This is a genomic window from Metabacillus sp. SLBN-84, from assembly GCF_053629595.1.
Window position 1 is genome coordinate 1 of record NZ_JBRJIP010000001.1, and the last position, 57,671, is coordinate 57,671.

56 protein-coding genes, 2 tRNA genes, 3 rRNA genes and 1 pseudogene (1 of these 62 running past the window's edge) are annotated in these 57,671 nt (G+C 45.4%); 1 reads left to right on the forward strand and 61 read right to left on the reverse strand.

What is annotated here, in order from left to right; translation table 11 throughout:
- The 48 genes and pseudogenes from RKD52_RS00005 to metG all read right to left on the reverse strand — a co-directional run.
- Positions 1 to 258, reverse strand: a 16S ribosomal RNA gene (locus RKD52_RS00005); the annotation flags it as partial.
- Positions 259 to 544: 286 nt separating this feature from the next.
- Positions 545 to 2,044, reverse strand: coding sequence for a lysine--tRNA ligase (gene lysS / locus RKD52_RS00010; protein WP_369736051.1), 1,500 nt, complete (start codon positions 2,042 to 2,044; stop codon positions 545 to 547).
- 109 nt (positions 2,045 to 2,153) lie between these two features.
- A complete protein-coding gene (dusB, locus tag RKD52_RS00015) occupies positions 2,154 to 3,155 on the reverse strand; it encodes a tRNA dihydrouridine synthase DusB (RefSeq protein ID WP_369736050.1) in 1,002 nt (333 codons plus the stop codon).
- 22 nt (positions 3,156 to 3,177) lie between these two features.
- The gene (locus tag RKD52_RS00020) at positions 3,178 to 3,387 is read right to left on the reverse strand and encodes a helix-turn-helix domain-containing protein (protein WP_454098188.1); all 210 of its coding nucleotides are present in this window, start codon (positions 3,385 to 3,387) and stop codon (positions 3,178 to 3,180) included.
- Positions 3,336 to 3,863, reverse strand: coding sequence for a 2-amino-4-hydroxy-6-hydroxymethyldihydropteridine diphosphokinase (gene folK / locus RKD52_RS00025; protein ID WP_454098189.1), 528 nt, complete (start codon positions 3,861 to 3,863; stop codon positions 3,336 to 3,338). The genes RKD52_RS00020 and folK overlap by 52 nt, the downstream gene beginning before the upstream one ends.
- Positions 3,860 to 4,222: a dihydroneopterin aldolase gene (gene folB, locus RKD52_RS00030; protein WP_454098190.1), complete on the reverse strand. Its 363-nt coding sequence runs from the start codon at positions 4,220 to 4,222 to the stop codon at positions 3,860 to 3,862. Before folB ends, folK begins: the two co-directional genes overlap by 4 nt.
- On the reverse strand, positions 4,215 to 5,072 hold the full coding sequence (gene folP, locus RKD52_RS00035; RefSeq protein WP_454098191.1) for a dihydropteroate synthase: 858 nt from the start codon (positions 5,070 to 5,072) through the stop codon (positions 4,215 to 4,217). Before folP ends, folB begins: the two co-directional genes overlap by 8 nt.
- 14 nt (positions 5,073 to 5,086) lie before the next feature.
- Positions 5,087 to 5,947, reverse strand: coding sequence for an aminodeoxychorismate lyase (pabC, locus tag RKD52_RS00040; protein WP_454098192.1), 861 nt, complete (start codon positions 5,945 to 5,947; stop codon positions 5,087 to 5,089).
- Entirely contained in the window at positions 5,947 to 6,531 is a 585-nt protein-coding gene (gene pabA / locus RKD52_RS00045; protein WP_454098193.1) for an aminodeoxychorismate/anthranilate synthase component II, read from the reverse strand. The genes pabC and pabA overlap by 1 nt, the downstream gene beginning before the upstream one ends.
- 11 nt (positions 6,532 to 6,542) lie before the next feature.
- Entirely contained in the window at positions 6,543 to 7,961 is a 1,419-nt protein-coding gene (gene trpE / locus RKD52_RS00050; protein ID WP_454098194.1) for an anthranilate synthase component I, read from the reverse strand.
- Between the two features lie 113 nt (positions 7,962 to 8,074).
- A complete protein-coding gene (gene cysK, locus RKD52_RS00055; protein WP_342827113.1) occupies positions 8,075 to 8,998 on the reverse strand; it encodes a cysteine synthase A in 924 nt (307 codons plus the stop codon).
- 120 nt (positions 8,999 to 9,118) lie between these two features.
- A complete protein-coding gene (locus RKD52_RS00060; protein WP_454098195.1) occupies positions 9,119 to 10,027 on the reverse strand; it encodes a peptidyl-prolyl cis-trans isomerase in 909 nt (302 codons plus the stop codon).
- A 23-nt stretch (positions 10,028 to 10,050) separates the two neighbouring features.
- Complete coding sequence (gene hslO, locus RKD52_RS00065; protein WP_454098196.1) at positions 10,051 to 10,926, reverse strand: Hsp33 family molecular chaperone HslO; 876 nt, start codon at positions 10,924 to 10,926, stop codon at positions 10,051 to 10,053.
- An 18-nt stretch (positions 10,927 to 10,944) separates the two neighbouring features.
- Positions 10,945 to 11,712, reverse strand: coding sequence for a type III pantothenate kinase (locus RKD52_RS00070; protein WP_029286099.1), 768 nt, complete (start codon positions 11,710 to 11,712; stop codon positions 10,945 to 10,947).
- Positions 11,713 to 11,926: 214 nt separating this feature from the next.
- Positions 11,927 to 13,858: an ATP-dependent zinc metalloprotease FtsH gene (gene ftsH, locus RKD52_RS00075; RefSeq protein ID WP_454098197.1), complete on the reverse strand. Its 1,932-nt coding sequence runs from the start codon at positions 13,856 to 13,858 to the stop codon at positions 11,927 to 11,929.
- 103 nt (positions 13,859 to 13,961) lie between these two features.
- Positions 13,962 to 14,504 carry a hypoxanthine phosphoribosyltransferase gene (gene hpt, locus RKD52_RS00080; protein ID WP_454098198.1) on the reverse strand — a complete coding sequence of 181 codons (543 nt, stop codon included), beginning with the start codon at positions 14,502 to 14,504 and terminating at the stop codon, positions 13,962 to 13,964.
- Between the two features lie 21 nt (positions 14,505 to 14,525).
- Complete coding sequence (gene tilS / locus RKD52_RS00085; protein ID WP_454098199.1) at positions 14,526 to 15,914, reverse strand: tRNA lysidine(34) synthetase TilS; 1,389 nt, start codon at positions 15,912 to 15,914, stop codon at positions 14,526 to 14,528.
- A 108-nt stretch (positions 15,915 to 16,022) separates the two neighbouring features.
- Positions 16,023 to 17,105 carry a protein kinase domain-containing protein gene (locus RKD52_RS00090; protein WP_454098200.1) on the reverse strand — a complete coding sequence of 361 codons (1,083 nt, stop codon included), beginning with the start codon at positions 17,103 to 17,105 and terminating at the stop codon, positions 16,023 to 16,025.
- On the reverse strand, positions 17,071 to 17,808 hold the full coding sequence (locus tag RKD52_RS00095; protein WP_454098201.1) for a VWA domain-containing protein: 738 nt from the start codon (positions 17,806 to 17,808) through the stop codon (positions 17,071 to 17,073). The genes RKD52_RS00090 and RKD52_RS00095 overlap by 35 nt, the downstream gene beginning before the upstream one ends.
- 103 nt (positions 17,809 to 17,911) lie before the next feature.
- Positions 17,912 to 20,392: a stage II sporulation protein E gene (spoIIE, locus tag RKD52_RS00100; RefSeq protein WP_454098202.1), complete on the reverse strand. Its 2,481-nt coding sequence runs from the start codon at positions 20,390 to 20,392 to the stop codon at positions 17,912 to 17,914.
- Positions 20,393 to 20,658: 266 nt separating this feature from the next.
- Positions 20,659 to 20,730: transfer RNA gene (locus RKD52_RS00105), tRNA-Glu, on the reverse strand.
- A 9-nt stretch (positions 20,731 to 20,739) separates the two neighbouring features.
- Positions 20,740 to 20,816 (reverse strand) — tRNA-Met (locus tag RKD52_RS00110).
- A gap of 170 nt (positions 20,817 to 20,986) precedes the next feature.
- Positions 20,987 to 21,439, reverse strand: coding sequence for a S1 domain-containing RNA-binding protein (locus RKD52_RS00115; RefSeq protein ID WP_029286085.1), 453 nt, complete (start codon positions 21,437 to 21,439; stop codon positions 20,987 to 20,989).
- 81 nt (positions 21,440 to 21,520) lie between these two features.
- Entirely contained in the window at positions 21,521 to 21,901 is a 381-nt protein-coding gene (locus RKD52_RS00120) for a septum formation initiator family protein (RefSeq protein ID WP_454098203.1), read from the reverse strand.
- Between the two features lie 12 nt (positions 21,902 to 21,913).
- Positions 21,914 to 22,543 carry a spore cortex biosynthesis protein YabQ gene (gene yabQ / locus RKD52_RS00125; protein WP_454098204.1) on the reverse strand — a complete coding sequence of 210 codons (630 nt, stop codon included), beginning with the start codon at positions 22,541 to 22,543 and terminating at the stop codon, positions 21,914 to 21,916.
- Entirely contained in the window at positions 22,540 to 22,845 is a 306-nt protein-coding gene (yabP, locus tag RKD52_RS00130; protein WP_029286079.1) for a sporulation protein YabP, read from the reverse strand. Before yabP ends, yabQ begins: the two co-directional genes overlap by 4 nt.
- A gap of 82 nt (positions 22,846 to 22,927) precedes the next feature.
- Complete coding sequence (locus RKD52_RS00135) at positions 22,928 to 23,191, reverse strand: RNA-binding S4 domain-containing protein (RefSeq protein ID WP_029286077.1); 264 nt, start codon at positions 23,189 to 23,191, stop codon at positions 22,928 to 22,930.
- 18 nt (positions 23,192 to 23,209) lie between these two features.
- Entirely contained in the window at positions 23,210 to 24,673 is a 1,464-nt protein-coding gene (gene yabN / locus RKD52_RS00140) for a bifunctional methyltransferase/pyrophosphohydrolase YabN (RefSeq protein WP_454098205.1), read from the reverse strand.
- Between the two features lie 20 nt (positions 24,674 to 24,693).
- Positions 24,694 to 26,286 (reverse strand): putative polysaccharide biosynthesis protein, encoded by a 1,593-nt coding sequence (locus RKD52_RS00145; RefSeq protein WP_454098206.1) that lies wholly within the window; start codon positions 26,284 to 26,286, stop codon positions 24,694 to 24,696.
- Positions 26,287 to 26,446: 160 nt separating this feature from the next.
- Positions 26,447 to 26,983, reverse strand: coding sequence for a stage V sporulation protein T (gene spoVT / locus RKD52_RS00150; RefSeq protein ID WP_369736028.1), 537 nt, complete (start codon positions 26,981 to 26,983; stop codon positions 26,447 to 26,449).
- Positions 26,984 to 27,171: 188 nt separating this feature from the next.
- A pseudogene (gene mfd / locus RKD52_RS00155) lies at positions 27,172 to 30,709 on the reverse strand (transcription-repair coupling factor).
- A 138-nt stretch (positions 30,710 to 30,847) separates the two neighbouring features.
- Positions 30,848 to 31,078, reverse strand: a complete 231-nt coding sequence (locus tag RKD52_RS00160) for an anti-sigma-F factor Fin family protein (RefSeq protein WP_029566237.1) — start codon at positions 31,076 to 31,078, stop codon at positions 30,848 to 30,850.
- A gap of 62 nt (positions 31,079 to 31,140) precedes the next feature.
- Positions 31,141 to 31,698 carry an aminoacyl-tRNA hydrolase gene (gene pth / locus RKD52_RS00165; RefSeq protein ID WP_454098207.1) on the reverse strand — a complete coding sequence of 186 codons (558 nt, stop codon included), beginning with the start codon at positions 31,696 to 31,698 and terminating at the stop codon, positions 31,141 to 31,143.
- A 183-nt stretch (positions 31,699 to 31,881) separates the two neighbouring features.
- A complete protein-coding gene (locus RKD52_RS00170) occupies positions 31,882 to 32,532 on the reverse strand; it encodes a 50S ribosomal protein L25/general stress protein Ctc (RefSeq protein ID WP_454098208.1) in 651 nt (216 codons plus the stop codon).
- Positions 32,533 to 33,593: 1,061 nt separating this feature from the next.
- Positions 33,594 to 34,547, reverse strand: a complete 954-nt coding sequence (locus RKD52_RS00175) for a ribose-phosphate diphosphokinase (protein WP_029286061.1) — start codon at positions 34,545 to 34,547, stop codon at positions 33,594 to 33,596.
- A gap of 91 nt (positions 34,548 to 34,638) precedes the next feature.
- A complete protein-coding gene (gene glmU / locus RKD52_RS00180) occupies positions 34,639 to 35,994 on the reverse strand; it encodes a bifunctional UDP-N-acetylglucosamine diphosphorylase/glucosamine-1-phosphate N-acetyltransferase GlmU (protein ID WP_454098209.1) in 1,356 nt (451 codons plus the stop codon).
- 216 nt (positions 35,995 to 36,210) lie between these two features.
- A complete protein-coding gene (gene spoVG / locus RKD52_RS00185) occupies positions 36,211 to 36,501 on the reverse strand; it encodes a septation regulator SpoVG (protein ID WP_029286057.1) in 291 nt (96 codons plus the stop codon).
- A gap of 191 nt (positions 36,502 to 36,692) precedes the next feature.
- A complete protein-coding gene (locus RKD52_RS00190; RefSeq protein WP_454098210.1) occupies positions 36,693 to 37,067 on the reverse strand; it encodes a RidA family protein in 375 nt (124 codons plus the stop codon).
- Positions 37,068 to 37,309: 242 nt separating this feature from the next.
- A complete protein-coding gene (gene purR, locus RKD52_RS00195) occupies positions 37,310 to 38,134 on the reverse strand; it encodes a pur operon repressor (RefSeq protein ID WP_203289318.1) in 825 nt (274 codons plus the stop codon).
- A gap of 55 nt (positions 38,135 to 38,189) precedes the next feature.
- On the reverse strand, positions 38,190 to 39,059 hold the full coding sequence (ispE, locus tag RKD52_RS00200) for a 4-(cytidine 5'-diphospho)-2-C-methyl-D-erythritol kinase (RefSeq protein WP_369736023.1): 870 nt from the start codon (positions 39,057 to 39,059) through the stop codon (positions 38,190 to 38,192).
- 169 nt (positions 39,060 to 39,228) lie between these two features.
- Positions 39,229 to 39,414, reverse strand: coding sequence for a small, acid-soluble spore protein, alpha/beta type (locus tag RKD52_RS00205; protein ID WP_029286049.1), 186 nt, complete (start codon positions 39,412 to 39,414; stop codon positions 39,229 to 39,231).
- Positions 39,415 to 39,588: 174 nt separating this feature from the next.
- The gene (veg, locus tag RKD52_RS00210) at positions 39,589 to 39,858 is read right to left on the reverse strand and encodes a biofilm formation stimulator Veg (protein ID WP_029286047.1); all 270 of its coding nucleotides are present in this window, start codon (positions 39,856 to 39,858) and stop codon (positions 39,589 to 39,591) included.
- 230 nt (positions 39,859 to 40,088) lie between these two features.
- Complete coding sequence (yabG, locus tag RKD52_RS00215) at positions 40,089 to 40,979, reverse strand: sporulation peptidase YabG (RefSeq protein ID WP_454098211.1); 891 nt, start codon at positions 40,977 to 40,979, stop codon at positions 40,089 to 40,091.
- 232 nt (positions 40,980 to 41,211) lie between these two features.
- Positions 41,212 to 42,093, reverse strand: a complete 882-nt coding sequence (gene rsmA / locus RKD52_RS00220) for a 16S rRNA (adenine(1518)-N(6)/adenine(1519)-N(6))-dimethyltransferase RsmA (protein ID WP_454098212.1) — start codon at positions 42,091 to 42,093, stop codon at positions 41,212 to 41,214.
- A complete protein-coding gene (gene rnmV, locus RKD52_RS00225; RefSeq protein WP_369736020.1) occupies positions 42,086 to 42,649 on the reverse strand; it encodes a ribonuclease M5 in 564 nt (187 codons plus the stop codon). The genes rsmA and rnmV overlap by 8 nt, the downstream gene beginning before the upstream one ends.
- A gap of 150 nt (positions 42,650 to 42,799) precedes the next feature.
- Positions 42,800 to 44,014, reverse strand: coding sequence for a ubiquitin-like domain-containing protein (locus RKD52_RS00230; RefSeq protein WP_454098213.1), 1,215 nt, complete (start codon positions 44,012 to 44,014; stop codon positions 42,800 to 42,802).
- A gap of 233 nt (positions 44,015 to 44,247) precedes the next feature.
- Positions 44,248 to 45,018, reverse strand: coding sequence for a TatD family hydrolase (locus RKD52_RS00235; RefSeq protein WP_454098214.1), 771 nt, complete (start codon positions 45,016 to 45,018; stop codon positions 44,248 to 44,250).
- A gap of 91 nt (positions 45,019 to 45,109) precedes the next feature.
- Complete coding sequence (metG, locus tag RKD52_RS00240) at positions 45,110 to 47,068, reverse strand: methionine--tRNA ligase (protein WP_454098215.1); 1,959 nt, start codon at positions 47,066 to 47,068, stop codon at positions 45,110 to 45,112.
- A gap of 594 nt (positions 47,069 to 47,662) precedes the next feature.
- Here metG and RKD52_RS00245 point away from each other — a divergent pair.
- Complete coding sequence (locus tag RKD52_RS00245; RefSeq protein WP_029286033.1) at positions 47,663 to 47,941, forward strand: AbrB/MazE/SpoVT family DNA-binding domain-containing protein; 279 nt, start codon at positions 47,663 to 47,665, stop codon at positions 47,939 to 47,941.
- A gap of 44 nt (positions 47,942 to 47,985) precedes the next feature.
- On the opposite strand, the gene rsmI is transcribed toward RKD52_RS00245, so the two are convergent.
- The 13 genes from rsmI to RKD52_RS00310 all read right to left on the reverse strand — a co-directional run.
- The gene (gene rsmI / locus RKD52_RS00250; RefSeq protein WP_454101109.1) at positions 47,986 to 48,864 is read right to left on the reverse strand and encodes a 16S rRNA (cytidine(1402)-2'-O)-methyltransferase; all 879 of its coding nucleotides are present in this window, start codon (positions 48,862 to 48,864) and stop codon (positions 47,986 to 47,988) included.
- On the reverse strand, positions 48,836 to 49,159 hold the full coding sequence (locus tag RKD52_RS00255) for a GIY-YIG nuclease family protein (protein WP_369736015.1): 324 nt from the start codon (positions 49,157 to 49,159) through the stop codon (positions 48,836 to 48,838). Before RKD52_RS00255 ends, rsmI begins: the two co-directional genes overlap by 29 nt.
- Positions 49,146 to 49,889 (reverse strand): tRNA1(Val) (adenine(37)-N6)-methyltransferase, encoded by a 744-nt coding sequence (locus RKD52_RS00260; RefSeq protein WP_454098216.1) that lies wholly within the window; start codon positions 49,887 to 49,889, stop codon positions 49,146 to 49,148. The genes RKD52_RS00255 and RKD52_RS00260 overlap by 14 nt, the downstream gene beginning before the upstream one ends.
- A gap of 260 nt (positions 49,890 to 50,149) precedes the next feature.
- The gene (gene yabA / locus RKD52_RS00265; RefSeq protein WP_029286025.1) at positions 50,150 to 50,518 is read right to left on the reverse strand and encodes a DNA replication initiation control protein YabA; all 369 of its coding nucleotides are present in this window, start codon (positions 50,516 to 50,518) and stop codon (positions 50,150 to 50,152) included.
- A 13-nt stretch (positions 50,519 to 50,531) separates the two neighbouring features.
- Positions 50,532 to 51,359 carry a PSP1 domain-containing protein gene (locus RKD52_RS00270; RefSeq protein ID WP_029286024.1) on the reverse strand — a complete coding sequence of 276 codons (828 nt, stop codon included), beginning with the start codon at positions 51,357 to 51,359 and terminating at the stop codon, positions 50,532 to 50,534.
- Between the two features lie 2 nt (positions 51,360 to 51,361).
- Positions 51,362 to 52,351 carry a DNA polymerase III subunit delta' gene (gene holB / locus RKD52_RS00275; RefSeq protein ID WP_454101110.1) on the reverse strand — a complete coding sequence of 330 codons (990 nt, stop codon included), beginning with the start codon at positions 52,349 to 52,351 and terminating at the stop codon, positions 51,362 to 51,364.
- A gap of 18 nt (positions 52,352 to 52,369) precedes the next feature.
- Positions 52,370 to 52,807 (reverse strand): YaaR family protein, encoded by a 438-nt coding sequence (locus RKD52_RS00280; RefSeq protein WP_454098217.1) that lies wholly within the window; start codon positions 52,805 to 52,807, stop codon positions 52,370 to 52,372.
- 9 nt (positions 52,808 to 52,816) lie between these two features.
- A complete protein-coding gene (locus RKD52_RS00285; protein WP_029286018.1) occupies positions 52,817 to 53,146 on the reverse strand; it encodes a cyclic-di-AMP receptor in 330 nt (109 codons plus the stop codon).
- An 86-nt stretch (positions 53,147 to 53,232) separates the two neighbouring features.
- On the reverse strand, positions 53,233 to 53,859 hold the full coding sequence (gene tmk, locus RKD52_RS00290) for a dTMP kinase (protein WP_454098218.1): 627 nt from the start codon (positions 53,857 to 53,859) through the stop codon (positions 53,233 to 53,235).
- A 5-nt stretch (positions 53,860 to 53,864) separates the two neighbouring features.
- A complete protein-coding gene (locus tag RKD52_RS00295; RefSeq protein ID WP_454098219.1) occupies positions 53,865 to 55,289 on the reverse strand; it encodes an aminotransferase class I/II-fold pyridoxal phosphate-dependent enzyme in 1,425 nt (474 codons plus the stop codon).
- 200 nt (positions 55,290 to 55,489) lie between these two features.
- Positions 55,490 to 55,693, reverse strand: a complete 204-nt coding sequence (locus RKD52_RS00300; protein ID WP_369736010.1) for a sigma factor G inhibitor Gin — start codon at positions 55,691 to 55,693, stop codon at positions 55,490 to 55,492.
- A gap of 669 nt (positions 55,694 to 56,362) precedes the next feature.
- Positions 56,363 to 56,478, reverse strand: a 5S ribosomal RNA gene (gene rrf, locus RKD52_RS00305).
- Positions 56,479 to 56,568: 90 nt separating this feature from the next.
- Positions 56,569 to 57,671 (reverse strand): 23S ribosomal RNA (locus tag RKD52_RS00310) (it continues 1,828 nt past the right edge of the window).

Below are 57,671 nucleotides of genomic sequence, written 5' to 3' on the forward strand. Positions count from 1 at the left end.
GTTACCTCACCAACTAGCTAATGCGCCGCGGGCCCATCTGTAAGTGACAGCCGAAACCGTCTTTGAATGTCAAACCATGCGGTTTGACATAGTATCCGGTATTAGCTCCGGTTTCCCGGAGTTATCCCAGTCTTACAGGCAGGTTGCCCACGTGTTACTCACCCGTCCGCCGCTGATCTCCGAAGAGATCCGCTCGACTTGCATGTATTAGGCACGCCGCCAGCGTTCGTCCTGAGCCAGGATCAAACTCTCCGAAGAAAATTTGTGACTCATAAATGTTGCTGACTTAAAAATTTAAAACGTTTGGTACGCTTTTGGTTTTGTTTAGTTTTCAAAGATCATTTGCTCCAAGAGCAGCTTTATAATAATATCAAATCTCAATTACTAAGTCAAGCACTCTTTTCACTTTTTTATTTTTCGCCGTCGCCGTTTTTTGCGGCAACGTTTAATAATATATCACCGCAGACACTATTAAGCAAGGCTTTTTTTATAAAAAATAAAAATAAAAAACCTCCGCCGAAATAGCGGAGGTTTTTATGTGTATTTAACGATGTCTCATATGCGGGAAGAGAAGGACGTCCCTGATAGAAGCCGAGTTTGTCAGAAGCATCACTACACGGTCAATTCCAATGCCAAGACCGCCTGTTGGAGGCATTCCATACTCCAGCGCTTCAATAAAGTCTTCATCCATCATGTGCGCTTCGTCATTTCCTTGTTCTCTTTCCTGAAGCTGTGCTTCAAAGCGTTCTTTTTGATCAATAGGATCATTCAGCTCAGTAAAAGCATTTGCATGCTCACGGGCAACAATGAACAATTCAAATCTGTCTGTAAAACGAGGGTCTTCATCGTTCTTCTTGGCAAGTGGCGAAATCTCAACCGGATGGCCATAGATAAATGTAGGCTCAATCAGGTGCTCTTCTACTTTTTGCTCGAAGAATTCATTGATGATGTGGCCGACAGTCATGTTTTTGTTGATTTCCACGTCATGCTCCGCTGCATGCGCTCTGGCGTCTTCCACTGACATTTCAGCCCAGAAATCCACGCCGGTGCGCTCTTTGATTGCATCAACCATATGAAGTCTCTTCCACTCCGGCTGAAGATCGATTTCATGTTCACCGTACGTAATTTTTGTAGAGCCTGTCACTTCTTTAGCAATATGGGCAATCAGGTTCTCTGTCAATGACATGATATCTTTGTAGTCTGCATATGCCTCATAAAGTTCGATCATTGTGAACTCAGGATTATGACGGGTAGAGATTCCTTCGTTTCTGTATACACGGCCAATCTCATATACTTTTTCAAGGCCGCCCACTATTAGTCTCTTAAGGTGAAGCTCAATTGCAATCCGCATGTAGAGCTGCATATCAAGAGCATTGTGGTGTGTCACGAACGGACGGGCTGAAGCTCCGCCTGCAATGGTGTGCATCGTTGGCGTCTCAACTTCAAGGTAGCCGTTTTGGTCAAGGTAGCGGCGCATGGATTGAATGATTTTGCTGCGTGCAATGAACGTGCTTTTGCTTTCATCATTCATGATGAGGTCGAGATAACGCTGGCGGTAGCGCTGTTCAATGTCTTTTAAGCCATGGAATTTATCAGGAAGCGGACGAAGAGACTTCGTTAAAAGCTCGAAGCTTGTAGCCTTGATGGAAAGCTCGCCGACTTTCGTTTTAAACATAACACCTGTAACGCCGACAATGTCCCCAAGATCAGCTGTGTTGAACAATTCGTACTGCTCATCACCGACTGCATCCTTGCGCACATAAATTTGAATTTGACCTTCAATGTCCTTAATATGGGCAAATCCGGCTTTTCCTTTACCACGCTTTGTCATGATTCTTCCTGCCAGTGTGACAGAAATGGCTCTTTCCTCAAGGTCTTCTTTTGAAATTTCGCCGTATTCACGGACGAGCTGCGATGTGTATCCTGTACGCTCAAAGCGTTTTCCGAACGGATCGAGACCCTTCTCACGCAGTGCGCTCAGCTTTTCCCGTCTTACTTTCAGCTGGTCATTTAATTCTTCATGGGTTAATTCTTCATTACTCAAAAAAATCAGCTCCTGTCCTCTATAAGGCTTGTTAGTCAATTATACCGGCGAATGCAGAAAAACTGCCAGTTCAAACTGGCAGTGTGCAATCGCTGCGGGGAAAGGCAGTTCATCCTGCCTGTATGCTGCTTTGTTCTTTCGCTTCTGCCTGCAATGTAAATTCATCAAGCAGATTCACAAGCTCGTCTCTTGTTTCAGTCGTATTTACGGCATTTCTTACAATGGCGTGCCCTCTGATTCCCTTCAAGTACCATGCAGCATGCTTCCTCATTTCTCTGACAGCCGTTTTTTCGCCTTTAAGGGCAACCAGACGGTCGAGATGAAGTTTGCATACATCCATTTTTTCGCGTACTGAAGGTTCGCCGATCAGTTCACCTGTTTCGAGATAGTGAACCGTACGGTAAATCATCCAGGGGTTTCCCAGTGCGGCACGGCCGATCATCACGCCGTCAACACCTGTTTCATCAAGCATTCTCTGGGCATCCTGAGGTGTTTCCACATCCCCGTTCCCAATGACCGGAATGCCGACAGATTCTTTTACTTCTTTAATGATAGCCCAATCCGCCGTTCCTTCATACATCTGAACTCTTGTACGCCCATGAACAGCTACTGCGCTGCCTCCGGCTTTTTCTACAGCCTGCGCATTCTTGACAGCAAAGATGTGCTGGTCGTCCCATCCAATGCGCATTTTCACGGTAACCGGTTTATCTACTGCATCTGTAACGGCAGAAACCATGTCATAGATTTTATCCGGATCAAGCAGCCATTTAGCCCCGGCATCACATTTTGTGATTTTCGGAACAGGACAGCCCATATTGATATCAATGATATCGGCTGTAGTGTTTTTATCGACAAACTTGGCAGCTTCTACAAGTGTTTCTTTTTCTCCTCCGAAGATCTGGAGGCTGAGAGGCTTTTCCCGCTCATCAATGTAGAGCATGTCCATCGTTCTTGCGTTGTTGAAAAGGATGGCTTTATCACTGACCATTTCAGCGCAGACAAGTCCCGCTCCGAATTCCTTCACCGTCAGGCGGAATGCCGAATTGCAGACTCCGGCCATAGGTGCAAGGACAACGCGGTTTTTCAATTGGATATCGCCGATTTTAAACATCGGGTTACCTCCTTTCAGAGCCTTACTCTCTCGGTGAAAGCTCTTCTATCGTGACGTTCAGCGCGGCCGCTACTTCTTCAATAAGCTGATCATTCGGAAGCCTGTTCCCGCGTTCAACCTCGCCTAAAACAGACACAGATATGCCAAGGTCTTTTGCAAACCCTTCCTGGGTATATCCTTTTAATTTTCGAAAAGCGCGAATACGTCTTCCCCATTTTTCTGCTGCTTCCATATTCGTACCCCTTCTTTGTCCGGTAGTTGATCGATTATGACTGAAAGCGGCTGACTGCTTGCTTGTATATGAATATTCTGGTCTATCTCATATAACGGGATTAATACGAACGAACGCTCTAACATCCTAGGGTGTGGAATAATTAGTTGCTCTGTTTCAATATTTTCGTGATTATAGAGCAAAATGTCAAGGTCCAAAGTCCGGGGCCCCCACCTGATATCCCTTTTTCTTCCGAGACTCTGTTCAATCCTCTGCATGACAGACAGCAGCTCAAACGCTGTCAGATCTGTGCGGACGGAGAGCACCATATTTAAAAATGCATCCTGATTCTCATAACCCACTGGATCTGTTTCATAGATAGAGGAAATTTCCTCCACCTCAATAGAAGAATGTTCATTCAAGCTCAGGATCGCATCTTTTAAATAGCGCTCTCTGTCTCCGATGTTGCTGCCAAGCGCAAGAAAGGCTCTGTTCATGAGCGTCCTCTCCTGATCTCCACGGCCACATAGTCGTAATGGCCGGGTATCGGCGGGTCCGGCTTGTAAAGTTTTACTGTGCAGAAGCTTACCTGCTGAAATTCTTCAAGAACCTCTGCCGCAATGTTCTCGGCGACAGCTTCTACAAGCTTGAACGGCTTTCCTTCAGCAACACCTTTGCAAATTTTATAAAGCGAAGCATAATTGACCGTGTGCTGCAGATCATCTGTCTGCCCTGCCTGCTTTAAATCAAGCTCAATGGTCAGGTCAGCCCGAAAACGCTGGCCAAGCTTCGTCTCTTCAGGAAAAACACCATGATACCCGTAAAACTCCATCCCGTTCACAAAAATTTTATCCAAGCTCAGCCGCTCCTTTTCCAATCATGGCATCCATCATTTTTGCCATTCTGGCAATTCCTTTCACATCATGCACCCTCACAATGCTGCATCCTTTTTCGATTCCGAGGCACACTGTAGCCCCTGTACCCTCCATTCTATCAGAAGGCGGGAGATCGAGTATGCGGCCGATGAAGGATTTTCTTGATGTTCCGAGCAGGACCGGATACCCCAATTGACAAAAAGTCTCCAGATTTCTCATGACCTCAAGATTATCCTCCATCGTCTTCGCAAACCCGATGCCCGGGTCAAGAATAATTTTGCTGTCCTTAACACCTGCGCGTTTGGCGATTGAGACACTTTCATTCAAATCTGAGATCATGTCCGGAATCAGCGCGGTGTAATTCCGTTCCGGCCGGTTATGCATGAGGATAATCGGCACATCGTATTTGGCAGCAACAGCAGCCATTTCAGGATCTGCTTTTGCCCCCCATACATCGTTTAGAATCGTTGCTCCGGCAAGAACAGCCTCCTCTGCCACTTCTGCTTTGTATGTGTCAATGGAGATTGGAACACTGATTTCTTTAGAAAGTTCTTTTATAATTGGAACAACTCTCCGGATTTCTTCTTCAGCAGGGACAAAATCCGCGCCGGGGCGTGTAGACTCTCCCCCGACATCAATGATATCCGCTCCGTCTGCAATCATTTCCTTCGCGTGGGCTAGCGCCGTTTCTATGCGGTTAAACCTGCCTCCATCTGAAAAAGAGTCAGGCGTCAGATTTAAAATCCCCATAATCAATGTCTTTTCATAAGGATTTAATCGGTACGGACCGCAGATCAGATCCTTTTTATCATCAGCTAAAATGGTGTCCATTTATCATCAATCCTTTACAGCTCTTCTCTGCTTTTCAGCATTCTGCTTTGCTTATAGATCCTTTTTAGTGTTTGCGTTACAGCGCCATTCTTTCCCGAAAAAACGCTAGAGCCAATTTCTTTCAGCGGAATGATTTCCTGAACAGAGTTTACGGCAAATACTTCATCAGCCTGGAGCAGCTCCTCTGCTGTAAACCTGCCTTCCACCCACCTCATTCCCTCTTTTTCCAGACAGCGGATGACGAACTGCCGGGTGATGCCGTTCAAGATCCCTGTATCTAAAGAAGGTGTATACACACACTCATCCTTTACCCAGAAGAGATTTGAGACAATCCCTTCTGCCACAAACCCTTCTTTCGTAAGAAAAATCCCCTCGATTGAAGGATCATTTCCTGCTTCTCGCTTCGCCAGAACATTGTTCAGATAATGATGGGACTTGATCCGTTCTTTCCCCTCAGGCGTATTTCTCGGAACAGACAGAAGAAGCCCTCGTTTTTCAAGGTCAGCCGGCAATTCAGGCAGTTTTCTCATAAACATCATGACAGTAGGTTCGCGATATTCCAGGGCACCGAACATCAGTCCGCCGTCTCCCGCTGATACGTTGAGGCGCACCGACACATCCTCATCCTGCAGATCGTTAAGCAGAAGCAGATGCTGAATGATCTCTTCTATATTCAGGCTGGATTCATCCAGCTGAATATTCAGCTCTCCCATGGCTTTTTTCAGCCTACTCATGTGATCATTAAGCAAAAACGGATGCCCCTTATAGACTCTGAACGTTTCAAACACCCCGAGACCATAAAGATACCCGTGGTCAAAGGGAGAGATCCTGGCATCCTTTGCCGGAATGAATTCGGAGTTCAAGTAAATATACATCAGACCTTTTCAGCAGGCCGGTGCGTTTGAATAAAATTGCCGAGCAGGTTCTTCCCAAAGGATGTCATGATTGACTCAGGGTGGAACTGCACACCTTCAACCGGAAGTGTTTTATGGCGGATCGCCATGATTTCGCCTTCTTCTGTCCATGCTGTGATATCAAAGCAGTCAGGCAAGGTTTCTTTTTTCACAATCAGTGAATGATAGCGGGTAGCTGTAAATGGATTCTCAATATCCTTAAAGATCGTTTTGCCGTCGTGGTGCATTTCGGATGTTTTCCCGTGCATCAGGCGTTCTGCGCGGACAACATCTCCCCCGAAAACCTGCGCAATGGATTGATGTCCAAGACAAACTCCGAAAATCGGAATTTTCCCCGCAAAGCGCTCAATGGCAGCCATGCTGATTCCAGCTTCATTCGGACTGCATGGACCAGGGGATATCATAAGAAAATCAGGAGCCATCTCTTCAATTTCATCGAGCGTGATCTCATCGTTCCTGCGAACGATAAGCTCCTCTCCAAGCTCTCCTAAATACTGCACCAGGTTAAACGTAAACGAATCGTAGTTATCAATCATTAAAATCATTCTCTCTCACCTCATACTGTCATAGTCTCTTCTTCGCTCAGCTCTTTCGCCCTAAGCAAGGCCTGCGCCTTCTTGAGCGATTCTTTATATTCGTGTTTAGGATTGGAATCGATGACGATTCCTGCTCCTGACTGGATGTAGGCATGTCCGTCCTTCGCAAGCAGCGTCCGGATGACAATGTTCATTTCCATATCTCCATTATACCCAATCCAGCCGATCGATCCTGTATAAATGCCTCTTCTTGTCGGCTCAAGCTCCTCAATAATTTCCATCGTTCTGATTTTGGGAGCTCCGGTAATCGTCCCTCCCGGAAAAACACCTTTCAGGACATCCATATAGTCTTTTCCTTCTGCAAGCAGGCCGCGAACATTTGAAACGATGTGCATCACGTGTGAATATTTTTCGATGACCATAAACTCGTTTACTTCAACCGTACCGTATTTGCACACTCTTCCAAGGTCATTCCGTTCAAGATCAACAAGCATAACATGCTCAGCACGCTCTTTCTCATTTTCAATCAGCTCTGAAGCAAGCATCTGATCTTCTTCTTCACTTTCCCCTCTTGACCTTGTTCCCGCAATCGGCCTTGTGCTTGCGTGTTCTCCGTCTATTTTGACCAACAGCTCAGGCGAGCCGCTGACAATCTGGAAATCCAGCAGATCCAGGTAAGCCATGTACGGCGATGGATTCACTTCCCTCAGGGTTTCATACACTTTAAGCGGATGCACCTTAAGAGGTTCAGTCTGCCTGACAGACAGGTTCACCTGAAAAACATCACCGTTTGCAATGTATTCCTTAATTGTCTCAACAGCATCCATAAACGATTCTTTTGTAAACCGGTGCGGGGATGCAGAATTTCCGGTTCCGCCTGCAGGCTTATGAACAAATGCAGCTGTCTGTTTTTCAAACCAGCGCTTTTCCATTTCAGCTATTCTGTTTTGCGCCTTTTTTAGGTCAGCTTCAGATGAATAGTGGGTAATGAACCAGATTTCCTTTGTCTGATGATCATAAACGGCCAAATCATCAAAAAGCAGAAAATATAGATCCGGCGTTTCAAGATCGTCAATCGAACGGCTTTCAAGCTTCTCAAACGCTCTTACACAATCATAGCTGAAAAAACCGATCGCCCCGCCCTGAAAATCCGGAAGCTCATCATTCTTTAAGGTATTAAACTGACTGAACCAGCTCCTGAATTCATCGAGAATATTTCCTGTCCGCTGCTCAGTTCCGTCCTTTGTCCGGATTGAAAGAACCGAATCTTTCCCTTTAATGACTGCAGCCGGGTGAAGGCCCGCGATGCTGTACCGGCCGCCCCTGCCGCTTTCAAGGATTGCGTGGCGCTCCTCGTTTCTGGAAAGATGCTGATATTGTCTGAAGAAATCAAGATTGTAAGCCGCCTTCTTTGCAAGCGGTTTTCTCTCAAGGTGCATGCTTAACCCTCTCCTTAAAAACTCATAAGTTCATTTTACATAAAACAGGGGAAGAATACATGTTGAAAATTTCTCCCATAAACAAAAAAAACAGCCCAAGGGCTGTTTCTTGATTAATCAAATTGATAAAGCGGCGTGCTTAAGTATCTTTCCCCGTTACTTGGGATAATGGCAAGAACCTTTTTGCCTTTACCAAGCTCTTTCGCTACTTGAAGCGCTGCTTTAATCGCTGCACCGGAAGAAATGCCTCCAAGAAGACCCTCTTCTCTAGCCGCTTTCCGCGCCACTTCAAAAGCTTCTTCATTTTTCACTTGAATGACACCGTCGTAAATATCTGTTTTTAGGATATCCGGAACAAATCCTGCTCCAATGCCCTGGATTTTATGAGGACCCGGTTTGCCTCCTGAAAGGACAGGTGAGTCAGCAGGCTCCACTGCATAGATTTTTATATCAGGATAAGCTTCTTTAAGAACCTCGCCCGCACCTGTAATGGTTCCGCCCGTTCCGATTCCAGCTATGAATGCATCAAGCTGGCCGCCCATCTGGCTGACAATCTCAGGACCTGTCGTACGGCGGTGGACCTCAGGATTTGCTTCATTTTTGAACTGCTGAGGCATGAAATAGCCATGCTCTTTTGCAAGTTCTTCCGCTTTTCTGATGGCTCCGCCCATGCCCTCAGGACCAGGAGTAAGAACAAGCTCGGCACCGTACGCCCGAAGTAGGTTCCGGCGCTCCATGCTCATTGTTTCAGGCATAACCAGGATTGCTTTAATCCCTTTTGCAGCTGCAACCATCGCAAGTCCGATGCCTGTATTTCCGCTTGTCGGTTCAATGATCGTATCGCCTTCTTTAAGAAGCCCTTTTTCTTCAGCAGCTTCAATCATCGCAAGCGCTATGCGATCTTTTACGCTGCTTCCAGGGTTCATAAATTCAAGTTTCAGGTATACATCTGCACTGTTTTCATCTACAATGCGGTTTAATTTGACAATAGGTGTTTCCCCAACCAGTTCGTGTATAGAATTTGCTACACGCGTCAATCTGACCACCTCTATTTCCGAGTATTTTTATTGGCTTTAAAAAGAATGTACCAAACCTCAGTCTGAATTGTCAATCTTTTCTTACTTCTCGGATAGGGCAAAATGCTCAATTCTGTTTTATCATTGGGGTGTGTCGCTGCCGTAAAACCACGTTACTCCCGCTTCTTCCCATAGAGGCTTTACAGAAACGGCTGATTCCATCTGCTCAAGGGCAATCTGCCGTCTGATCTGGTTCTTAGCTTCTTCAAATGAGTACTGCACGCCGTTAACCTTCTCTTTCAGGAGGATGACAGAATAGCCGTTTTCACTTTTAATCGGCTCGCTCCACTTATCTTTTTTGAGCTTTTCAGCTTCTTCGATATATTGAGCCGGAAGATAATCGTTTTCTGATGAAACATAGCCAAGGTCTCCGCCCTCGTTGGCAGAAAACTCATCGATTGATTTTTCCGCAGCGAGCGCTTCAAAGCTCGAGCCGCCCTCAAGCTCTTCGATTACCTTTTTCGCTTCTGCCTCTGTCTTCGTCACAATGTGAAAAAGGTGATACGTATCCTTAATGGAATAGAGATCCTGATTGGACTCGTAATAGGCCTTTAATTCCTTCTCCGGAATTTCAGCATCTTTTGTCAGCAGCTCTTCAAGCAGCATGCTGTACCTGATCTGCTCGCGCAGCTCTCCGTCTTCTGAAAGCTGCTCGTTGTCGAGTGAATTGTACATGGATTTATACATCGTAAGCTCCCGTTCAAGCTCCTCATCAGGAATTTTGATGTCATGTTTTTCAGAAAGCTCCTCAACAACCGTAAAATTAATCATTTCTTCAAGTGTTTCCCTGCCGAAACGATCTTCAAGCTCTGCCATCCACTGCTCTCTTGTTATTTCCTTATCCCCGACAGATGCAATGGATTCTGAGCTTCCCTTTGAAGCAGGTCCAATTGCAGCGATGCTGTCATCCTTTGTTAGAAAATATGCCAGAGTAAAACAGTTGATGATCACGAGTCCGAAGATAATCAGCCAGACCGCTTTTCTGTTCATCTCTCCATCTCCTGACCGCATGTTCAGCGCGCTTCGTCTTTCAGCTCTGTCAGTTCTTCTTTTGAAAAATGATACCGTTCATTACAGAAGTGGCATTCTGCTTCTGCTTTGCCGTCCTCTTCAATCATGCTTTGGATTTCATCCGCTCCAAGACTGATAATGGCATTTGAAATTCTCTCGCGTGAGCAAGGGCAGTGAAAAGCAACTGGGTGCTGATCAAGAATCTTCACATGATCTTTGCCGAGAATCTCAAACAGAATTTCTTCCGGCGAAAGCCCTTTTTGGATCAGTTTCGAAATTGGCTCTACACTTCCAAGCCGTTTTTCAATTTCCGCAATCGTTGATTCGTCCGTGCCGGGCATGAGCTGAATGATGAAGCCGCCTGCCGAGAGGATTGTGTTGTCAGGGTTAACAAGTACGCCTACCCCAACGGATGAGGGAACCTGCTCAGAGCTGACAAGATAATAGGTAAAGTCTTCGCCAAGTTCACCTGACACAAGTTCAACTGAACCTGTGAAATGTTCTTTCATGCCAAGATCCTTTACAACAGAAAGCGTTCCGGATGTCCCAACCGCTCTTGCTACATCAAGCTTTCCTTTTGCATTTAAATCAAAGTGTGTTTGAGGGTTTGTCACATAGCCGCGAACCTCGCCTTTTGCATTACTGTCAACGACAATCACGCCTATAGGCCCGCCTCCCTCCACTTTAATCGTCATTTTGCTGTCGCCTTTAAGCATTGAGCCCATCAGGACACCAGCCGTCATTGAACGGCCCAGGGCTGCAGATGCAGTCGGCCATGTCTGATGCCTTCTTTGCGCCTCTCCAACTGTGTCTGTCGTTTTAGCTGCGTATGCACGCACTTGTCCGTCATACGCAAGTGCCTTTACAAGATAATCCATGTTTTATCACCTTTCCAATTAAATGCTGTTTCGTTCAAAAATCAGCTGAAGTCCTTTGAGTGTGAGGAACGGATCAACGATGTCAATCACCTTCGACTCAGAAGCAATCAGCGTTGAAAGTCCTCCTGTTGCAATAACCTTAGGCTCTGCTTTAGACTGCTGTTTCATTCTCCCGACAATGCCTTCAACTTGTCCGACATACCCGTAAAGAATGCCCGCCTGCATAGCGCTGACCGTATTTTTGCCGATAATATCATCAGGTCGCGCAATTTCGATTCTTGGAAGCTTGGCTGCTCTCGAATAGAGAGCCTCAGTTGAGATATTGATTCCCGGAGCAATCGCACCGCCCATATATTGTTTTTCCTCGTTGATATAGCAGTAGGTTGTGGCTGTGCCGAAATCAACAATAATCAGAGGACCGCCGTATAAATGGATGCCTGCCACTGCATTCACAATTCGGTCTGCACCTACTTCACGGGGATTCTCATATTTAATGTTCAAGCCTGTCTTGATGCCAGGTCCGACAACGAGGGGCTTCTGTTTGAAATATTTCGTGCACATCCGCTCAAGCGAGAACATAATCGGCGGCACAACAGAGGAGATAATGATTCCTTTAATATCGGTCAGATGAATGCCTTCATGTTCAAAGAGGGATTTGATGAGCATGCCAAACTCATCTTCTGTTTTGTTGCGCGTCGTCTCAATGCGCCAGTGATGCTTCAGAGCATCCCCTTCAAAAACGCCTAAAACGGTATTTGTATTCCCTACATCCAGCACTAAAAACATATGTATCACCACTTTATCCAAATTCTTTTTCTCTGTATTCAATACTCTTTCATCATATCATGAAGCCGCCCTGAATTTATGCAAAATTTATGTGTGCAGCCCTGTCTTCCCTCACTCATTTTAGTCTTTTTAGGCAGCGGATTGCAAAAGGAAGAACCTGAAACGGCGTTAAAAAACCGCATGTTCAATGTGAACATGCGGTTTTGATGTATGATCAGTCTTCTTTACGGTCTTCGTGAATCTCAGATGTCTGCTCTTCATCCTTTTTTGGAAGGATGTTTACTTTTACATCTTCTTTCTTTTCATGTTCTGAAACCGGACGGTCAGGCAGGGTGCCATGATCCACCAGATGCTTGATCTGCTCTGCATCGAGAGTTTCGATTTCAAGCAGGGTTTGAGCAATCAGTTCAAGCTTATCGCGGTTTTCAGTAAGGATTTTCTTAGCGCGCTCGTAGCATTCTTTAATGATGCGCTGTACTTCCATGTCGATTTCATGGGCAATCGCATCACTGTAATTCTGCTCGCTGTTAAAGTCGCGGCCTAAGAATACCTGTCCCTGGGACTGTCCGAACTGAAGCGGTCCAAGTTTGTCACTCATACCGAACTCCGTTACCATGCGTCTTGCAATGCCAGTGGCACGCTGGAAGTCGTTCGTCGCACCTGTGCTCACTTCGCCGAAGACGATATCCTCAGCCACACGTCCGCCGAGCAATCCTGTAATTTTATCAAGCAGCTCAGGCTTCGTCATGAAATAACGGTCCTCTTTTGGAAGCATAACGGCATAGCCGCCAGCCTGACCGCGAGGCACGATTGTTACTTTATGAACCATATCGGCTTCATCAAGAACAACACCGATAATCGTATGTCCGCCTTCATGATAGGCAACAATATTGCGTTCTTTTTTGGAAATAACGCGGCTTTTCTTGGCTGGACCTGCAATTACGCGGTCTGTCGCCTCGTCTATATCCGTCATATCCACTTTCTTCTTGTTGCGGCGTGCTGCAACTAGCGCTGCTTCGTTCAGCAGGTTCTCAAGGTCTGCACCCGAGAAGCCAGGTGTACGGGCTGCAATGGACTTCAGGTTTACCGTATCATCTAAAGGCTTATTGCGGGCATGAACTTCAAGCACCGCTTCACGGCCTTTAAGATCCGGACGGTCGACTGTAATTTGACGGTCAAATCGTCCCGGACGCAGAAGTGCCGGGTCAAGAATATCCGGACGGTTCGTTGCAGCAATCATGATGATGCCTTCGTTTCCGCCGAATCCATCCATTTCAACGAGCAATTGGTTCAGCGTCTGCTCGCGCTCGTCATGGCCGCCGCCAAGACCGGCGCCGCGCTGGCGTCCAACAGCATCGATTTCATCGATAAAGATGATACAAGGAGCATTTTTCTTTGCATTTTCGAAAAGGTCGCGGACACGGGAAGCTCCCACCCCTACGAACATTTCAACAAAGTCAGATCCGCTTATAGAGAAAAACGGAACGCCGGCTTCACCTGCTGCAGCGCGGGCAAGCAGGGTTTTACCTGTACCCGGAGGTCCTACAAGCAGAACGCCTTTTGGAATACGGGCGCCAAGCTCGGCAAATTTGCGCGGGTCTTTAAGGAATTCAACAACCTCGACAAGCTCTTGTTTTTCCTCGTCAGCACCGGCAACATCTTTGAAACGCACTTTTTTCTTTTCTTCGCTGTAGAGCTTCGCTTTGCTCTTGCCGAAGTTCATTACACGGCTTCCGCCGCCCTGAGCCTGGTTGAGCAGGAAGAAGAAAAGAATAAAGATAATGACAAACGGTATGATGGATGTAAAGAATGTTACCCATCCGCTCGTTTCTTCTGCAGGAACAAATTTAACACTCGTTTTGCCCTGCGCTGCAGCATCAACACGGTCCAGAGCTTTGTCGCTCAGTACATGTGTTACAAACTGCTCTTCTTCTTTATAATCATCCAGCTGGCCCTTTACTTCATATACTCCGCGAAGCGGCTGTATCGTAATATTATCCACGTCACCAGCTTCAAGTTTGGAAATGAACGTACTGTAAGTTAATGGCTCAGTTTTTGTGTTGTTTCCCTGGAAAAAACTGACGACTCCAATAACCACTAAAAAGATTAATAAATAAAATATGGTATTACGGAAGATCCGATTCATTCCTTACCTCCTCCCACAGTAAACACAACTATTTTAAATAGTATCATAGAAAATCATTCCAATACAACTGATTGGCCGTTTTGGTACTTGACAAATGCTGCATTTACTTATTTTCGTAAATTTCAGGCTTCAGCACCCCGATATAAGGGAGATTGCGGTAGCGTTCGATGTAGTCAAGTCCATAACCTACAACAAATGCGTCCGGCACTTCAAAGCCCACATAATCAGCCTGAATATCTGCTTTGCGTCCTGTTGGTTTATCAAGAAGCGTCACGATACTGATCGTTTTTGCCTTGCGGTAGCGGAAAAGCTCTACAAGGTAGCTCAGTGTAAGCCCGCTGTCGATGATATCTTCAATAATCAGGATGTCTCTGCCTTCTACTGAAGTGTCAAGGTCCTTCAGGATTTTCACTTCACCGGAAGATACTGTAGAAGTACCATAACTTGAAACATCCATAAAGTCCATTTCCAAGTATGTATCAATGTTCTTCAGCAGATCTGCCATGAACGGCATAGCGCCTTTCAGCACTCCGATAGCAAGAGGGAAACGGTCTTTATACTCTTCAGTAAGCTGAGCTCCCAGATCCTTTACCTTCCGGCTGATTTCTTCTTCTGTTATTAATACTTTTTCGATATCCTGCTTCATTACAAGTTGCCCCCTACAAAATCATTGCTCTTTATATTGCAAAACAACGTAGTCACCTGCGCCGCACCCGGCATCTTCAAATGAAGACTTTTTAAGGCCGGGAAGCCAAAGGATCTTGCCGCTGCCATCTTCTAAAACAGGCCAGCTGTTCCTTCTATGGACCGGTACTTTTGCATCAATAAATATATCTTTTACTTTTTTCGTACCGTTCATGCCCTTCAGTTTGATTTTATCGCCCTGCTTTCTTGTCCTTATAAGCAGAGGCTTGGTCAAAGACTCGGCCGGCATGACGAACACATCGTTTCCAGCTATCCATTCATCAGGTTTTCCGCTGATGATTTCACAAGTGAGGAGATGCCCGTCTGGAAGTACTGTGCTTGACGGGATCTGCACTGTCCTTGAAAATGACTGGTCCTTTATTTGTTCAAAAGTAAACAAACACGTTTGGTAGGATTTGATTACTTTAAGGCCGTCTGGAAAATCTAGTGAACCGGAAGGATGTGTATGCGAGAGTAAGGATTGTAGACTCTCAATATGTATAGAAGAAAGGGAAGATGGTTGGTCTTCATAAAGATAGTTTAATATTAGTTGAATACATCTTCTTTGTAAAGGCATAGGCAGGGTGTTGAACAAATCGATATCGAGTTCGGCTTCGTGCTTTTCTTTCCTTTTCAACACTGTATTCAACTTTTCTTTCGATAATTCCTGTAAGAACTCTTCATCTTCTTTGAAAGTCCTGCTGAAATACTGAAATCTCCCGTGCACTTTCGGGTTCTCTTCCTTCAGGAATGGAAGAACCTGTTTACGGAAGCGGTTGCGGGTGTAATCAAGCTTTTCGTTGCTCGGGTCAAACCTTGGAGCCAGATGGTTCAGGCTGCAGTATTCGAGGATTTCACTTTTATCAGCTGAAAGCAGAGGCCGGATAATGCTTCCGCCTGCAAACTCCCTGTGTTCCGGTATCCCGGCAAGCGCTGTTCCCGCGCTGCCCCTTGTCATTCTCATCAGAATCGTCTCGATCTGATCATCGCCATGATGGCCTAAAGCTATGAACGAAGCCTGATGCTTCTTCATGACTCTTTCGTAGAAGGAATAACGGCATTCTCTTGCCGCGCTCTGAATGCTCATCTCAGGGTTTTCTTCCGCATACTTCGAGACATCGATCTGCACAGCTTCGCACAGAACATGATGGTTCCGGCAAAACTCCTTTACAAATTCCATTTCAAGGGCGGATTCAGCTCCCCGGAACATGTGATCAACATGAGCCGCAGCAAGACTCAGGCCGAATTCGGATCTAAGCCGGATAAATAAATGAAGCAGGGCGAGTGAATCAGGACCTCCTGATACACCTATGACGACTGCTGTGTCTTTCACTTTATAGCGTGTAAGAAAACGTCTGAAACGTTCTAGCATGGCATTCCTCTTTTATAGCATAGTCTTTGCGTACCTTCATACTATCATGACAGCTTTCAGCCCTGCAAAAAAGAAGTCCCCCGTTCACATATTTACCATAAATTCGCGCTACATCAGATAGTGATAGACGTAAAACGAGTAGATAATGCAAAGTGCGGCAAGGATCATGACGGTTTCAACCCATCCTCCGGTCCTGCTTTTCTTTTTTGCTTTTACACGGACCGGCCCCTGACTTGCTGCATTGCCTGATGGCCCGGGTCTCACTGCTTTCGCCTGTTTGGATGTTCTGCTTTGCCGTCCATGCACCTGAGACGGTTTTGCCGCTTGAGCCTGTCCTGTCTGCACGCGGCTTTTCTGCTGCTTTTGCGGTGCTGAACCCTGCTCATAGAGAGACGTCAGAAAGTCCTTTTTCATATCAGCAGCATAGTGGTATTTTCCCAATAACGCTTTTTTCAAAACAGCTGAATGCTTTCTTAAATATGGGTGGTCCTGAATGACTTCCATGAGCTGTCTGCCGCCCTCATCCTGCTTTTTAAACCGTTTTGGATGAACAGAGTTAATGACGATCATGGCAGCTGCAAACAAATCGTAGGATGGCTCAGCCCTGCGGGTGCCAAGACCCCAGTACCCTCTGTCAAAAAAGTCGGTGAATTCTTTGATTGACCTCCCATTCAGAGTTGTACCCCCAACGTCAATGAACCTCAGCTTTACCGGCCGTTCTGCCACCATCAGATTTTCAGGCTTCAAATCGCCGAATACCCATCCGGCCCTGTGCAGCTCCTCTAAATTCGACAGCAGCTGAACCGTCAGCACCCCTATCCATTCCAATCCCTGATTGCTGATGAAATCCAGGTATTGCTTTCCGCTGATATATTCCATCACATAAAATGGAACCTGCTCTCTCGTTCTTGGATGTATCCAGTCATCTACATCAACTAAAGCAGGCCCAAGGGAACTCCCCCGGACCTTTGAAAAGTGCTTAAGAACATTCACTTCGGACGTAATGGACATGCTGTTCCCGCTTACCTTCAAAGCGGCAAGTCCACTTCTCCCTTCTGCCAAGTAAACGATCCCTGTAGCACCCTGTCCAAGCGGCTTTACAATACGGTACTTGTTATGATGCCACTTTCCTTCAACGACAGTGCCGGGCAGAAGATTACATGTTTGATTCATTGAAGTATTGTTCATCATCTGAAAGCAGGCTCCTTAACGAACGCTTTTTCTTAAACGAATGGATGCCATCGCGAATGGCAGGTCCCGTAGGCGTGATGCCGCCTGTTGTCAGCTTTGGGAAAATAGAAGAGAGAGATTCAAGTTTCGGCGTCCAGTCAAGGACCGTTTCAACTTCTTCCTTTTTCCCAGGAAATACAGACACTGAAAATTGATTTTCTCCTATTCTCGAATTCAGGCTGATTGATAAATCAAGCAGAGATTCTTTAACGGTCGGAAGCTTAGGTTTCATGCTTCCGCTTGTATCAACAAGAATCAGGATCTCCATGCCGATTGTTTCTCCAAGCTCATCGACTACTTCCATGACCTCGCCCCGTTTTTCCGGGGAGAGCTCCTCCATTGTCACTTTTTTGCCCAGAATCTGCTGCAGTTCGGAGTTCACAACACCCTGCAGAGTTTGAGTCATCGCCTGTCTTGTGACCATTTGAACCGTCTGTGACAGCTGCTCAGCATATACCACCTGGCTCACTCCGCCTCCGGACATGGCAATTCCTTCGATTTCATTGATCGCATCCTGGTCTACAATGTTTTCTTCCAGTATTCCAATGACGTTAACCGTAATCCCCTGTTCTTTTGCAAGAGCAGCCATCGCGACCGGATCTTCGCCATGATTGGAACACCCGTCAGTTATCAGCAGTATTTGTTTCAGTTTCCCTTTATTCATTGGTTCAGCCCCTCCAGATATCCTCTTATCACCAAGGAAATAATGTAGTATCATCCTCGCCAGTAATAAAGAGTTTTATACTCCGAAAGAAGGCTTTAAAGCGTTAAACCGCCCCTTGCTTTTTAATATGTTTCGCAGTCGGAATGGATGCCCATTTCGGTGTATTATGGTCGACTTTAGCAACGACAACGGTCATATCGTCTTCAATCTTCCCGCCCCGTGTCCTTATAACCTCCTCCATAATTAAATCTGCGACCTCCTGAGGATCCATTGTCTCAAGCTCTTTGATCTTCCGCTTCATCCAAAGATCGTGGTTCTCTACATGCTTCGGCCCTTCAAAGATGCCGTCGCTCATCATAATCAGCAGATCTCCCGCTTTCAGCTGCTCTCCTACGACTTCCACATCAAACTCATCGATGATGCCCATCGGAAGATTGCTTGCCTGTATTTTCATGATCTGGTCTCCGCGTTTAATAAAGCTTGGCGTAGAACCGATTTTAAGAAACTTGCATGTAGCATCCTGCAGATCGACAATCGCAAGGTCAAGCGTGGAAAAAATTTCATCTGTCGTTCTCAGGGACAGAATGGAATTTATCGTTTTAATCGCTACCTTTTCTTCAATTCCGGACTGAAGAATTTTCTGAAGCAGCTTAATGGTTTCATTGCTCTCAAAATGGGCTCTTACTCCGTTTCCCATACCGTCGCTGATTGCAATCGCATATTTGCCGAAACCAAGCTCAATAGTTGAGTAGCTGTCTCCCGAAACGAGACCTCCGCCTTTTGCCGCATGGGCAACACCCGAATCAACCCGATACGTTCTTGAAGACCCGAACGATACATGACAGTAGCCGTTCGGATAGCTTGAGCATTCCTCACGTTTCACAATAATGGATTCCTCAAGAATATCAGACAGCATCGGAGCTATGATTTTTTCGCACTCCCCGTGGCCATTGCAAAACGGGATGCTCATTTCAATATCGACATTTCCCTGTTCAAGACTGTATATATCAACGTGCCCTATCTCAATGCCAAAGCTCTGGAGCGCTTCGAGAATCTGCTCCTCCTGCACAAAATGATTCTCCCGTTCACGCTTGATTTCTTTTGAAAAATCCTCCATGACCTGAGACACACCAAGCAGCTGTTCCGCTACAAGCCGCCTGCTTTCCTGCACTTGCTGCTTCAGCTTTTCGTTCGCATCATAATAGTTGATTTCCTGCTCAATAGCCTCTTCCACCTTTTTCGGTTTTGAGCAGTACTTTTCAAACTCTTTTTTCAGCTTGCGGTTGCTGTGATACGTATTTTCTTTGCTTTCATCCATAATAGCCTTCATAAACTCATAGGTTGTATCAAAATTCTGAACCCAGCACCTTTCTTTTTTAAAGCAGGTCTGGCACGTTTTTTCCGTAATCGTGCTTAAGAACAGGTCTGTTCCCCGCTGGTCTTCTGATTCTTCGCTTTTTTCATAGAAGGTGGCAAAGCTTTCAGAAAGAGCATAAAAAACCTGTGAGAACTGATCGACCCTGTGAGCGGTCACATCCCTGATTTTCCGCACGTACTGCTGCTGCTCCTGGGTGTGCTCGTTCGTACCAGGGATGTGCTTGGCCAGCTTATTGGTGATCGCCTTCGGGGTCAGCAAAAACAGACCGATGGCAATAACGGATTCTGTCAGGTTTTTCATCAGATCCGTTGAACCCTCTCCGTACAGGGTAATAAGCAGCGATCCAATCAGCAGTCCGATTGCCGCCCCAAACTTCTGCCCTTCTTTTAGCAGGCCTCCAAGAAGCCCCGAAAATGCAAGGAGGCTCATCTGATATAAATTCCCTACGTTTGCAAGACTCAAAATCAATCCCGTTACCACACCGACCGTACAGCCGATGCTTGAGCCCCCGATAAAGGCAAACAGCAGGACAATATAGCGTGAAAAGATGTGCTCAGCCTGAAGTTCCTGATAAGTGACACCGACAAACCCTGTCAGGACAGAGGCAAGGAGAATCATAATGCAGATGATTTCTTCTATCTTAAGTGACTGCTTGTACTTCTTTGCAGAAAGAAGAGGCAGACTCTGCAGGAAGATGAGCGAAAGGATAAAGGCAAGGCCGGATTCGACTCCTGCCATCATATAATCGTAAAGAGTAAGCGGGCCCTGGAGATAAAAGTACCCGACCCTCGTCACCATCATAGAAAGAAAGACAACAAACGGCAGTGCCTTCATCTTGTCTTTATAAAGAAAGGATGCCAGCTTTTTCATCACCAGGAAGACGAAGATTGAGGCGGTGACAAAGAGAGAGGTTTGCCAGGAGATGGTGGCTGCTCCTCCGATCAGAGCAAGCGAAGCAAAAAGCGCTTTATCTTTTTTCATCAGCAGAACGGCTCCGAAAAACGGCAATGCAAACGGAAGCACCTCTGTCAGAATTAAAGCCCGTCCAAGCAGAAAGCCAATCAGCACAAACAGCAGGCCTCTATGTAAAAAAAGAAGCTGCATTCTTGTCCCAAAACGGTTCAAAGAACGATTGAACCACTGATGCGTTTTTTCAAGGCTGACTTCTGTCATCGGCTCGATTACCCTTCTTTCTACCTTTTCCATATTTTCATTCCCCCGTTTTTTGATATTACGGCTATTATATAGAAGGCTCAAAAAAGAATTTGTCAAACGAGGGGCCGGTATACCAAGAAACGTTCGACTGTTTTTTTGAATAGCGACAAAATGCACGAAAAACAGGGTCATTTTACAGGAAAAGGGGATAAGCAGTCTGAGAAATGAGTCGCAACCGGGAGAAATTGCAGGAAACCAAAAGGAGAAAGCATACAAAAAACCCCGGCTCTCAAATAAGAGAACCGGGGTTTGTATGATGACCCGTACGGGATTCGAACCCGTGTTACCGCCGTGAAAGGGCGGTGTCTTAACCGCTTGACCAACGGGCCAGTTAAAAATGGTAGCGGCGGAGGGAGTCGAACCCACGACCTCACGGGTATGAACCGTACGCTCTAGCCAGCTGAGCTACACCGCCATTTTTAAAAGCCATTTGTATTAGGCACAAGATATATAATACAAAGGATTGTCTCTTTCGTCAACAAAAAGTTTAAAAAAGTTTTCAGGAGCCATTTTTCCCATAAAAAAAGAAAGCACACGCGCATGTGCTCTCCTGACGATTAAGCATTTATATCAGATAGCAGCAAGTTAACCTCTTCTTGCTCCGCGACCGCCGCGTTTTGATTCCGTGTTGCGTTTTAGAGATGATAAGCGATCCTCGCTGTCTTTAAGGAATCTGCTCATTTTTTGCTCGAAATTCTCTTTAGGACGGAACTCATTTGTGTTTGATCTTCCTCTTGGACGATCTGGGCGGTTTGGACGGTCTGAGCGGTTCGGGCGGTCTGGACGTTCTGGGCGCTCAGGACGATCAATAGCTTTCTTGATGGATAAACCGATTTTTCCGTCTTTCTCTACGTTGATGACTTTTACAGTAACTTCGTCACCTACTTTTAAGTGATCGTTAATATCCTTCACGTAATTATCAGCGACTTCACTGATATGGACTAGTCCTGTAGTGCCGCCAGAAAGCTCTACGAACGCTCCGAAATTTGTAATGCCCGTTACCTTACCTTGCAGCTTGCTGCCAACTTCTATCGACATAAAAAAAATGCTCCTCCTTAATAAACATAAAAACTCATTATAGTTAATTATACATAATGTAAAAATCAAGTGTCAACAACACTACTCTTTACCTTTTTTTGGCAAAGAGAAGATGATTTCGTTCTCATCCGATAAAAAATAGTCGCGGCGTGCGATTTTTGCAATATAATCATCGTCGTTCAGCTTCACAATTTCCTCTTCGAGCACCTTTTCTTCTTTCTCAAGCTCAGCAAGCTTACTCTCAAGCTTCTTCTTTTCTTCTGCCTTTTCTTCAATGGCGCTTGATTGGGAAATCAGGGTCGAAAGGACAATAACTGAAGTCACCGCTGCAATTAATCCAAATAACGTCAGCCGTCTGATAAGGCCGCGTTTCCGCCGTTTCATGATCTGGTCTTTTCGCTCCTGCTGCTGCACGTACTGTGACTGAAGCTGGGTAATTTTCCGTTCTTTAGCGAGACTCATTCATTAGCCTCCTTACTTCTTCTTTTTCCATAAAATCCATAAGTTACCACACATATTCAAGATTTTCAAACGAAATCCTGCCGCTTTTTTGAAATAATTGTGAAAGAATTTCCGTATGCGTGCCGGAACAAGTTTAAGCATTCCTTTCAGTATCCAGATGACAGGAGCCATCAGCACTTTAAGCGTTCCGAATATCAGCCTGCAAAGCCATTTTACCAACTTCCATAAAAAGATGACAAGTCCGGTGACAATGGCAATGAGCAATTTTGTCAGCCCTGTGACAGGCTTGACCAACATGAAATCTCCGATACTTAAAGCTGTCCTGTACAGTCCGACAGCAAACCTTATCATCCATTCCAAAACCGCCAGATACATTTTTTTCAAAAGACTCTGATAGGCAGCATATCCGCACAGCAGGGCAAGGAGAATGTATACCCTGAACTCGCCTTCATTAACCTGGAGAAGAACGTAAAATAAAAGAAGTCCCTGAAACAGCCAGAAAAAGACGTCATTTATAAACACAATCCATTTTGCTCTTTTTGACCGCATGAGGAAACGGCTGTATGTATCAAGGGAAACTCCGATAAAACAGCCGGATCCGACCATGCTGAGCATGGTCAGGAATTGAACGGACAGCGTCATTTAAACAACTTGCTAAAGAGTCCTTTAGCTTTCTCCGTCTGTTGGTCATCCAGGTAGACAAGGTCAAAAACTCTCCCTTTGATGGAGACAATGCCTTTGTCGACATCCAGGTTTTTCATTTGCAGATTTTCCCCGCGAATGGCAAGTGCGCCCATGACCGTCTCAAGAAGAAACTCTTCATTGTCAAAACTTTCTACATGGGTTACGCCTGTGATGTCCAGCAGCTTGCGGCCCCTCATAATCACGTCATGCTCCTGGATGGTTCCTTTAGACTGTGATCCATTATCATAATATTGATTCATAGCCAGCCCCCGCATTCTTCTTAGAAATATTCTTATCTATTTCTATGAGAAAGGGGGGCAAAATAGAACAAGCCCTTACTGACTATTCTTCGCTTAGCTTTTCTTCTTTTATGATTGTGAACATGCCGGCTGCATCTTCTTTCTTAGAAGAATCCTGCAGTTTTTCGACCTTGGCCGTAATGCGTTTTTGTCCGAAGCGGATTGCGAGCTCGTCCCCTTCTTTCACAGTTGAACTGGCTTTTGCAACCGTTCCGTTCACAGTAATCCTGCCCTGGTCGGATACTTCCTTTGCAAGCGTCCGGCGTTTAATCAATCTTGATACTTTTAAAAATTTGTCCAGTCTCATGATTTAAGCACTCCCTTTTTACAGGCCCTTTTGTTTCGCTTCATTCCAGTAAGAGTCCATTTCTTCTAAAGACATGTCCTCAAGCGGTTTGTTCAGCTCTTCAGCCCGCTTTTCAATATATTCGAATCGTCTTGTGAATTTATGGTTAGTAGACGTCAGCGCTGTTTCTGGCTCTACGTCATAAAATCTTCCGATATTCACGAGCGCAAACAGGATGTCCCCGAATTCTTCAAGCACTTTTTTGGAATCTGATCCCTTTGCCTCGTGTTTGAATTCCTGTATTTCCTCCTGCACCTTGTCCCATGCAGGGTTCACATCATCCCAGTCAAAGCCTGCCTTAGCCGCTTTTTTCTGAAGATGAAAAGCCTTTGACAGGGCAGGCAGTGAAGCTGCTACAGATTTTAGGAACGGCTCCTTCTGCTGTGAGCCTTTTTCCGCGCGCTTAATCTCCTGCCAGTTGGCAAGGACTTCTCCCTCATCACGAGCCTCTGCCGTCCCAAAGACGTGAGGGTGTCTCCGGATCATTTTATCCGTCAGCGTCCGAATCACATCATCTATGGAAAACATGCCTTCATCAGATCCGATTTGGGCATGCAGCATGACCTGAAGCAGTACATCCCCGAGCTCTTCAACCAAGTGGTCGTCGTCCTCTTCGTCGATCGCTTCGATCAGCTCATAGCATTCTTCAATTAAGTACCTCTTAAGAGAGCTGTGTGTCTGCTTTTTGTCCCATGGACAGCCGTTTGGCCCACGAAGCTCGGCAATGACTGAACGCAAAGTCTGGAATTGATGATTCAGTTGCTCTTCTTCTTTTATCGGAGGAACATAGACACTTGTTAAATTATCCACCGCCGCGGCTCTGTCCAGTTCATACAATGGGACTTTAACAATCTTTTCGTTCCGTCCTCCGGCCGCTGTGACGATCATCACTTCATACTCATCAGGCAGATCTTCCATCAGCGTCAGCTTTACTTCAGAAGCAACCATTTGATCATAGACCTGGCAGATAATCAGGTGCTGCCTGTAGTTCAGCTGCTCTCTTTTCATCGTCAGGCCGTCCACCATCTGAAAGCCGTCAATCGGATCGATTCCGAGTGCTGTAAATGTCGGATCCAGGAAACTTTGTCCTCCTGCAATCTCAACCTCATAGCCTCTTTTTCTTCCGTTTTGCAGAAGATACTGAACGGTTTGCTCTGCAACAAGGGGATGTCCGGGAACAGCATAAACAATGTCCCTGTCATTCGCTTCTTTATAAAGCTCTTCTTCAATTTTTTTATATACATCACCGAACTGGCTGTTTTCTTCATAGACAGAATCGAAGGACACATAGCCCGGAAGCTCTGCCCCAAGCTCCGCAACAACAGGATGCTCCTTTGTTCTTAAGTACAGCGCAGATGCTGAAGTGAGTCTGCGGTATACCCCAAGCGGCATATGGCTTGCGTCAGAGCCGCCAAGTCCAACAACCGTAATCTTCCTGGCCATATATTCATACCCCTTTTCCTTTATTTTAAAAACGTTCCGAGCTTCTTTCCGCCCGGAAAAGCTTCAAGTTCTTTTTGTGTAAATATAGATAATTTCAGGATGGCAATCAAGTAGATCATTCCCCCGAAGAGTGCTCCGCAAAGAGCCCCTGCTGATGCGGCCAAACGGTTTCCCGACATCCAGCTTTCTGAAAAAAGAGCCGAATAGGCAAAGAGAGCTCCCATCATAATAAGCGCTGCAGCCGCAATCTTACCTGTATTCACCCTTCCGGCAAGCCTGTACCCTTTTGACTTCAGATAGCCGGCATTCAGTCCCGCGATCACACCATAAGCTATAACAGTGGCAGCCGCTGCACCTGCCGTACCAAATTCCGGAACGAGCAGCTCATTCAAAGCGAGTTTCGCTGCGGTTCCAATTAGGACAGCAAATGCAGGAAAAACAGTATAATTCAAACCCTGTAGTATAGCGGTGAGCGTCAGAGAGTAGGAAGTAAAGATGACAGACAGGCTCAAAACAGCAAGAACCTCTGTCCCCGAATCATTTTTGAAAAGCATAATATTCAGCGGTTCCATTATCATGATCAGACCGGCTGATGCTCCTGCTCCGACTACGGTACAAATTTTTAATGAAGCTGTGATCCTCTCAAAGATAACTGCCTGATTTCCGTTCCGCTTAGCAAAAGCAATCAAAGGGACGAGCGACAGCGAAAAGGAAGTAGCAACCACGGTTCCCAGCTGAATCAAAGGCTGGCCCCGATCGTAGATCCCTTTCATCCTCTTGGCATCAGACATCTCAAAGCCGTTTTTTAATAGCTCCGAATACAGCTGCATAGCATCAATCAGCTGAATAAAAATAATCATCAGGCTTGTAATCGAAATGGTAAGGGAGTGCTTAACCAAATAAGAGAGAATGCTTGCAGTCCTTATTGAAGAGTCATTTTTCCCAAAAAAGGATACTCCCCTTTTGTCTTTTGACAAAAAAAAGGCCAGCAGAATGAAAGCAGCAAACCCTCCTGTAAGGGAACCGAAAAGGGCTCCTTGTCCTGCTTCGTACAATGAGTACCCGTTATTAATGAGCAAATAGGAAAAGATGAGAATCGTCAAAACTCTGATTCCCTGCTCCGCCACCTGGGATACGGCAGTCGGCAGCATGTTTTCCTCTCCCTGAAAATAGCCCCTTAAAATAGATACAAACGGAACAAGCAAAAAAGAAAAAGAGATTACTCTGATTAACGGCGCAAGCTCAAGGTCCCCCATGAACGAAGCGAGCTGATCGGAGCCTATGTATAAGGTCAGATAAAAGATAAGTCCCGCTGCAAATAAAAACAGAAAAGACACTCTTAAAATTTTCGAGTTTGACGACGCATTTCCTTTTTCTCCGAACTCAATCATCATCTTCGAAATGATGACCGGGAATCCCGTAGTAGCGAGCATGATGGCTATTCCGTAAAACGGATAGACCTGCTGGTAAATATAAAAGCCGATGTCACCGACTATATTTTGATAAGGCACACGGTATGCCGCACTCATGACTTTAATGAGCAGAGCGGCAATGGTTAAAACCGCTGTCCCCTGCAAAAAAAGATGTTTTGATGGCCCGGAACGGACGTCCATCGTCCAATTCTCCTTCCATAGTAAGCTAACCGAGCCTATTATATCACAAGAAACTTCCTTCAAATCTTACTCAGCGGCCCTTTTTGTCTATTTTTCCCTCTTTTAGGCATAAGAAAAGGCAGCAAAAGCTGCTGCCTGATTAAAACGGTATAAATAAAGACTATTGTTCCATCTGACGGGCTAAAAAGCCTGCAGCTGTTTCTACTGCTTTATGTTCAACTTCCCCAACAGACTGATCCTTCGAAAAAATGACTACTGCTCCGATTGGATCTCCATTTGCAACGATCGGTCCGACTGTGAACGATTTAAGTTCTTCTGCATTGCCGTCAATCAGCTCGACGCTGCCGCCCTCAGTATTCAGCAAAGAGCTGCGGTCTTCCATTGCTTTTTCAACCTGCTCGCTGATGTTTTTGTTCATGTATTCCTTTTTTGAACCGCCTGATACTGCTATGTAGGTATCACGGTCACAAATCAGGACTGGATGTCCAAGGCTGTCATACAGAGCGTCGGCATATTCCTTTGCAAAATCACTCAGTTCACTGATCGGGGAGTATTTCTTTAAGATAACTTCACCGTCGCGGTCGACAAAGATTTCAAGCGGATCTCCCTCACGGATGCGCAGAGTTCTGCGGATTTCCTTTGGAATCACCACGCGGCCTAAATCATCAATACGTCGTACTATACCAGTTGCTTTCATCTAATGCTGCCTCACTTTCACTTGATGATTGAGTAGTTGATGATTGCTTGCTCGCAGGAACTCTTTGCAACAACCACCATTTCTTACGGATAGTATCCTTCAGCCATACACGCAATATACACAACATCAGTGAAATTTTCTTGATTAGGCAGTATTTTCTTCAACAGCTTAGACAGTCCGGGGCAGATCTAAACCCCTTTTGCAGAAATCTCTTCTTTTTTTGCCGATCCAAGACCGTTCAGCAGTCCTTCAGCGATTTTGAGCCATTTATCCGGTTTAACTCCCTTGATTTGAATCGTCATCTTCAGGCGTTTCCCGTCCATGCCAAGGCCGACCGCGCGTCCATATTGATTGCTCAGATCAAACAGCTTCTGGCCGTCTACTTGCGCGCTTGTCTCTTCGCTGACATAGATGGACACCGTGTCCTTCTCCTGCTTGATCATCTCCACTTTTTCCTGAACGGCAAACACTTTAAGCTTGGCAATCTGCATAAGGTCGTTTACTTCCTGAGGATAATCTCCGAAGCGGTCAATGATTTCCTCCTGCAGCTCTTCTAGGTCGGCGAGAGAAGAGATTGCTCTAAAGCGCTTGTAGATGTCGATTTTCTGTCTGCCGTCTGAAATGTATGTCTCAGGAAGGTACGCATCGACTTCAAGATCAATTTCAACCTGGAACGGTTTTTCTTTCGGCCCTTCCACGCGCCGCTCTTCAATTGCTTCTTTCAGCATTTGAGAGTACAGGTCAAATCCGACGGAATCAATAAATCCATGCTGCTGGGCACCAAGCAGATTTCCCGCTCCGCGGATGGAGAGGTCCCGCATAGCAATTTTAAAGCCTGAACCAAGCTCCGTAAATTCTTTGATCGCCTGCAGACGTTTCTCTGCCACCTCAGTCAGAACTTTATCTTTCCGGTAAGTGAAATATGCATAGGCAATTCTGCTTGAACGTCCGACCCGGCCTCTAAGCTGATAGAGCTGAGAGAGGCCCATCTTGTCTGCATCATGCACAATCAGCGTATTTACATTTGGAATATCAACGCCGGTTTCAATAATCGTCGTGCTGACAAGCACATCAAATTGTCCGTCAAGGAAATTAAGCATGGTTGACTCAAGTTCATTTTCTGTCATTTTTCCGTGTGCATAGGTCACCCTTGCGTCAGGGACAAGCATGGAAATCTCATCTGCTTTACGGTCAATATCATCCACTCTGTTATAGAGGAAATAGACCTGTCCTCCGCGTGCAAGTTCCCGCTCGATGGCTTCGCGGACAAAACCGCCGTTGTATTCAACGACATAAGTCTGAACCGGAAACCTGTTTTCAGGCGGCGTTTCAATTACAGACAAATCGCGCACTCCGAGCATGGACATGTGAAGCGTTCGCGGAATCGGTGTAGCCGTAAGCGTGAGCACGTCAATGTTTGCTTTCATCTGCTTGATTTTTTCTTTATGCGTAACGCCAAAACGCTGTTCCTCGTCAATGATGAGAAGTCCGAGCTCTTTATACTGAACGTCTTTTGAGAGAAGGCGGTGGGTCCCGATCACCATATCAACTGTTCCATTTTTAAGACCTTTTACAGTCTCATTCATCTCTTTTCTCGTTTTGAATCTGCTTAACAGACCGATATTAATCGGATAGTCCTGAAAACGCTCACGGACGGTTTCATAGTGCTGCTGGGCAAGAATGGTCGTAGGTACAAGCAGGGCGACCTGTTTGCCGTCAGCAACCGCTTTAAAGGCAGCCCTGATGGCAACCTCTGTCTTTCCGTAGCCCACGTCTCCGCACAACAGCCGGTCCATCGGCCGTTCCCGTTCCATATCATGTTTAATTTCATGAATCGAGCGAAGCTGATCTTCTGTTTCCTGATAAGGGAAAGCGGCTTCAAACTCGCGCTGCATTTCGCTGTCAGGCGAAAATCCATACCCGACGCTTGCCTCGCGCTCAGCATAGAGCTTAATCAGATCATCTGCTATATCCTGTACAGACGATTCAACCTTCCGTTTTACACGCTTCCAGTCACTTCCGCCAAGCTTATAAATCTTAGGCTCTTTGCCTTCAGATCCAACATATTTCTGGATAAGGTCAATTTGCTCAACAGGAACATAAAGCTTGTCGCTTCCCTGATAGCGGATGTGAAGATAATCCTTGTGAACACCGTTAATGACAAGCGTTTCAATTCCGAGGTACTTCCCGATCCCGTGATTAACATGCACAACGTGGTCGCCGACCTGAAGTTCAGAGTAGCTTTTAATTCGTTCAGCATTTGAGATTTTCTGGCTTCTCGGCTGCTTTTTAACCCTCTTCTTAAAGAGCTCCTCCTCCGTTACGACTGCAAGTTTCTGCATCGGAAGCTCAAAACCCGTCTGAAGGTCGCCCTCCATCATGTACAGATTCCCAAGCTTTGGTGTCTCATTTTTCTTTAAAAAGGCAGCATTGATTTCGTAGTCACTTAAAACAGCTTCAAGCTTTTTGACCCGCTCTTCTGTGGCGCCAAGGAAAACGACGGAAAAATTCGCTTCTCTTCCAGCGTTCAATTTCACTTTTCAGCACATTCATCTGCCCGTGAAAATTCTGCATCTGCTTGCACGAGACATTCAGTATGTTCTGCGGGCTAGTATGCGGGACGTGGCGCACAAACAGCGAGAGATAGACCAGCGGATGCTTCGTTTTTGTCAGCACATCTGAATAATCGTGCGACAGCTTTATATTGTTCACGATCTTCCCGTGCTCAAGCAGGCTTGTATACCAGTCTGCCTCTTCTTTTTCAAGACTCTCATACATTTCCTGTATCCGGCTGATCTCATCCATTACAACAATGGTCTGTTCCGGAAAATAATCTAGTAAACTAGCAGGCTGCTCATAGAAGAAGGTGAGATATTTCACCATTTCCTGATTAAACTGGCCGTTTCTGAGCTGTTCAAGCTCATACCCGATATTTTCTGCAAGGATTTCTTTTTGCTTATCGTCTTTAAGTCGCTTCAGGCTGTATGCAAGCGCCTGTTCCAGTTTTTCAATGCATATCTTGATTCGCTCCCCGTCAACAACGAGCTCTTCTGCAGGTCCTATGTGGATCTCTTTCAATTTTTCAATCGAACGCTGATCTTCACTGTTAAAGGTGCGGATTGAATCAATTTCTGTATCAAACAGCTCGATGCGGACAGGATATTCTTCTGTCAGCGGATAAATGTCGATAATCCCTCCGCGCAGACTGAACTCGCCCGGTGCAGAAACCATGCCGGCCCTTGCGTAGCCCATTGTCACCAATGAGGCGAGAATTTCATCCAGGTCAAGATCCTGACCGAGCTTTAGATGAAACTGATTCCTTGTCCATTCTTCTTTTGGCGGCAAAAATCGTCTCAGCGCCGCAATCGGCGCAACAACCACTCTCTTTTTGTCCTGAGAAAGCTGGTTTAAAACATCCATCCGCTGTGCTTTAAGCTCAGGGCTTGCTATCGCAAGCTCAGATGCAATGAGTTCATTGACCGGGTAGAGAAGCACCTGATCTCCGGCCAGGTTCGTCAGGTCCTCATAAATTTTCTGAGCCTGAAAAAGGTTATGGGTAATCACAAGGAGCGGTTTGTCTGCATGCTTAAAGAGCGAAGAAGTGAACAAAGAGCGTGCAGAACCCGACAGTCCTGCAACAAGCTGCTCTTTTAACCCTCCCTGTATCCCCTGTAAGATGGTTTGAAAATCATCGTTTTCATAAAAGTAATGCTGCAAACTTTGCAAAGGTGGAACCTCCCCGTTCGGCAGTGTTTCAGCCGTTTATCTATCCGAATGAAGCAGGACAGGAATTCTGCCGTCTTTCTCCCTGCCTGCCAACTAACAGAAAAATGCCTTGACTTTATAACAAAGCCAAAGCGTCGCTTATTGAATAAACCGCTGCAGCTGGTGATAGTCCGGATTGCGTTCCAGCGCTTCCTGACAATCCTCGCAGATGGTTTTTACTTGAATATCGCCATTTTGTTCATATGAGATCATCTCTCGTCTCTCTTCCTGCGACAGGTGCTGAAAACCCAATTGCTCGCTGTATACTGAAACGCTGTCAATTGTTCCGACCTTAACGCCGCAATGGCGGCATGTATAGTGTAGCGCCATTTTAGCCCCTCCTGAAAGGTTTTAGTAACAGTATGAACCTTCAGGGGGGCGCTTATACTAAATCAATTGTATTTGTTCATCACTTGAAGGAAAGGCTCTTTAATAAAACTCTCGCATGCATCTGCAGAAAGAGCGATTGCATCCTGAATGCTCGGCCATTCTTCTTTCCCAAAAGAGCCAAGCACGTAATTGGATACACTCATCCCTCCTGAGGGACGGTCGATCCCGATTCTCACGCGGTTGAATTCCTGTGTATTTAAATGCTGGATCATTGACTTGATTCCGTTATGTCCCCCGGCGCTTCCTTTTGTTCTCAGTCTGACCTTCCCTGCCGGCAGATCAAGGTCATCATAGATGACGGCGAGATCCTGGTCATCTATCTCATAATAATCCATTAATGGCCTGATGCATTCACCAGAAAGATTCATGTAGGTAAGTGGTTTTAATAATATGACTTTCTCTCCCGAAACATGCCCCATTCCATAAATCCCGTTAAATTTCGTGCGGTCCAGAGGAATGCCGAACCGTCTGGAAAGCTCGTCAATCGCGATAAATCCTACGTTATGACGTGTGTTTTCATATTGTTTTCCCGGATTTCCGAGTCCAATGAAAAGTTTCATGATTGTACCTGCCCATTCTTTAAGCCAATCGGCTCTTTGTCAGTATGCCCATCCATCCGGAAGGGTTTAAAATCAGGCGCCAATGAAGCTCAAGCTCTAAGATCAGGCTGCCATCATTTTCAATGTTTCTTTAGTTCAACAATACCATAAAAAACGCAGCCATTAAACGGCTGCGTTTGTAATTTACTCTTGTTTTTCGCCTTCAGCAGCATCCTCTTCGTTTTCTCTGCCTTCAGCATTCTCAGGCTCTCCAGGCTCCTGCTCTTCACCGCTGTCGATTTCCTCTTCCTGCTGTGGAGGAAGAATAGAAGCAACGACCTCATCCTTTTCATGGTTGAATGAATAGTTGCCTGAAATCTTCACATCGCCGATTGTCAGCGTGTCATTTACGCCAAGCTCTGAAATATCAACCTCAATTGTCTGAGGGATTTCATTCGGCTTAGCTGTAATGGAAGCCTGGTACAGAGGCTGCTGCAGAACGCCGCCGTCCTTAACTCCCTGTGCATCTCCAGTAAGAGTAATCGGAACATCGACTTCTACATCCTCTTTCATGTTAACAACGTAGAAATCGGCATGAGTGATTTCGTTTTTAAGAGGATCTGTCTGCATTTCATACAGCATGACAGAATGGGACTTTCCGTCAAGATCCAGTTTTATAATTGCGTTGCGGCCTTCGTCGCGCAGCGTCTTAATTAATTCTATGCTATCTATAGAGATTGATTTGGGTTCTGTTGTTTTACCGTAAATAACAGCGGGAACCTGTCCTTCTTCGCGGACCTTTCTTCTCGCCGAGCTCGTAAATACTGTACGTTCTTTTACTTTTAGAGTTGTCATAGTCCAAAACACCTTCCTAACGATAAGTTATGTCTTATTTAATTCCCATTATTGAATGGGTCTAAACATTTTTCTTATTTAAAGGGGGGATTTGTTTGGGTCGGGACCGTGCTTTTTTCATTTAAAACAGCATGTATTCAGCGGTGCCTGATAAGAAAATCTTCGCCGATCACCAAAAATTGTATCACTTCCGGATCAGTGCTTTCAACATCTGGCTCTCTCTTTTTGAGGGGGCTGTTCTCTTGGAATAGTGCCATCAATTCTCTGGTTCCTTGGCTTGAGGGTGCTATTCTCTCCGATAAGTGCCATCAGCTTGTTGGTTCATCGGCTTGAGGGTTCTGTTCTCCCTGATAAGTGCCATCAACTCGCTGATTCATCGGCTTGAGGGTTCTGTTCTCCCTGATAAGTGCCATCAACTCTCTAATTCCTCTGCTTGAGGGTGCTATTCTCTCCGATAAGTGCCATCAACTCTCTGATTCATCGGCTTGAGGGTTCTATTCTCACCGATCAGTGCCATCAACTCTCTGATTCCTCAGCTTGGGGGTGCTATTTTCTCCGATAAGTGCCATCAACTCGCTGATTCATCGGCTTGAGGGCTCTATTCTCTCCGATCAGTGCCATCAACTCTCTGATTCCTCTGCTTGAGGGTGCTATTCTCACCGATCAGTGCCATCAACTCTCTGATTCCTCTGCTTGAGGGCTCTATTTTCTCCGATAAGTGCCATCAACTCTCTGATTCATCGGCTTGAGGGTTCTGTTCTCCCTGAAAAGTGCCATCAACTCTCTGATTCCTTTTCTTAAGGGTTCTATTCTCACCGATAAGTGCCATCAACTCTCTGATTCCTCTGCTTGGGGGTTCTATTCTCACCGATAAGTGCCATCAACTCTCAGATTCCTTTTCTTAAGGGTTCTATTCTTCCCCAAGCTCAAATACTCCTTTATTGTAATCGTACCCGTTCCCTTCCGCTCCAATCCGCAGGAGCAATAAGCATTTACCCAGCTAAAAACGGCAAAAAACAAATAAAAACCCCTCCTGCTCTAAACAGAAGGGGCTGCAATGATCAATCAAACAAAGTAGAAACAGATTGCTCTTCGTGAACACGAATGATGGCTTCGCCGATCAGCGGGGCAACAGACAGCTGCTTAAGCTTGTCGATTTTTTTCTCTTCGCCGAGAGCAATAGAGTTTGTTACTACAAGTTCTTTAATATTTGAGTTTTGAATGCGTTCGATGGCCGGTCCTGAAAGTACAGGGTGCGTACAGCAGGCGTACACATCTGTCGCACCGTTTTCTACTAGTGCATTTGCAGCAAGTGTGATTGTTCCGGCTGTGTCGATGATGTCGTCGATTAAGATGGCTGTTTTGCCTTCGATGTTACCGACAATGTTCATGACTTCCGCAACATTCGGTCTAGGGCGGCGCTTATCGATAATGGCGATCGGCGCTTTCAGACGGTCAGCAAGTTTGCGGGCGCGGGTTACTCCGCCGTGGTCAGGAGAGACAATGACGATATCCTTCAGATCTTTCTCCTGGAAGTACTCAGCAAGAATTGGAACACCCATTAAATGGTCAATTAAAATGTCAAAGAAACCTTGGATTTGAGGAGCGTGCAGGTCAAGAGTGATCACGCGGTCGGCTCCTGCTGTCTCAAGGAGGTTTGCAACAAGCTTAGCTGTAATCGGTTCACGTGCACGGGCTTTGCGGTCCTGGCGTGCATATCCGTAGTAAGGCATAACAATGTTGATTGTTTTTGCAGAAGCACGCTTTAACGCATCAATCATGATCAGAACTTCCATCAGATGCTCATTTACCGGAGCACTCGTTGACTGAATGACAAAAACATCACAGCCGCGGATACTTTCTTCAATGTTGATCTGAACTTCGCCGTCACTGAAGCGTGTTACCGAACATTTACCTAAATCAACACCGACTTCATCTGCAATTTCCTGAGCCAAGGCAGTGTTTGAGTTTAATGTAAAAATCTTTAAATTTGAATCTGCATAACGATTTGACATTTTTAAAGGAGACCTCCACTGGGTTTTATTGGTTAATCTGTATAAGCCGGGTGAACAGCAGCAGAATGACTGCGGCTGCTCTTTGACCTTCTTATTTTAAATAATCATCTTTATTGACTTGTCTTGCACGTGCGATGGAAAGGGCTTTGCCCGGCACATCATCTGTAATCGTAGAACCTGCAGCAACATAAGCTCCCTGGCCCACTGTTACAGGTGCGATTAAGTTCGAATTGCAGCCGATGAAAGCTCCGTCTTCAATCTTAGTGAGGAATTTATTTTTGCCGTCATAATTGACTGTAATCGAGCCGCATCCAAGGTTTACGTCTGCACCCACTTCAGCATCTCCTATGTAGCTCAGATGTGAAGCTTTGCTCGCTTTGCCCATGGATGATTTCTTGATTTCAACAAAGTTTCCGATCTTAACTTCGTCACCAATTGAAGAATCCGGTCTGATATGTGCAAACGGTCCGATGTTTACATCATGGCCTATTTCGCTGTCGTGTGCAGCGGACTGGCGGATCGTTGTCCGGTCTCCGATTTTGCAGTTGTTGATTTCCGTGTTAGGTCCGATAACCGAATCTTCACCGATTTCGGTTTTCCCCGAAATGACGGAACCTGGATAGATAACCGTATCTCTTCCGATTACTGCATCGCTTGAGATATACGTATTGTCAGGATCAATGATGGAAACACCATTCTTCATGTGAAACGCATTAACGCGCTTTTTCATGAACTGTTCTGCCTGTGCAAGAGCCACTCTGTCATTAACACCGAGAGTCTCTTCAAAAGATGCCGTCTGAAAAGCCGAGATGATTTCATTTTCCGATTTTAAAATTTCAATAACATCCGGAAGGTAGTATTCACCTTGGGAATTTTCATTGGACACTTTTTTCAGTGAGTCAAAAAGAGCCTTATTGTCGAAGCAGTATGTTCCAGTGTTGATTTCCGTAATAAGAAGTTCTTCTTCGTTTGAATCTTTGTGTTCAACAATCTTCTCAACATGTCCTTCAGCGTTTCGCACAACACGTCCATAACCTGCAGGATCATCTGCTTTAGCTGTAAGAATCGTTGCTTTTGCATGTGTTTCTGCGTGATGAGCAAGCAGTGATGCCATTGTATCTGCCGTAATTAACGGTGTATCGCCGCAAATAACAATGGTTGTCCCTTCTTTGCCTTCCAGATGGGATGCAGCCTGCATAACAGCATGAGCCGTTCCAAGCTGTTCACTTTGAAGGGCATATTCTGCTGTATCGCCAAGCTGATCTTTTACTTTCTCCGCTCCGTGACCAACTACAGCAACGATTTTGCTTAAATCAAGTTTTGAAACTTCATCTGCTACGTGCTGAACCATTGGCTTGCCGCCAACTGGATGAAGCACTTTATAAAGCTTTGATTTCATCCTTGTGCCTTGTCCTGCAGCTAAAATAACTGCGTATCGGTTATCCATTATCGAGGCCTCCAGTATCCCTTTTTATCCATAGAAAAATATATCTCAAATAACCCTTTATTTCAAGAAAACATGAGAAAGTACATAATATTTCATAAAATTGTCATGATCTGTCAAGCGTTATTTTTAGCATTCCCTATTTTGAAAAATCTTTTTGTACTACGGAAAAAGCCGGTCAGGATCTTGTCCTGACCGGCTTTTTTAAGCTTCATATAATCAAGAAGCACCTGCTTCTTCAAATTCAACTTCAAGTTCACCTAAACGATGATACTCGGTTAATACAGCTTCCTGAATTTTCCCTCGAGTTCCAGAATTGATCGGATGCGCGATATCACGGAACTCACCATCAGGAGTTCTTTTGCTGGGCATTGCAACAAACAGCCCGTTGTTGCCATCAATAACGCGGATGTCATGAACAACAAATTCATGATCAAGTGTGATGGATGCAATCGCTCTCATGCGGCCTTCGGTGTTTACGCGGCGTAATCTTACGTCAGTAACTTCCATTCTGTTCACCACCTTTTCCCTGTATGAAAAACTTTAGTTAAGTTATTCAACGGAATTTTTCTATTTCCTGCAAGAACAGAAAAATATTTTGAAAAATCAGGTGATTTTATGGAGTCTTGTAGACCCTTGCAAATTTCTTCAGGAGGTTTGCATGGTACAAAAGGTTTACAGACCGATCAGCAGCGCGAAAATCAGCTTACAGCAGCAATAACTTCTATTTCCACAAGCGCATCTTTCGGAAGTCTGGCAACCTCCACACATGAACGTGCAGGCTTGTGACCGCTGAAGTACTGGCCATAGACGTCATTGAAAGCAGCGAATGAATTCATATCTTTTAAGAAAACAGTGGCTTTAATGACACTTTCAAGTGAACCGCCCGCTTCTTCAAGGACAGCCTTCAGGTTTGAGAAAACCTGGTGGGTCTGCTCTTCAACAGTGCCTGTAACCATTTCCCCTTCTGGAGTAAGCGGAATCTGACCGGAGCTGTAGAATAATCCGTTTAGGACGATCCCCTGGCAATATGGACCTATGGCAGCCGGCGCCTTTTTCGTATCAATTGTTCTCATCTTACCCTCTCCCCTGTCAGTTCGTATATTAGAATGCTGTCTTTTCATAAAATGATGTTTATGAAGTCGGACCCGTTGCTTTCCGCTCCAGTCACTTGCTTTCCGCGGGGAGCGCCGGGAGCTTCCTCGCTGAGCTTGCGGGATCTCCCGTTCGCTCTATATCCCGCAGGAGTCAAGTGCCTTCCGCTTCAATCCACTGGAGTAATCGGTTCCATGCTAAAGCAGCAAAACTTACAAAAATCCTATTTTAAAAACCGGAAATAATTCCCGTCCGAAACTTCTATCTGTTTTTCCTTTACATCAACGTCTGTCAGTTTGACCACAGATATGTACTCGTCAACAAGACGCTCTTCAACGCCTTCTGATTCTACCAGTACACCGATGCCTGCAAGATTTGCATTGAATTCCTCGAGCATGCTGACCATTCCGTTAATGGTCCCGCCGGCTTTCATAAAGTCATCAATGATCAGGACATTTGACCCTGTCTTGAGGCTTCTCTTAGAGAGAACCATCGTTTGAATCCGTTTTGAAGAGCCTGAGACATAATTAATGCTGACTGTAGGACCTTCTGTTACCTTGCTGTCGCGCCTGACAATGACAACGGGCACATCAAGCTGATTAGCCACAGCATAGGCAACAGGAATCCCCTTCGTAGCGACCGTCATGACCAGGTCGATTTTCCGGTCCGCGAAAACAGACGCGAAAAGTCTTCCGATCTGGTTCACAATGGAAGGGTTGCCAAGAATATCTGTTAAGTATAAATACCCTCCAGGCAGCAGTCTTTCGGGTTTAGCCATAAGACTGCACAGCTCATCAATGATCTCTCTTGCTTCTGAAGCTCCGATTCTCGGGATAAACTTTACCCCGCCAGCTGCTCCCGGCACCGTTAAAAGAGAGCCAATGCCTCTTTGTTCAAATGTTTGCTTTATAATAGTCAAATCCTCACTGATGGACGATTTGGCAGATTGGTACTGATCAGAGAAAAAAGTTAAAGGAACAAGTGCATGTGGATGTTGTAGCAAGTAATAAGTCATATCAACAAGCCGTCCACTGCGACGAAATTTCATGGAATAACCTCCAAAATCCGAATATTTTAAAGTAAATATAACTTAATATACGGATTTAATCAAGGCTATTCCGTTCTCCAATCAACCTCACAGCAAAAACCTGATCACAGAAACCTCTTAATCCGTTATACACCCGGTGCAGCCTTGACTCATAGCGGACCAGCCCGAAAACAGTGGGTCCGCTTCCGCTCATCAGAACGGCATCGGCACCAAAGCGTTTCATCTGATCTTTAATATTTGCAACCTCAGGGTACATATTCAGCGTGACATCTTCCAGCACATTGCCGAGAAGGCTGCAGATTTTGTCAAAATCCTGCTCCTTAATTCCCTCTATCATTCCGTCAACATCAGGATGTTTAACAGAGTCAAGCTTCAAGTTCCGGTATACATCTGCCGTTGATACGCCGATTGTCGGCTTGGCAAGCACCACCCAGCAGTGCGGAGGGGTATCAATATGCTGAATCTTTTCCCCGCGGCCTGTAGCAAGGGCCGTTCCGCCATATACACAGAACGATACATCAGAACCAATTTCCGCTCCAAGCTCTGCAAGCTCGTCCAGGCTTAAACCCAGCTTCCACAGCCGGTTCAGCCCTCTGAGAGCGGCAGCTGCATCGCTGCTTCCGCCTGCAAGGCCCGCAGCGACCGGAATGACTTTCGTGATGGAAATGGAAACGCCCTTTTTCACCCCGTACCTCGTTTTCAGAAGCAGGGCGGCCTGATACGCGAGGTTCCGCTGATCATCCGGAACAAAGCGGTTGTGGGAGATAATTTGAATCGTATCTTCAGGCAGTTCCACAAGTTCAACGCGGTCGGCTAAATCAATTGTTGTCATAATCATCTTCACTTCATGAAATCCATCTTGTCTTTTATGGAGCACATCAAGCGAAAGGTTGATTTTAGCCGGCGCTTTTTCCAAAATACGCAACATTTTCACCTACTTTTAACGAACTGAAATTATCCACATTGTACCACAAAAAAGGCGAATATAACGGGTTTTTCCGGCAAAACCGCTATAAGGCGCGATATTTCAGTATTTCAAAAGATTTTCTTGCAGAAAAAGCCGGAGCGGAATGCGCCCCGGCTTTATAAGTTCGTTACTTTTTCACCTGACCGGCCATATGCTGTTCAGCAAATTCAATTGCCCGTTTTACCATATTTCCTGCATCACGGGATCTGATTGCCCCCCAGCCATCCTGTTTGACCGTGTCGTAAAACCCTAAATCCTTTGCCAGCTCGTATTTAAACTCTTCGGACATAATTCCTTGACGACGTCTTCCCATCACAGAACACTCCTATCCTCTGGCTTTTGCTGCCGCCCGGAAATGGACGGCAGTCTGCTTCCTTTATACAAATAAAAAAGCAGCACCATTAGTATGTGCCGCTTCAAGCAGGTATATCCTTCAATTGACGGGACAGCGCTTTTTAAGGCAACAAAAAAAGCAGCAAACGAGTGTCTACTGCCCAGCAACTGCTACTGAACCTGATGTATCTTCAAAAAAAGTTAATTGCACGGTTTCAGTTAAGACATCTGCATAACTGTATGATACGCGTTCAAATGCATTTTCATCCTGATCTAGTTGTACAACGAAAACAGCTGGGTACGTCTCTGTAAGAACACCTGAACGTTCAATCGTTTTTCTTCGGCCGCCATTTGCTTTCAGCGTAAGCCGCTTGCCAAGATTGGACTCCAGGGAGTTTTTGATATCGCCTAACGTTTTTGCCATTGCAACCACCTCACTACATTCAGTATACACTACCGCCCAATTTAAGTCAAATAAAATTTAAATTATATCAGTGATGAAAGATCACTGTCAACAAAATGTTTTCAACAAAATTCCCTCTATCTCTACAATGTAGGATTTACCTAATTCTCTTGTTTTATGTAAAGAAAGGAAAAATTGTACCCTTAAAGAGATTTAAGGGGAAAAAGACCGCTGTCTCACGAAAAGCGGTCTCACGAAGAACTGGTGTCATCGTGCCTGCGATAAGGCATTCCTGTTCTGAGTACTCCCTTTGTTTCGATGCCGCCAAGCCCTTTTTCTCTTGTCAGGGTATTGCGCAGCACATCCCAGACGTTGATTCGCTCTGAAAATGGCGTAAAACTTATTTTCGCTACAATATAAACAGGGTCAAGTGCATGAATATTCACTCTTGACGGGGAACTGGCAAAATTGGCTCCCGCTCTTATAATCGATTCAAAATGAGACTGGCACGCACCGGCAAAAATGACCAGCTGATCAAGATGGGGCACCGCTTTCCGCGCATTGCGGACAGTTTGAACAAAATGCTTGGAATGGCGGTACGCATTCAGGTCATTGATCGGCCCTTTATGCTTTGAATAAGCATCATGGCCCGTCACAACGAGAATATTCGGCCGGTATTCTTCAATCAGTTCTGCCACAACATTTTCCATTTCTGTTTCTTTTACATGAACGCCAAAAACAGGTACGCCCACCCGTTCGTAAAGCGACAGGCACTTTTGCAAGTATGTCGGATCTCCGTCCAGGTGAAGAACCTTTCCCGGAAGATGAAAAAACTCCTCATTGTGGCTGTAGTTTGCTGTTGCCTGGTACTCCCTCTTTTCCTGCAGCAGCCGGTAATCCTGTTTCAGCAGATAGAGAGACTGCTCAAGCTTTTCTTTTTCGTGCACTTTCCTCTCCATGCGCTCACGGTCATCGATCACTGCTAAATCATCGCAGAGAGCATCAGCGATCAGACGTACTTCTTCTCCGTATAAAATAGCAGCCCAATTGCCGTCTTCTGTCTGCTTCAGATCTATGACTCTGAACAGGACATCGCACTGATAAGATTTGCGGGCTACAATATCACCTATTTTAACTTGCATGTTCTTCACTCCAAATGACCGATTCGCTGAAACATTCCCATACAGGACACCGCACAGACCAAGAGAGGACTTGCTGTGCAGGGTCCGTAAACATCAGTGTGCTTAGAACTCCTTTTCTAGCCTATGACATTTCAGCAAAAGTGTGATAATTTGGAAGCTTCCTTCCTTCAGTCCGCTGCATACACATAGAAAAACCCCGCAGCCTCATAGACTGCAGGGTTCAACCGTGCCGTTATTCCTTAAATTCCCCAATGAGCTGATCACTGAGCAAAGCAAATTCTTCGATGGAAAGCGTTTCTCCCCGTCTTCTGCCGTCGATGCCGGCCTTCTCAAGGGCCTCTTCAATAGCGGCTTTCTTTTCTTTGCCGTTTTGGAGGGAGTGCTGCAAATTGTTAAGCAGGGTTTTTCTTCTTTGAGCAAAGCTTCCTCTGACCACTTTAAAGAAAAACGCCTCATCTTTTACCGTTACTTTCGCTTCATTTCGGAGCAGCAGCCTGATGATGGCCGAGTCGACGTTCGGCTGCGGCATAAAGACTGTTCTCGGCACTGTCATAACGGTTTTAGCCTCTGTATAGTACTGTACTGCTATAGAAAGCGATCCGTAGTCTTTAGAGGACGGAGACGCCTCAATTCTGTCTGCGACCTCTTTTTGGAGCATAACAACGATGCCTTTTAAAGGAAGCTGATCTTCAAGGAGCTTCATAATAATCGGAGTCGTCACGTAGTAAGGCAGATTGGCAACGACCATGACTTCCCTGCAGTCTTTAAACTGCTCGTCCATTACCGTTTTGACATCTGCCTCCAGAACATCCTGGTGAATGACTGAAACGTTATCATACGGGGACAGAGTATCCTTTAAGATTGGGATCAGCCTCTGGTCAATCTCAAAGGCAACGACTTTTTTAGCCCGCTTTGCCAGCTGTTCAGTCAGCGCCCCTATTCCGGGACCAATTTCAATAACACCCGTTTCTTCTGTTACCCCTGCATGGTCAACAATTCTTGTCAGGACATTCGGATCGATCAGAAAGTTCTGTCCAAGACTCTTTTTAAATGAAAAGCCGTACTTTTCCAAAATGGCCTTCGTGCGGACCGGTGTTGCAATATCTTTAATCATTCTGCTGCTCCTCCCGAACAATCTCCTCAATAGCTTGTGCAAAAGCTTCTCTTGTTATCTTGAACATATGAAGTCTTTTTTCAAGCTGCTTGCCGTTTGTGTATCCTATTTTTAAAAGCACGCCAAGTCTTTCTCTCCGGTCCTTTGCTTTTGGACCTCCGATCAGACCCGCTGCCAGCAAATCGCTTTTATGAATGACAGGATCGGTATCCGCCATTTCTTCTTTAACATCCTTCAGAGCGTTCCTTATGGCCTCTTTTGAAGCATGCTCTACGCCTATGCCCCTGCCGTTTTTCGGACGTGCATCAGGCTTTGCCAAAAAGGCATGCTTGCAGCCGGGAACCTGTTCGGCAACCATCTTGCGGATTTTTTCACCCGGAAAATCAGGGTCTGTGAAAATAATAACTCCCCGTGTCTTCTGTGCAAGTCGGATCTGTTCAATGACCGCATCTCCAACCGCAGAGCCGTTCGTCTCGATTGTGTCGGCGTCAACAGACCGTTTGATGGCCGTCGTATCGTCTCTGCCTTCCACTACAATAATTTCTTTGATTTTCATATTTTCCTCCAAAAAGGTGAAACTTTTTTGAGTAGTCAAACGTCTAATTTATAAATAGCTATTGGTGCTTCGCTGTCTGGTTAAAACGTAATTGTACCCCATTCAAACACAAAAAGACAGAGGGACTTACATCCCCCTGCCGTCATATGATTAGTTCAGTACTCTTATTTTAACGGTCTTTCTTCCCCAGCGGTAGGCTGCTCCCTTATCAGAGAAGAATACATCAATCTTTTTCCCTTTAATAGCGCCGCCTGTATCAGAGGCAACGGCATACCCGTAGCCTTCAACATACACTTTTGTGCCAAGCGGAATCACGCTCGGATCAACGGCAATGACCTTGGCGCTTGGATTTGCTCTCAAATCCACACCTGTCGCCGTTGTACCTGAACATCCGTTGCAGTGTGCTGTGTATGCTGTTGATGTTACGTAAAACTCTTTGGATACAGAATCATTAGATCTGGACACTGTTTCCGGTTTGCTTGCAGCCGGTTTAGGCGCAGCTTTTGTGCCCAGTGCCACTACACGATCCTGACTTTCTTTCACAGTCTCTTCTTTGATCAGCTTTCTAGACACTTCTTTTCCATTTTCAAGCATAACTTCAAAATGTTTCGCAACTTTGCCTTCTGAACCAGGTTTAATAACTTCCTGTTTTCCTTTAGGAATGTCTTGGTCATTCTTTGTTACAACTGAAAACGCAACTGGTTCTTCCACTACATCGGTGACTTTTTCTACGCGTGTGACGATTACGGCATCATTTGCACTCAATGTTTCATGAATTTGGGGTTCAACCTTATCAAGTTCATTTACCTGTACTTTTTGGTCTTTCAAAAAGTCAGCGACAGTAGTCGAAGTTGACCATACTTGTTGTTTTTTATCTCCAACTGTTAGTGTAATCTGTATGGCTTTCTCAATGTTGAGCTTAAGATTATCTGATATCTTTGTATCTTTTGAAGCATTCATCTTATCGTGCCCGGTAATCTTTATGTTCTGTTCCTTCAAAAATTCTTCTACGGTTTTGGCTGTTGTCCTTATTGTCCTTTTCTCATCATCCACAGTTAACTGTACAGGTTTCGAAGCCTCAAAAACAACGTTCAGGTTGTTTTTGATTTCAGCATCGCCTTCCGGTGATACGTTATCTTCTTTTTTTCTATCTATGTTTAAATCTTGGAGTAATTCATCTACTGTACGTGCATGTGTCCTGAGCTTCTCGCTTTTGCCGTTCATCGTGACAGTTACGGTGTTCTTCGTCGCTTCAAATGTAGCGAACGCGGTACCCGTAGCTAAAACGACTAAACTGACAATTGCGAGGACAATCTTGTTCATGCTTAGTCTTTCGGATAACAGCTTTTTCATATGGTTTATCACTATGAAAAACGCCTCCTTCTCCTCCGAGGATTATATAGAGTAACGATCTTGCTGTCAACCCTCACCCACTTTTTTCATTTTTTTCTAATCGTAAACACTATTATGCTAAAAAAAGATCAAAAAGTGAAGAATTTCTTGTCGACAAATATATCCTATGAGAAAAAGAAGACGGGTAGAACCTCATATTTCCAGTGAGTTTTCGGACAGGCTCCCGCAAAAAATGACAAAATTCCTTAGCGAGAAATGCCGAAAATTCTCTTTGCATTGTCGGACGTTTGTTTTACAAAATCCGCATAATCCATACCGCGAAGCTCCGCAATCTGCTCCGCTACATACTTTACATAGCCTGGTTCGTTTCGTTTTCCTCTGAACGGATGAGGTGTTAAATAAGGGCAATCCGTTTCAATCAAAAGTCTTTCCATTGGAATTTCAGCTGCAACCTCTTTTGGCTTTTTGGCATTTTTGAATGTGACAGGCCCGCCGAATGAAATGTAGAAATTCATTTCCATGCACTGTCTCGCCACTTCAAGGCTTCCTGTAAAACAGTGCATGATCCCGCCTACTTCGCTCGCCCCTTCTTCCTGAAGAATCTCAACTACGTCTGCTGTTGCATCCCGGTTGTGGATAATGATCGGAAGATTCACTTCCTTTGCAAGAGCAATCTGCTTTCTGAATACCTCTTTTTGAACATCCTTTGGTGATTTGTCCCAGTAGTAGTCAAGGCCCATCTCCCCTATAGCAACTACTTTAGGATGAGACGCAAGCTCTTTAATCCATTCTAAATCGGCATCCGTCATATCAATCGCATCAACCGGATGCCAGCCGACTGCTGCATAAATAAAATCGTATGCTTCAGCAAGTTCAATCGCTTTTGTAATCGTTTCTGTATCAAAGCCAACAACAACAGTATGGGTCACGCCTTCATGGAGCGCCCTTTCAATCACTTCTTCAAGGTCATCCTGATACTGGATGGCGTTCAAGTGTGCATGTGTATCAAATAACATCTTTCGACATCCTTTCGTCACGATTTGAAACAGAAAAAAAGAGGCGTTATCCCCGATTGTTACACGTGAAACACCTCTTTTTTTCTCTTTTTTATTTAATAATTGTACCATTTGGAAGACTTGAATCGACAGTAGCAAGCGACAAGTTTCCTTCTCCGCCGCCGGCAAGAATCATTCCCTGTGACAGCTCTCCGCGAAGCTTAACCGGTTTAAGGTTTGTAATGCAGATGACTTTCTTCCCTACAAGCTGGTCAGGCTGATAGCTTTTTGCAATCCCTGATACAACCTGTCTTTTTTCCGAGCCAAGATCAAGCTGCAGCTTGAGCAGACGGTCTGCTTTTTTTACAGGCTCTGCATGGATGACTTCAGCTACACGCATTTCAACCTTCATGAACTCATCAAACGTAATTTCCGGTGCTGTTTCTGCTTTTTCTTCTTTTTTAGCTTCCTCAGCTGGTGCAGGAGCCGTACCCTGCATCTGTTCTTTAATATAGGCAACCTCTTCTTCAACCTCTAAACGAGGGAAGATTGGAACTCCTTTTGCAACCTTCACCTGTGGGATGCTGCCGAATGAGGACAGACTGTCCCATTCCTTCAGGGAAGCATCCGAAATGCCAAGCTGTTCGAACATCTTTTCAGGTGTTTTGGTCAAAAACGGCTTCAGCAAAATGGCGGAGATGCGGAGAGACTCAGCTAAATGCACCATCACTGAACCTAATTTACCGCGGTTTTCCTCATCTTTTGCCAGAACCCATGGCTGTGTTTCATCAATGTATTTATTTGTTCTGCTGATAAATTGCCATAGCGCATTAAGAGCAATCGAGAATTCCATCTTTTCCATCGCTTCTTCATACTTCTTAATCGTTTCCCCGCTGAATGCAGCAAGCGTACCGTCAAATTCGGTTTGTGCTCCGCTGTAGGCAGGAATTTCGCCGTCAAAGTATTTCTGAATCATGGCAACCGTTCTGTTCAGCAGGTTCCCTAAGTCATTGGCAAGGTCATAATTCACTCTTTCGATAAATCCTTCCGGAGTGAAAACACCGTCAGAGCCAAAAGGCACTTCTCTAAGCAAGTAGTAGCGGAGAGCATCAAGGCCATATCGGTCAATAAGCGTGACCGGGTCCACAACATTGCCTTTTGATTTGGACATTTTACCGTCTTTCATCAGCAGCCAGCCGTGTGCGAACACTTTCTTTGGCAGCGGCAAATCGAGGGCCATCAGCATGATTGGCCAATAAATTGTATGGAAGCGGACAATCTCTTTGCCGACGAGGTGAACATCTGCCGGCCAGTATTTCCGGTACTTTTCATCGTTTTCTGTTCCGTATCCAAGAGCAGTTATATAGTTGGAAAGAGCGTCAATCCATACATAAATGACGTGCTTCGGATCACCGGGAACCTTCACTCCCCAGTCAAATGTCGTACGGGAAACAGCAAGATCCTCAAGGCCGGGCTTAATGAAATTGTTGATCATTTCATTTTTGCGTGATTCAGGCTGAATGAATTCCGGATTTTCTTCGTAGTACGCAAGGAGACGGTCTGCATATTTGCTCATTTTAAAGAAATAGGACTCTTCCTTTACTTTTTCAACAGGACGTCCGCAGTCAGGGCAGTTGCCGTTTTCAAGCTGTCTTTCCGTAAAGAAGGACTCACACGGCGTACAGTACCATCCTTCGTATTGGTCAAGATAGATATCGCCCTGCTCAAGCAGCTGCGCAAACACTTTCTCTACAATTTCTTTATGGCGGTCCTGAGTCGTACGGATAAAATCGTCATAAGAAATGTCGAGCTTGCTCCACAGATCTTTAATTCCGCTGACAATGTCATCGACATATTTTTGTGGAGTGACGCCGATTTCTTCTGCTTTACGCTGTATTTTCTGGCCGTGCTCATCTGTTCCTGTCAGATACATGACGTCGAATCCGCGCATGCGTTTATAGCGGGCCATTGCATCCCCGGCAACGGTTGTATATGCATGTCCAATATGAAGCTTTCCGCTTGGATAATAAATAGGTGTTGTAAGGTAGAACGATTTTCTCTGATCTTCCATCGGTTTCCCTCCCGGTAATGGTGACTGTCTCTAGGATAGAGATAAGAAAAGCGCAGGCGTCTGATGCCGGCAATGCGCATCTATATATTCTTATTTCTGGAAAAAGCCCCCGCCCAATGGACGAGAGCGCTTATCCTTAATAGATTTCCAATCGAATTATACTCTTTATGATACCATCTTAGCCTTTAATATCAAGAAAATATACCTTCTATGGACAAAAAAACAAAGACCCCCAGGAATAGTATGAGTGGCATAATTATGCCAAATGTTTCCTAATGAATAATTTTTGTTGATTCTTGTCGAACAATCGTTATAATATAGTTAACAATATTTTGAATTAATACTATTCTATGTATAATTATATATTCCCTTTTATGCGTTTATTTTCCTTTTTTGACGGGTATATATCTTAATACCGCTAAGGCTGTAAGGGTTCACGAAACTTTCACTTATTTTCGCAGCCTATTGAATAGTTTCTGATTGACGTTTATTGGAAACACTGTTATGCTTATGAGGATGAAGATTTTGTCGAATTATGACGAAGTTTAAGAAAAAACACATATAGAACCTTTATTATTGGGAGGAGAACAAAATATGAAATCTACAGGTATTGTACGTAAAGTTGACGAGCTTGGCCGAGTGGTAATTCCAATCGAATTGCGCCGCACACTTGGAATCGCTGAAAAAGACGCTCTTGAAATCTATGTGGATGATGAAAGAATTATCCTTAAAAAATATAAACCAAACATGACTTGCGCTGTAACTGGCGAAGTATCTGACGATAACTTCACTCTTGGCAACGGAAAATTAGTTCTAAGCCGTGAAGGTGCAGAGCAGATCCTTAAAGAAATCCAAAGCAACTTAGTGAAGTAAATACGAAAGACCTGGCGGAAATCCGCCAGGTCTTTTTTTTTATCCTATTCAACGTGATAAGACTGATACACATCTCTCTTCGGAACATTCCGCTCCTTTGAAACCTGTTTGATTGCCTCTTTCGATGACATTCCCTCGTTCACATAATGCGCAACATGCTCTTCAAGCGACAGAGAATCCCACCACTCATCTTCTGCAGGGATGCTGTTGATATCCTGTCCCTCCACAATCAGACAGAACTCTCCGCGGATCTGGTTTTCCTCAGCCCACTTCACAGCTTCAGGTATTGTCCCTCTGATGAATTCTTCAAATCGTTTTGTGAGCTCTCTAGAAAGACAGATACGGCGTTCTCCCAGAATCTCCGCCATTGCTGCAAGTGTTTCTTTCAGCCTGTGCGGAGATTCATAAAAAATCATCGTTTCCGTCCGGTTTGCCAAAGCTTCCAGCTGTTTTTTCTTTTCTTTTTTCTGCCTGTCCAAAAAACCGAAAAAGTAAAAGGGCTGGGGAGTTATGCCTGATGCCACAAGTGCTGTAAGTGCTGCATTTGCACCTGGAAGAGGGATCACCTTTCCGCCTTCAGCAAGGATATCTTCCACAAGCTTGCTTCCGGGGTCCGAGATAATCGGCATGCCCGCATCGCTGACAAGCGCTACATTTTTCCCCTGTTTCATCAGTTCCAGAATTTTAAAGCCGCTTGATTCTTTATTATGTTCATGATAGCTGATCAGCTGTGTACCAATCTCAAAATGATTGCAGAGCTTTTTAGACTCCCTTGTATCCTCTGCAGCAATCACATCTACTTCTTTCAAAATGGAAACGGCGCGGAAGGTCATATCCTCCAGATTGCCGATCGGCGTTGGCACAAGGTAGAGCGAGCCCCACTCTGTGTCCACATTAAAGCTTTTCTGTTCCTGCATCTTCATCATCCTCCCCCTGCCAGAAATCCCAAGCTGTAAAGCGTTCAGGATCAGCAAGAAACTCTTCCTTCTTTCTCCTCGGCAGCTGTTTAAAAGCATATTCCGCCCTCATCGCCGGCCTTTTTGAGGAAAATTGCTTTGCATACAGGAGCTTCACAGGGCCTCTCGCCCGTGTATACTTGGCACCCTTTCCGGCATTATGCTTCTCCAGGCGGGCGGCAAGATCATTCGTATAGCCTGCATAATAACTTCCGTCCCTGCACTCAAGCACATAGAAAAAATGAGTGCTATTGCTTTCCATACAGGATCTCTTTCACTTCATCTGTGTATTCATTGTTCTGATTGTAGACAAAAAGCGGAGGAAGAATCTTCAGATCCGGCTGTCCGCCTTTAATTCCTTCTATCAGCAGGGTATTTGCTTCTTTTCCCTGCTTAGGATATACGAGCTGAATCCGTTTAGGCTCGATTTTGTATTTTTTCATAAGCTCCGTAATTTCAAGCAGTCTGCCAGGCCGGTGAACAAAGGCGATCTTTGCACCCATTCGGGCAAGCTTGCTGGTCGCACATATGACATCCTCAAGCGTGCAGAGAATTTCGTGCCGCGCAATCGCTAAATGTTCATTCTGATTTTGTTCATCCTTCTTCGGCGTTTTGAAATAAGGCGGGTTGCACGTGATCACATCAAATTTCCCGTGGCCAAGTAAGCCCGGCATATCCTTTAAATCACCGTGAATCATCGTGATTTGATTCTGGAGGTTATTATAGGCAATGCTTTTTTCAGCCATTTGAAAAAGCCGCTCCTGAATTTCAACACCGGTAATGTCTGCTTTAGATCTTGTCGAAAGCAGCAGCGGAATCACGGCATTCCCTGAGCATAAATCCAGCACTTTCCCTTTTTGAATCGGCATATAAGCAAACTTGGATAGAAGAACCGCATCTAAACTGAAGGCAAAAACAGACGGACTCTGCACAATCCTTAAATCCTCAGCCAGAAGGTAATCCAAACGCTCATCTCCTGTTAAATCGACCATCGTAAAATCCTTTCTTTCTATATAAATATCAACAAAAGCGCAAGTGCCAAGGCCCGCTCCGATAGGCAGATATGAATCCGGCAGAAAAGTCCGGGTCCCGCCTTTTTTGTTGTTCTGACAGAGGATCTAGGCGCTTACGCTTGCCGAGGATAAACTATCCATATCCTTACATTCATTATAATATCCTTAACAAGAACAAATCCGTTCAGAATATTTCTTTTCAGACCTTAAAAAAAGCTTCCCCTCGCAGGAAAGCCCGGTTATTTCTTATTAAGAAAGGAAAGACAGAACAAACAGTCTCCGTCTTTGCGGACACTTCCATAGTGAACATTGCATATATGGAAACCTTCCTGATAGAGACGGGCCAGGTTATCATAGCCCTCTCCAATGTCCACAATCTTTGAATCCATTCCCTGTTTATCTGTATGCTGTTTCATCTGCTTCTTTTGATCTGCTGCAGCTGCTGTTGCATTCAGGCGTCTGCGGAGGTTATCATTTTCAATCTGAAGATGATGATTCTCCTCAAGCAGGCCGCCAAGGTGATGCTTCAGCTCTCCAAGCTGTCTGTACAGGGAACCGATTTGTTCTTCCATGCTGCTTACAGATTCAAAGATTTCTTTTTTATCCACTTGTTCCACCTCATCAATCTGTGGATTTCATTGGAACAGCGCCTTCTTTCATTAATTCTTCCCAAGTAAATTCAACCACGCGGTCTTTTTCTGAAAGTTCAACCTGCAAAACCCGTTCCAATATATTTAACCCGACTACTTTTCCTGTGCCTATCGGCGTGCCGATTGACTCACCGATATCAGGAAGCTGTTCTTTGGCAGATTCATATTCATCATTTTCATATTTCAGGCAGCACATAAGCCTTCCGCACAAGCCGGAAATTTTTGTTGGATTGAGCGAAAGGTTCTGATCTTTCGCCATCTTGATGGAAACCGGTTCAAAATCGCCAAGGAATGTGGAGCAGCAAAGCATTCTGCCGCAGGGTCCGATGCCTCCAAGCATCTTTGCCTCATCCCTGACGCCAATCTGGCGCAGTTCAATGCGCGTTTTGAAAATAGCCGCCAGATCCTTTACAAGCTCCCTGAAGTCCACGCGGCCATCTGCTGTGAAATAAAAAATAACCTTGTTCCGGTCAAATGTATACTCAACATCTACAAGCTTCATATCAAGCCGGTGCTCTGTCACCTTATGCTGGCAGACCTCATACGCCTCTTTTGCTGCATGATGGTTTTCATCTACGATCAGGCGGTCTTTTGCATCAGCCACCCTCAGCACTTTTTTCAGAGGAAGAACGATGTCATTCTCTCCAACCTGCTTTTTATGAATGACGACTTTGCCGAACTCGACGCCTCTTACTGTTTCGACAATCACAAAATCTTCGTTTTCTATTTGAAGCCCATTAGGGTCGAAATAATATATTTTACCCGCTTTTTTAAAGCGGACACCCACTACATCGTACAATTCTATCCCTCCTGCAAAGATAAAACCAATTGCTCCATCAGTAATTGTGGACTCACATTCATCTGGAGTCTTTTTTTTGCTTCTAATATAGAAGTGATTTTTTCAAGGATCTTTTGTCTGGATACTTGAATGGCATGTTGTTCTAACTGTGGAAGCAGATCTTGATAGATAACATGATCTGTATTGCCTATTTGGATGGAAAGAATGTCTTTATATACATATAAAAGCAAGTCAAAAGCCATGTCCTGCTGTTCTTTTTCAGCGAAAAAAGGCACCCATTGCGTTTGAACCTGGACGAACGCCTGTCCATTTCGCTTAAAGATCACTTCATACAATTTTATCACTACACGTCTTGCCTGTGCAAACCAATCATCTCGACTTAATTCGAGCGCTTTTTCAGAACTGTTGGTCATTCTTGCAGCGAGTCTTGCATAATTAGCAGGCACATCCTGCTTTAGCAGCTCCTTTTCAATGGCTGAGACGGGGAGCGGCATGAAAGTGAGCGTCTGGCATCTTGAGAGAATAGTGTCAAGCATCTGATGCACTTGTTCGGTCAAAAGAATGGCCATCGTGTCCGCGTTTGGCTCCTCCAGGAATTTAAGCAGGCTGTTTGCGGCATTTGCCGTCATTTTATCAGCGTGGGAGATGATATACAGCTTTTTGTTTGATTCTACCCCTGTTTTTGTAAACTCTTCCTGAAGACTTTGAATCTGCCATTTTTTTATCGAAAGTCCATCCGGCTCCACCAGATGCAGATCAGGATGGTTTCCGGAATGGATGCGCTTGCAGTTTCTGCATGTCTCACACGGCTTATGCCCGTCCGGTTTTTCACAAAAATAGCTTCTGGCGAGAAGAAGACTGACTTCCTTTTTTCCGGTACCTTTTTTCCCTTCAAAAAGGTACGCGTGAGCAAGGCGGTTCTTCTCAAAGCTGTTTCCAAGCAGTTTAAGGACTCTGGGCTGGTACTCTTCTAAATCATTCCATGTGCTCATCGTCATTTCTATCACTCTTTACGTATAAAGGTTCATTAAAAGGCCTTTGATTTCGCCTATTTTTGCCAGTATGTCAATGGAGGACTGCTCCTCCTGAAGCAAAGCATCTGTCAATTCAATCAGCTGCCGGTCAATTTCCAATACGGTTGTATGATTTCTGCTGCTGCCGGTGAAATCAAAACTCGAGGACTGTTTCAGCTGCAGTCCGTATTCTACAGCTTCTTTCATCATCCGCTTTACAAGGGATTTGTACCGCGCAAGGTCCCTCATATTGCGGGACTTGGCTACACGGCGGCCGGCTTCCTCCACACTTGCAAGCATTCCGTTCAGCTGATGCATATGCAGCTTCGTCTCCTGTTTTTGCACGAGCTCGGAAAACGGACGGCTTGCACCGGAAGGCATAGGGCCTGCATTTCGTTTATCCGGCGCTGTGCGGAGATCCTGATTAATTTTCATATCGTCACCTTAAAAATGGTGAAACTGTTCAATCGGAAGAACAAACACCGTCGCTCCGCCGACCTCTACTTCAACAGGATAAGGGACATAGGAATCCGCATTTCCTCCCATTGGAGAGACGGGTGCCACCAGCTGTTCTCTTGACTGGCAATTTTCCCTGATGACAGATAATGCCTTCTCAACCCGGGCATCTTCTGTCCCAATCATGAACGTTGTGTTCCCGGATTTTAAGAAACCGCCCGTTGATGCAAGCTTTGTCGCTCTGAAATTATGTTCAACCAATGCACTCGACAGCTTATTGCTGTCCTGGTCCTGTACAACCGCAATGATCATTTTCATCATGTATGCCTCCTTATAGTTTAACAGCTATCTTTCTATAAAGCATTGTTTCATTTATGGTAATTGTATTCCCATTATATCAGCGTTCACTTTAAATAAGGAATTAAAACTTCCATTACGTCCCGGCACACATCTTCAAGACTCTGATCGGCGTTGATCACTTTGATCCGGTCCGGAAATCTTTCTATCGTTTGTTTATACCCTTCCTGAACTTTCTCATGAAAATCCATCTTTTCAAGATCAAGCCGGTTCACTTCACGGCCGTCATTGCGGCTGATCCTCATCAAACCGCGTTCAGGAGCGATATCAAAATAAATCGTGAGATCAGGCATGACCCCGTCAATGGCAAACAGATTGATGGAGTATACCTCTTCTGTGCCAATCCCGCGCGCATATCCCTGATAAGCAAGAGAACTGTCAATAAAACGGTCGCAAATGATCAGCTTTCCTTCATTTAATGCCGGAATGACTTTTTCAACCATATGCTGTCTTCTGGCAGCTGCATAAAGCAGCGCTTCTGTTCTTGCATCCATCTCCGTATTTTCTTTATTTAAAATCACTTCACGGATCTGTTCGGCAATCCGGATTCCTCCGGGTTCTCTTGTAAAAACAGCCTCAATGCCTTTTTGTTTAAACTCCTCATGAACCTTTTGCAGAACAGTCGTTTTCCCTGCTCCCTCCGGCCCTTCAAATGTAATAAACGTCCCTTTCACTACAATCACCTTTTCTGTATATAAACAGCAAGCTGTTCATCTTTCAATGCCTGTCCGCCCTGAAAGCGCGCTTTGCATGCCATTAATGTTCTGATCTGCCTCACATGCTCCTCGGTAATGACTTCCCCTTCCATTAAAAGAGGAATACCCGGCGGATACGGAATAACAGCCTCTCCGCTTAACAGCCCGGCTGCATCTTCAAATGATGCGACTTCTTTACTATACCCATTTAATTCCCCGTACGATAGGGGAAGCATACTGATTTTTTGATTTTCTTCCTTATATAAAAGCGGATCAAATGGAATTCTTCCCTCATCGCCCTTATCAGAAGAAAAGAGGAATGAATCTGCCTGATTGCTGCTGAGAGGCAAAACAAGAAGAACATTTTGGATATCTGCAAGCTCTGTATAGACTCCCTGCTCTTCAAGGCGGCGCTGAAGCTCAAACCCTGAAAGCCCGGCTGCAGACCTGATTGTCAGTTTTAAAGGATCGATGATTGCGCGTTTATCCATTGTCGTGACAATTTCAACCTCTTTGTTCGCCTCCACGCTTTTTTTAAAGACGTCCACAGCTTGCAAGATTTCATCCGCACCTTTGGATAAAACAAGCTTCTCCATATACTCCCTTGCCAAATCAAGCGAGGCCATAATAGGGTATGAAGGGCTGCTGCTTTGAAAAACAGACAGATAGTATGAAAGCCTGTTCCGATCAATCAGCCCGCCATTCACATGGAGGAATGACCCCATTGTCATCGCAGGAAGCGTTTTATGAGCGGACTGAACAACAGCATCAGCCCCTGCTTCAATTGAAGAAGCAGGGAATGGCATGCCGGGAACAAAGTGAGCGCCATGAGCTTCATCCACCAAAACAGGAATTCCTTCTCTGTGAGCAAGTTCCACCGCTTCTCTGAGGTCTGCAGTGATACCGTAGTAATTCGGATTTGTCAAAATGAGTGCCTTTGCCTCCGGAAACCTTTTTACAGCTTCTTTCACCGTCTCTGTCTCCACATAGGACGGAACACCGTACGCTTCGTCCATCCTTGGTGAAAGAAATACCGGCTTTGCCCCGGAGAGCCTGATGGCATTAATGATTGACTTGTGGCTATTGCGCTGAACCAAAACAGGCTTTCCAGGCTCACAGCAAGCCATAATCATCGCCAAATTCCCGGAAGTTGACCCGTTCACAAGGAAAAATGTTTCATCTGCCTGATACAGCTCAGCAGCCAGCCTCTGCGCCTCCAATATGGGGCCGCTTGGATCATGAAGGTCATCAAGTCCCGTGATCTCCGTTGCATCAAGCCTGAGAACGCTCCTGAAATCTCCTGCAGCCTCCTCCGGAAAAACCTTTCCATACTTATGCCCCGGCACATGAAACGAAACCGGGTTTTGAAGCTCATGCTTCTTTAATGCTTCATACAGCGGTGCTGCCATCTAACGAAACCGTCCTTTATTATGTCTTATTGCCATTATATCAATAGAAGCCCGCCGAAAAAAGCGCAAGCACCGGAGTCAGGTCTGACAGACCTGGCCGGCAGATTCGATCCAGGCTGTTTTGCGGACGCTTGCGCCTGAGAAATAAACATGGACTTCCTAATGCGCATAAAACAAAAAAAGCCGCCTGTGACGGCAGCTTAAGAATAGAGCGGCGGTGTTTTCACCCTCCGCAGTTTATCAACGTAATAGGCGTACTTGGGATCTTCCGTTTCTGTCTGAATCATATCAGTCTCGCAATCTGTACAAACAAAACTTGTATAGAGATGAATTCCCTTCACCTTTTCTGTATCGCATATAATACACGTTTCCCCAGCCGGTTTCTTCACATCTTCCGAATTCACTGTTCTCCACCTCCATACAAGCAGTTTTGCCACAGATCCACTGTTGTATACAAAATTTCGAATACTCATTCCCTCTCCCATTGTATGCCGGTGAGCCCAAATCGTGTATGTCTATATAAAATAACCGGGCTGCAGGGAGAGGCGTTCTTTTTTTATAGAACATGCAGGATCTACTTGCTTTCATTTAGGCCTTTTGCTTACCCTCTGATATCGTTTTACGGTTTAGCAGGGTACGATTCGAGACTTTGCTTACCCTCTAACATCGTTTTACAGTTTTACAGGGTACGATTCGGGGGTTTGCTTACCCTCTAATATCGTTTTACGGTTTTACAGGGTACGATTCGGGTGGTTGCTTACCCTCTAATATCGTTTTACGGTTTAGCAGGGTACAATTCGAGACTTTGCTTACCCTCTAATATCGATTTACGGTTTTACAGGGTACGATTCGAGACTTTGCTTACCCTCTAATATCGTTTTACAGTTTTACAGGGTACGATTCGGGCGGTTGCTTACCCTCTAACATCGTTTTACAGTTTGCCAGGGTACGATTCAGTTGATCCATTACCTTCACTCAGGCGCAAATACCCTTGCCCGGATTAAATTTACCTACATCCTATTCTTTTCCGAACAACAAAAAAGAACAGCATCTCTGCTGTCCTCTTTCTGCGTGCCTGGCAACGTCCTACTCTCACAGGGGGAAACCCCCAACTACCATCGGCGCTAAAGAGCTTAACTTCCGTGTTCGGCATGGGAACGGGTGTGACCTCTTTGCCATCATCACCAGACAATATGCAATTGGTTGAAAGAAGTTATTCTTTCAAAACTGAGTAACGTTTGATAACAAGATTCACGTGCAATTTACGCTTAGTTATACTGTGGTTAAGTCCTCGAACGATTAGTATCTGTCAGCTCCACACGTCACCGCGCTTCCACCTCAGACCTATCAACCTGATCATCTTTCAGGGTTCTTACTCACAAATGTGATGGGAAATCTCATCTTGAGGGGGGCTTCATGCTTAGATGCTTTCAGCACTTATCCCTTCCGCACATAGCTACCCAGCGATGCCTTTGGCAAGACAACTGGTACACCAGCGGTGCGTCCATCCCGGTCCTCTCGTACTAAGGACAGCTCCTCTCAAATTTCCTGCGCCCACGACGGATAGGGACCGAACTGTCTCACGACGTTCTGAACCCAGCTCGCGTACCGCTTTAATGGGCGAACAGCCCAACCCTTGGGACCGACTACAGCCCCAGGATGCGATGAGCCGACATCGAGGTGCCAAACCTCCCCGTCGATGTGGACTCTTGGGGGAGATAAGCCTGTTATCCCCGGGGTAGCTTTTATCCGTTGAGCGATGGCCCTTCCATGCGGAACCACCGGATCACTAAGCCCGACTTTCGTCCCTGCTCGACTTGTAGGTCTCGCAGTCAAGCTCCCTTGTGCCTTTACACTCTGCGAATGATTTCCAACCATTCTGAGGGAACCTTTGGGCGCCTCCGTTACATTTTAGGAGGCGACCGCCCCAGTCAAACTGCCCGCCTGACACTGTCTCCCAGCCCGGTAAGGGCTGCGGGTTAGAATTTCAATACAGCAAGGGTAGTATCCCACCAATGCCTCCACCGAAGCTGGCGCTCCGGCTTCCAAGGCTCCTACCTATCCTGTACAAGCTGTACCAAAATTCAATATCAGGCTGCAGTAAAGCTCCACGGGGTCTTTCCGTCCTGTCGCGGGTAACCTGCATCTTCACAGGTACTATAATTTCACCGAGTCTCTCGTTGAGACAGTGCCCAGATCGTTACGCCTTTCGTGCGGGTCGGAACTTACCCGACAAGGAATTTCGCTACCTTAGGACCGTTATAGTTACGGCCGCCGTTTACTGGGGCTTCGGTTCAAAGCTTCGCTTGCGCTAACCTCTCCCCTTAACCTTCCAGCACCGGGCAGGCGTCAGCCCCTATACTTCGCCTTGCGGCTTCGCAG

What these genes read in the sequence shown, in the direction of transcription:
- hpt (WP_454098198.1), bottom strand. Translation starts at nt 14,504, where the DNA reads ATGAAGCAGGATATCGAAAAAGTATTAATAACAGAAGAAGAAATCAGC.
- yabP (WP_029286079.1), bottom strand. Translation starts at nt 22,845, where the DNA reads ATGAATCAATATTATGATAATGGATCACAGTCTAAAGGAACCATCCAG.
- purR (WP_203289318.1), bottom strand. Translation starts at nt 38,134, where the DNA reads ATGAAATTTCGTCGCAGTGGACGGCTTGTTGATATGACTTATTACTTG.
- RKD52_RS00020 (WP_454098188.1), bottom strand. Translation starts at nt 3,387, where the DNA reads ATGGAAGCAGCAGAAAAATGGGGAAGACGTATTCGCGCTTTTCGAAAA.
- pabC (WP_454098192.1), bottom strand. Translation starts at nt 5,947, where the DNA reads ATGTATATTTACTTGAACTCCGAATTCATTCCGGCAAAGGATGCCAGG.
- holB (WP_454101110.1), bottom strand. Translation starts at nt 52,351, where the DNA reads ATGAGCACATGGAATGATTTAGAAGAGTACCAGCCCAGAGTCCTTAAA.
- pabA (WP_454098193.1), bottom strand. Translation starts at nt 6,531, where the DNA reads ATGATTTTAATGATTGATAACTACGATTCGTTTACGTTTAACCTGGTG.
- folK (WP_454098189.1), bottom strand. Translation starts at nt 3,863, where the DNA reads ATGAACAGAGCCTTTCTTGCGCTTGGCAGCAACATCGGAGACAGAGAG.
- rsmI (WP_454101109.1), bottom strand. Translation starts at nt 48,864, where the DNA reads ATGAAGATGCAGGAACAGAAAAGCTTTAATGTGGACACAGAGTGGGGC.
- RKD52_RS00245 (WP_029286033.1), top strand. Translation starts at nt 47,663, where the DNA reads ATGAAATCTACAGGTATTGTACGTAAAGTTGACGAGCTTGGCCGAGTG.
- trpE (WP_454098194.1), bottom strand. Translation starts at nt 7,961, where the DNA reads ATGCACCTTGAGAGAAAACCGCTTGCAAAGAAGGCGGCTTACAATCTT.
- RKD52_RS00160 (WP_029566237.1), bottom strand. Translation starts at nt 31,078, where the DNA reads ATGGCGCTACACTATACATGCCGCCATTGCGGCGTTAAGGTCGGAACA.
- RKD52_RS00190 (WP_454098210.1), bottom strand. Translation starts at nt 37,067, where the DNA reads ATGAGAACAATTGATACGAAAAAGGCGCCGGCTGCCATAGGTCCATAT.
- RKD52_RS00255 (WP_369736015.1), bottom strand. Translation starts at nt 49,159, where the DNA reads ATGGAAAGCAATAGCACTCATTTTTTCTATGTGCTTGAGTGCAGGGAC.
- RKD52_RS00145 (WP_454098206.1), bottom strand. Translation starts at nt 26,286, where the DNA reads ATGGACGTCCGTTCCGGGCCATCAAAACATCTTTTTTTGCAGGGGACA.
- RKD52_RS00120 (WP_454098203.1), bottom strand. Translation starts at nt 21,901, where the DNA reads ATGAGTCTCGCTAAAGAACGGAAAATTACCCAGCTTCAGTCACAGTAC.
- RKD52_RS00070 (WP_029286099.1), bottom strand. Translation starts at nt 11,712, where the DNA reads ATGTTTTTAGTGCTGGATGTAGGGAATACAAATACCGTTTTAGGCGTT.
- spoVG (WP_029286057.1), bottom strand. Translation starts at nt 36,501, where the DNA reads ATGGAAGTTACTGACGTAAGATTACGCCGCGTAAACACCGAAGGCCGC.
- RKD52_RS00135 (WP_029286077.1), bottom strand. Translation starts at nt 23,191, where the DNA reads ATGAGACTGGACAAATTTTTAAAAGTATCAAGATTGATTAAACGCCGG.
- RKD52_RS00115 (WP_029286085.1), bottom strand. Translation starts at nt 21,439, where the DNA reads ATGTCGATAGAAGTTGGCAGCAAGCTGCAAGGTAAGGTAACGGGCATT.
- RKD52_RS00285 (WP_029286018.1), bottom strand. Translation starts at nt 53,146, where the DNA reads ATGAAAATGATCATTGCGGTTGTACAGGACCAGGACAGCAATAAGCTG.
- yabG (WP_454098211.1), bottom strand. Translation starts at nt 40,979, where the DNA reads ATGCAAGTTAAAATAGGTGATATTGTAGCCCGCAAATCTTATCAGTGC.
- rsmA (WP_454098212.1), bottom strand. Translation starts at nt 42,093, where the DNA reads ATGATTAAAGATATTGCAACACCGGTCCGCACGAAGGCCATTTTGGAA.
- RKD52_RS00235 (WP_454098214.1), bottom strand. Translation starts at nt 45,018, where the DNA reads ATGTTATTTGATACACATGCACACTTGAACGCCATCCAGTATCAGGAT.
- spoIIE (WP_454098202.1), bottom strand. Translation starts at nt 20,392, where the DNA reads ATGGAAAAGGTAGAAAGAAGGGTAATCGAGCCGATGACAGAAGTCAGC.
- veg (WP_029286047.1), bottom strand. Translation starts at nt 39,858, where the DNA reads ATGGCAAAAACGTTAGGCGATATCAAAAACTCCCTGGAGTCCAATCTT.
- rnmV (WP_369736020.1), bottom strand. Translation starts at nt 42,649, where the DNA reads ATGAAAATCAAAGAAATTATTGTAGTGGAAGGCAGAGACGATACGACG.
- hslO (WP_454098196.1), bottom strand. Translation starts at nt 10,926, where the DNA reads ATGGATTATCTTGTAAAGGCACTTGCGTATGACGGACAAGTGCGTGCA.
- RKD52_RS00205 (WP_029286049.1), bottom strand. Translation starts at nt 39,414, where the DNA reads ATGGGAAGACGTCGTCAAGGAATTATGTCCGAAGAGTTTAAATACGAG.
- yabQ (WP_454098204.1), bottom strand. Translation starts at nt 22,543, where the DNA reads ATGACGCTGTCCGTTCAATTCCTGACCATGCTCAGCATGGTCGGATCC.
- RKD52_RS00260 (WP_454098216.1), bottom strand. Translation starts at nt 49,889, where the DNA reads ATGGTCGATTTAACAGGAGATGAGCGTTTGGATTACCTTCTGGCTGAG.
- yabN (WP_454098205.1), bottom strand. Translation starts at nt 24,673, where the DNA reads ATGGCCAGGAAGATTACGGTTGTTGGACTTGGCGGCTCTGACGCAAGC.
- pth (WP_454098207.1), bottom strand. Translation starts at nt 31,698, where the DNA reads ATGAAACTTTTCATTGGACTCGGAAATCCGGGAAAACAATATGAAAAC.
- RKD52_RS00090 (WP_454098200.1), bottom strand. Translation starts at nt 17,105, where the DNA reads ATGATGAACAATACTTCAATGAATCAAACATGTAATCTTCTGCCCGGC.
- RKD52_RS00295 (WP_454098219.1), bottom strand. Translation starts at nt 55,289, where the DNA reads ATGGCAGCACCGCTGTATGAAGCATTAAAGAAGCATGAGCTTCAAAAC.
- folP (WP_454098191.1), bottom strand. Translation starts at nt 5,072, where the DNA reads ATGGACACCATTTTAGCTGATGATAAAAAGGATCTGATCTGCGGTCCG.
- RKD52_RS00060 (WP_454098195.1), bottom strand. Translation starts at nt 10,027, where the DNA reads ATGAACAGAAAAGCGGTCTGGCTGATTATCTTCGGACTCGTGATCATC.
- ftsH (WP_454098197.1), bottom strand. Translation starts at nt 13,858, where the DNA reads ATGAATCGGATCTTCCGTAATACCATATTTTATTTATTAATCTTTTTA.
- spoVT (WP_369736028.1), bottom strand. Translation starts at nt 26,983, where the DNA reads ATGAAAGCAACTGGTATAGTACGACGTATTGATGATTTAGGCCGCGTG.
- RKD52_RS00170 (WP_454098208.1), bottom strand. Translation starts at nt 32,532, where the DNA reads ATGACAACTCTAAAAGTAAAAGAACGTACAGTATTTACGAGCTCGGCG.
- RKD52_RS00280 (WP_454098217.1), bottom strand. Translation starts at nt 52,807, where the DNA reads ATGAAAATTAATCAGGATCTCCGCACAGCGCCGGATAAACGAAATGCA.
- RKD52_RS00175 (WP_029286061.1), bottom strand. Translation starts at nt 34,547, where the DNA reads ATGTCAAATCGTTATGCAGATTCAAATTTAAAGATTTTTACATTAAAC.
- dusB (WP_369736050.1), bottom strand. Translation starts at nt 3,155, where the DNA reads ATGTTTAAAATCGGCGATATCCAATTGAAAAACCGCGTTGTCCTTGCA.
- metG (WP_454098215.1), bottom strand. Translation starts at nt 47,068, where the DNA reads ATGGAAGATCAGAGAAAATCGTTCTACCTTACAACACCTATTTATTAT.
- tilS (WP_454098199.1), bottom strand. Translation starts at nt 15,914, where the DNA reads ATGCTAGAACGTTTCAGACGTTTTCTTACACGCTATAAAGTGAAAGAC.
- RKD52_RS00095 (WP_454098201.1), bottom strand. Translation starts at nt 17,808, where the DNA reads ATGAATAAAGGGAAACTGAAACAAATACTGCTGATAACTGACGGGTGT.
- glmU (WP_454098209.1), bottom strand. Translation starts at nt 35,994, where the DNA reads ATGGATAACCGATACGCAGTTATTTTAGCTGCAGGACAAGGCACAAGG.